The 57,391-nt window shown below is 72.9% G+C and carries 47 protein-coding genes and 1 tRNA gene (2 of these 48 cut by a window edge); 18 read left to right on the top strand and 30 right to left on the bottom strand.

Annotated elements, in window-relative coordinates:
- On the bottom strand, positions 1–28 hold the 5' portion of the coding sequence (locus tag ACZ514_RS22940; protein ID WP_468167855.1) for a peptidoglycan recognition protein family protein. It extends 1,391 nt beyond the left edge of the window; 28 of the gene's 1,419 nt are visible here — the first part of the coding sequence; it begins with the start codon at positions 26–28; its stop codon lies off the left edge, out of view.
- A 140-nt stretch (positions 29–168) separates the two neighbouring features.
- On the opposite strand from ACZ514_RS22940, the gene ACZ514_RS22935 reads away from it, so the two are divergent.
- The 5 genes from ACZ514_RS22935 to ACZ514_RS22915 all read left to right on the top strand — a co-directional run bounded on the left by ACZ514_RS22935 (position 169) and on the right by ACZ514_RS22915 (position 7,956).
- A complete protein-coding gene (locus ACZ514_RS22935; RefSeq protein ID WP_469125524.1) occupies positions 169–918 on the top strand; it encodes a TIGR03089 family protein in 750 nt (249 codons plus the stop codon).
- Positions 919–1,083: 165 nt separating this feature from the next.
- A complete protein-coding gene (locus ACZ514_RS22930; RefSeq protein WP_468699427.1) occupies positions 1,084–2,361 on the top strand; it encodes an LCP family glycopolymer transferase in 1,278 nt (425 codons plus the stop codon).
- A gap of 222 nt (positions 2,362–2,583) precedes the next feature.
- On the top strand, positions 2,584–4,323 hold the full coding sequence (locus ACZ514_RS22925) for an LCP family protein (protein ID WP_469125523.1): 1,740 nt from the start codon (positions 2,584–2,586) through the stop codon (positions 4,321–4,323).
- Between the two features lie 356 nt (positions 4,324–4,679).
- Positions 4,680–6,191 (top strand): LCP family protein, encoded by a 1,512-nt coding sequence (locus ACZ514_RS22920; protein ID WP_468699426.1) that lies wholly within the window; start codon positions 4,680–4,682, stop codon positions 6,189–6,191.
- A gap of 268 nt (positions 6,192–6,459) precedes the next feature.
- Positions 6,460–7,956, top strand: a complete 1,497-nt coding sequence (locus ACZ514_RS22915; RefSeq protein WP_469125522.1) for an LCP family protein — start codon at positions 6,460–6,462, stop codon at positions 7,954–7,956.
- Between the two features lie 13 nt (positions 7,957–7,969).
- On the opposite strand, the gene ACZ514_RS22910 is transcribed toward ACZ514_RS22915, so the two are convergent.
- The 3 genes from ACZ514_RS22910 to ACZ514_RS22900 all read right to left on the bottom strand — a co-directional run bounded on the left by ACZ514_RS22910 (position 7,970) and on the right by ACZ514_RS22900 (position 11,474).
- Positions 7,970–9,493, bottom strand: a complete 1,524-nt coding sequence (locus ACZ514_RS22910; protein WP_468167843.1) for a glycosyltransferase family 39 protein — start codon at positions 9,491–9,493, stop codon at positions 7,970–7,972.
- 139 nt (positions 9,494–9,632) lie between these two features.
- Complete coding sequence (locus tag ACZ514_RS22905) at positions 9,633–10,805, bottom strand: acyltransferase family protein (RefSeq protein WP_468167841.1); 1,173 nt, start codon at positions 10,803–10,805, stop codon at positions 9,633–9,635.
- 132 nt (positions 10,806–10,937) lie between these two features.
- A complete protein-coding gene (locus ACZ514_RS22900; protein ID WP_468167839.1) occupies positions 10,938–11,474 on the bottom strand; it encodes an acyl-CoA thioesterase in 537 nt (178 codons plus the stop codon).
- A gap of 106 nt (positions 11,475–11,580) precedes the next feature.
- Between ACZ514_RS22900 and ACZ514_RS22895 the strand changes: the two genes are divergently transcribed.
- Positions 11,581–12,930 carry an LCP family protein gene (locus ACZ514_RS22895; RefSeq protein WP_468167837.1) on the top strand — a complete coding sequence of 450 codons (1,350 nt, stop codon included), beginning with the start codon at positions 11,581–11,583 and terminating at the stop codon, positions 12,928–12,930.
- A gap of 75 nt (positions 12,931–13,005) precedes the next feature.
- On the opposite strand, the gene ACZ514_RS22890 is transcribed toward ACZ514_RS22895, so the two are convergent.
- From ACZ514_RS22890 to ACZ514_RS22880, 3 genes are all read right to left on the bottom strand, one after another.
- Positions 13,006–13,722 (bottom strand): polyprenol monophosphomannose synthase, encoded by a 717-nt coding sequence (locus ACZ514_RS22890; protein ID WP_468167933.1) that lies wholly within the window; start codon positions 13,720–13,722, stop codon positions 13,006–13,008.
- A 113-nt stretch (positions 13,723–13,835) separates the two neighbouring features.
- Positions 13,836–14,918: a mannose-1-phosphate guanylyltransferase gene (gene manB / locus ACZ514_RS22885; protein ID WP_468167835.1), complete on the bottom strand. Its 1,083-nt coding sequence runs from the start codon at positions 14,916–14,918 to the stop codon at positions 13,836–13,838.
- A 405-nt stretch (positions 14,919–15,323) separates the two neighbouring features.
- On the bottom strand, positions 15,324–16,481 hold the full coding sequence (locus ACZ514_RS22880; RefSeq protein ID WP_385764354.1) for an acyl-CoA dehydrogenase family protein: 1,158 nt from the start codon (positions 16,479–16,481) through the stop codon (positions 15,324–15,326).
- Positions 16,482–16,720: 239 nt separating this feature from the next.
- Between ACZ514_RS22880 and ACZ514_RS22875 the strand changes: the two genes are divergently transcribed.
- Together ACZ514_RS22875 and ACZ514_RS22870 are read left to right on the top strand one after the other, a co-directional pair.
- Positions 16,721–18,064, top strand: coding sequence for a UDP-glucose dehydrogenase family protein (locus ACZ514_RS22875; protein ID WP_468167833.1), 1,344 nt, complete (start codon positions 16,721–16,723; stop codon positions 18,062–18,064).
- 102 nt (positions 18,065–18,166) lie between these two features.
- Positions 18,167–19,468: a glycosyltransferase 87 family protein gene (locus ACZ514_RS22870; RefSeq protein WP_468167831.1), complete on the top strand. Its 1,302-nt coding sequence runs from the start codon at positions 18,167–18,169 to the stop codon at positions 19,466–19,468.
- On the opposite strand, the gene ACZ514_RS22865 is transcribed toward ACZ514_RS22870, so the two are convergent.
- From ACZ514_RS22865 to ACZ514_RS22850, 4 genes are all read right to left on the bottom strand, one after another.
- Entirely contained in the window at positions 19,465–20,529 is a 1,065-nt protein-coding gene (locus ACZ514_RS22865; protein WP_469125521.1) for a membrane dipeptidase, read from the bottom strand. The two genes, ACZ514_RS22870 and ACZ514_RS22865, sit on opposite strands and share 4 nt — an antisense overlap.
- 241 nt (positions 20,530–20,770) lie before the next feature.
- Positions 20,771–21,949, bottom strand: a complete 1,179-nt coding sequence (locus ACZ514_RS22860) for a dipeptidase (RefSeq protein ID WP_469125520.1) — start codon at positions 21,947–21,949, stop codon at positions 20,771–20,773.
- The gene (gene purE / locus ACZ514_RS22855) at positions 21,946–22,473 is read right to left on the bottom strand and encodes a 5-(carboxyamino)imidazole ribonucleotide mutase (protein WP_468167825.1); all 528 of its coding nucleotides are present in this window, start codon (positions 22,471–22,473) and stop codon (positions 21,946–21,948) included. Before purE ends, ACZ514_RS22860 begins: the two co-directional genes overlap by 4 nt.
- Positions 22,470–23,588, bottom strand: coding sequence for a 5-(carboxyamino)imidazole ribonucleotide synthase (locus ACZ514_RS22850; RefSeq protein ID WP_468167931.1), 1,119 nt, complete (start codon positions 23,586–23,588; stop codon positions 22,470–22,472). The genes purE and ACZ514_RS22850 overlap by 4 nt, the downstream gene beginning before the upstream one ends.
- A 227-nt stretch (positions 23,589–23,815) precedes the next feature.
- On the opposite strand from ACZ514_RS22850, the gene ACZ514_RS22845 reads away from it, so the two are divergent.
- Complete coding sequence (locus ACZ514_RS22845) at positions 23,816–24,352, top strand: GtrA family protein (RefSeq protein WP_468167823.1); 537 nt, start codon at positions 23,816–23,818, stop codon at positions 24,350–24,352.
- Between the two features lie 3 nt (positions 24,353–24,355).
- On the opposite strand, the gene ACZ514_RS22840 is transcribed toward ACZ514_RS22845, so the two are convergent.
- On the bottom strand, positions 24,356–25,621 hold the full coding sequence (locus ACZ514_RS22840) for an ATP-binding protein (protein ID WP_468167821.1): 1,266 nt from the start codon (positions 25,619–25,621) through the stop codon (positions 24,356–24,358).
- 37 nt (positions 25,622–25,658) lie between these two features.
- The gene (locus ACZ514_RS22835; RefSeq protein ID WP_388939157.1) at positions 25,659–26,336 is read right to left on the bottom strand and encodes a response regulator transcription factor; all 678 of its coding nucleotides are present in this window, start codon (positions 26,334–26,336) and stop codon (positions 25,659–25,661) included.
- Positions 26,337–26,803: 467 nt separating this feature from the next.
- Between ACZ514_RS22835 and ACZ514_RS22830 the strand changes: the two genes are divergently transcribed.
- Positions 26,804–28,324, top strand: a complete 1,521-nt coding sequence (locus ACZ514_RS22830; protein ID WP_468167819.1) for a peptide MFS transporter — start codon at positions 26,804–26,806, stop codon at positions 28,322–28,324.
- A gap of 74 nt (positions 28,325–28,398) precedes the next feature.
- Here the strand turns inward: ACZ514_RS22830 and ACZ514_RS22825 are convergent, their stop codons facing one another.
- The 8 genes from ACZ514_RS22825 to hutU all read right to left on the bottom strand — a co-directional run bounded on the left by ACZ514_RS22825 (position 28,399) and on the right by hutU (position 38,285).
- Positions 28,399–29,784 carry a hypothetical protein gene (locus ACZ514_RS22825; protein WP_469125519.1) on the bottom strand — a complete coding sequence of 462 codons (1,386 nt, stop codon included), beginning with the start codon at positions 29,782–29,784 and terminating at the stop codon, positions 28,399–28,401.
- A complete protein-coding gene (locus tag ACZ514_RS22820; protein WP_468699420.1) occupies positions 29,781–30,878 on the bottom strand; it encodes a neocarzinostatin apoprotein domain-containing protein in 1,098 nt (365 codons plus the stop codon). Before ACZ514_RS22820 ends, ACZ514_RS22825 begins: the two co-directional genes overlap by 4 nt.
- Complete coding sequence (locus ACZ514_RS22815) at positions 30,875–31,948, bottom strand: COG1470 family protein (protein WP_469125518.1); 1,074 nt, start codon at positions 31,946–31,948, stop codon at positions 30,875–30,877. Before ACZ514_RS22815 ends, ACZ514_RS22820 begins: the two co-directional genes overlap by 4 nt.
- A 15-nt stretch (positions 31,949–31,963) precedes the next feature.
- Entirely contained in the window at positions 31,964–32,650 is a 687-nt protein-coding gene (locus ACZ514_RS22810) for an LPXTG cell wall anchor domain-containing protein (RefSeq protein WP_469125517.1), read from the bottom strand.
- Positions 32,651–32,823: 173 nt separating this feature from the next.
- Positions 32,824–34,002, bottom strand: coding sequence for an imidazolonepropionase (hutI, locus tag ACZ514_RS22805; protein WP_468167809.1), 1,179 nt, complete (start codon positions 34,000–34,002; stop codon positions 32,824–32,826).
- Positions 34,003–34,036: 34 nt separating this feature from the next.
- Positions 34,037–35,377 (bottom strand): formimidoylglutamate deiminase, encoded by a 1,341-nt coding sequence (locus ACZ514_RS22800; protein ID WP_468167807.1) that lies wholly within the window; start codon positions 35,375–35,377, stop codon positions 34,037–34,039.
- Positions 35,368–36,558: an allantoate amidohydrolase gene (locus ACZ514_RS22795; RefSeq protein WP_469125535.1), complete on the bottom strand. Its 1,191-nt coding sequence runs from the start codon at positions 36,556–36,558 to the stop codon at positions 35,368–35,370. Before ACZ514_RS22795 ends, ACZ514_RS22800 begins: the two co-directional genes overlap by 10 nt.
- Before the next feature lie 62 nt (positions 36,559–36,620).
- Positions 36,621–38,285: a urocanate hydratase gene (gene hutU / locus ACZ514_RS22790; RefSeq protein WP_468167805.1), complete on the bottom strand. Its 1,665-nt coding sequence runs from the start codon at positions 38,283–38,285 to the stop codon at positions 36,621–36,623.
- A gap of 105 nt (positions 38,286–38,390) precedes the next feature.
- Between hutU and ACZ514_RS22785 the strand changes: the two genes are divergently transcribed.
- Positions 38,391–39,737: a type III PLP-dependent enzyme domain-containing protein gene (locus ACZ514_RS22785; RefSeq protein ID WP_469125516.1), complete on the top strand. Its 1,347-nt coding sequence runs from the start codon at positions 38,391–38,393 to the stop codon at positions 39,735–39,737.
- 320 nt (positions 39,738–40,057) lie between these two features.
- Here ACZ514_RS22785 and ACZ514_RS22780 read toward each other — a convergent pair whose 3' ends face one another.
- Positions 40,058–40,900: a MurR/RpiR family transcriptional regulator gene (locus ACZ514_RS22780; RefSeq protein ID WP_469125515.1), complete on the bottom strand. Its 843-nt coding sequence runs from the start codon at positions 40,898–40,900 to the stop codon at positions 40,058–40,060.
- Positions 40,901–41,047: 147 nt separating this feature from the next.
- Here ACZ514_RS22780 and ACZ514_RS22775 point away from each other — a divergent pair, with 147 nt between their 5' ends.
- Positions 41,048–41,410, top strand: a complete 363-nt coding sequence (locus tag ACZ514_RS22775; protein ID WP_468167799.1) for a hypothetical protein — start codon at positions 41,048–41,050, stop codon at positions 41,408–41,410.
- A gap of 427 nt (positions 41,411–41,837) precedes the next feature.
- Here the strand turns inward: ACZ514_RS22775 and ACZ514_RS22770 are convergent, their stop codons facing one another.
- Positions 41,838–43,220, bottom strand: a complete 1,383-nt coding sequence (locus ACZ514_RS22770) for a cystathionine beta-synthase (RefSeq protein ID WP_468167927.1) — start codon at positions 43,218–43,220, stop codon at positions 41,838–41,840.
- Positions 43,221–43,345: 125 nt separating this feature from the next.
- Between ACZ514_RS22770 and ACZ514_RS22765 the strand changes: the two genes are divergently transcribed.
- From ACZ514_RS22765 to ACZ514_RS22755, 3 genes are all read left to right on the top strand, one after another.
- Positions 43,346–44,350, top strand: coding sequence for an SGNH/GDSL hydrolase family protein (locus ACZ514_RS22765; protein WP_468167797.1), 1,005 nt, complete (start codon positions 43,346–43,348; stop codon positions 44,348–44,350).
- A gap of 198 nt (positions 44,351–44,548) precedes the next feature.
- Positions 44,549–45,769: an acetyl-CoA C-acetyltransferase gene (locus tag ACZ514_RS22760; RefSeq protein WP_469125514.1), complete on the top strand. Its 1,221-nt coding sequence runs from the start codon at positions 44,549–44,551 to the stop codon at positions 45,767–45,769.
- A 304-nt stretch (positions 45,770–46,073) separates the two neighbouring features.
- Entirely contained in the window at positions 46,074–46,877 is an 804-nt protein-coding gene (locus tag ACZ514_RS22755; RefSeq protein WP_468167925.1) for a hypothetical protein, read from the top strand.
- Here ACZ514_RS22755 and ACZ514_RS22750 read toward each other — a convergent pair.
- A complete protein-coding gene (locus tag ACZ514_RS22750; RefSeq protein WP_468167793.1) occupies positions 46,861–47,217 on the bottom strand; it encodes a hypothetical protein in 357 nt (118 codons plus the stop codon). The genes ACZ514_RS22755 and ACZ514_RS22750 overlap by 17 nt on opposite strands.
- A 102-nt stretch (positions 47,218–47,319) precedes the next feature.
- On the opposite strand from ACZ514_RS22750, the gene ACZ514_RS22745 reads away from it, so the two are divergent.
- Positions 47,320–47,550 carry a DUF4287 domain-containing protein gene (locus tag ACZ514_RS22745; protein WP_388939178.1) on the top strand — a complete coding sequence of 77 codons (231 nt, stop codon included), beginning with the start codon at positions 47,320–47,322 and terminating at the stop codon, positions 47,548–47,550.
- Positions 47,551–47,662: 112 nt separating this feature from the next.
- On the opposite strand, the gene ACZ514_RS22740 is transcribed toward ACZ514_RS22745, so the two are convergent.
- Positions 47,663–48,517: a Bax inhibitor-1/YccA family protein gene (locus tag ACZ514_RS22740; protein ID WP_468167791.1), complete on the bottom strand. Its 855-nt coding sequence runs from the start codon at positions 48,515–48,517 to the stop codon at positions 47,663–47,665.
- Between the two features lie 136 nt (positions 48,518–48,653).
- Positions 48,654–48,736 (bottom strand) — tRNA-Leu (locus ACZ514_RS22735).
- 421 nt (positions 48,737–49,157) lie between these two features.
- Here ACZ514_RS22735 and ACZ514_RS22730 point away from each other — a divergent pair.
- Complete coding sequence (locus tag ACZ514_RS22730) at positions 49,158–49,928, top strand: ABC transporter ATP-binding protein (protein ID WP_468167923.1); 771 nt, start codon at positions 49,158–49,160, stop codon at positions 49,926–49,928.
- 77 nt (positions 49,929–50,005) lie between these two features.
- Complete coding sequence (locus ACZ514_RS22725; RefSeq protein WP_468699415.1) at positions 50,006–52,555, top strand: ABC transporter permease; 2,550 nt, start codon at positions 50,006–50,008, stop codon at positions 52,553–52,555.
- 102 nt (positions 52,556–52,657) lie between these two features.
- On the opposite strand, the gene ACZ514_RS22720 is transcribed toward ACZ514_RS22725, so the two are convergent.
- The 4 genes from ACZ514_RS22720 to ACZ514_RS22705 all read right to left on the bottom strand — a co-directional run.
- Positions 52,658–54,025, bottom strand: coding sequence for a class I SAM-dependent methyltransferase (locus tag ACZ514_RS22720; RefSeq protein WP_469125513.1), 1,368 nt, complete (start codon positions 54,023–54,025; stop codon positions 52,658–52,660).
- A gap of 249 nt (positions 54,026–54,274) precedes the next feature.
- Positions 54,275–55,660, bottom strand: coding sequence for an NAD(P)/FAD-dependent oxidoreductase (locus ACZ514_RS22715; protein ID WP_467888964.1), 1,386 nt, complete (start codon positions 55,658–55,660; stop codon positions 54,275–54,277).
- A gap of 590 nt (positions 55,661–56,250) precedes the next feature.
- Positions 56,251–57,246: a Ppx/GppA phosphatase family protein gene (locus tag ACZ514_RS22710; protein WP_468167785.1), complete on the bottom strand. Its 996-nt coding sequence runs from the start codon at positions 57,244–57,246 to the stop codon at positions 56,251–56,253.
- Positions 57,243–57,391 carry the end of a DUF501 domain-containing protein gene (locus ACZ514_RS22705; RefSeq protein ID WP_468167783.1) on the bottom strand. Its footprint extends 394 nt past the window's final position, so the window shows 149 of its 543 coding nt (coding positions 395–543); the start codon falls outside the window, past its right edge; its stop codon occupies positions 57,243–57,245. The genes ACZ514_RS22710 and ACZ514_RS22705 overlap by 4 nt, the downstream gene beginning before the upstream one ends.

The raw sequence follows: 57,391 nt of genomic DNA, 5'->3' as shown, positions 1-57,391 counted from the left end.
CGATGGAGGAAGCAAGGAATCCGCGCATGGAAGCGATGCTGAGCACAGCCACCACGGAGCGCCATCGGAGAACTGACGATCCGTCCGACGATCCGTACGGCCGCCCTACGCCGTACGGGCGAGCCGCGGCCCTCCGTCCGGGCGACGGGCCCGCGTACGCTGGGCCGGGTGAACGCCACTGACCGCACCCCTGCCGACCTGCTGCGATCCGCGCTCGCCGCCGATCCGGGCCGCCCCCTCGTCACCTTCTACGACGACGCCACGGGCGAGCGCGTCGAATTGTCCGTCGCCACCTTCGCCAATTGGGTGGCCAAGACCGCCAACCTGCTCCAGGGCGACCTGGGCGCCGGGCCGGGCGACCGGCTCGCGCTGCTGCTCCCCGCGCACTGGCAGAGCGCCGTGTGGCTGCTCGCCTGCGCCTCCGTCGGGGTGGTGGCCGAGGTGGGCGGCGATCCCGCCGGCGCCGACCTGGTGGTGAGCGGCCCCGGCACCCTGGACGAGGCCCGTGCCTGCTCCGGGGAGCGGGTCGCGCTCGCGCTGCGGCCGCTCGGCGGGCGGTTCCCGCAGCCGCCGGCCGGGTTCGCGGACTACGCCGTGGAGGTGCCCGGGCAGGGGGACCGGTTCGCGCCCTTCGTCCCCGTCGACGCCGACGGCCCCGGCCTGGTGATCGGCGGCGAGGAGCTCTCGTACGCGGACGTGGTCGCGCGGGCGCGGGCGGACGCGGCCGCGCGGGGCGCCGGTGAGGGCGCCCGGGTGCTGTCGGGCCTCGGCTACGACACCTGGGAGGGGCTGTCGGCAGGTCTGTACGGGCCGCTGGCCACGGGCGGCTCCGTGGTGCTGTGCCGCAACCTCGACGCGCTGTCGCGGGACGCGCTGGAGCAGCGCGTCGAGAGCGAGCGGGTCACCCTCCGGGTCTGACCTCCCCCATCCCGCTCCGAGCGGGGGTCCCGCCGCGAATTGTCACCCGCATGGCCCTTGTCCCGCCCCTGCCCCCGAGCCCGCGGCGCCACCCGGGGGCAGGATCGGCTGGAGGCCGTACTCACCCGTACGGCTGGTCGCCCGGGGTGAGGGGACGGAACGCGAGTGACGGACAGCGCGGGCATACGGGACGGCGCGGGACCGGCCGGAGGCAGTGGGAGGCCTCCGGCCGGCCGCCGGCGCCGGCTCCTGCGCTGGATCGGGCTGGGGCTCGTGCTGCTGGTCATGGCGGGGACGGCGGCCGGCTGGTGGGTGTACGCCAAGCTCGACGGGAACATCACCGAGGACAGCTCCGCCGAGGCCGAGCTGCGCCGCTACGAGCGCGAGCGCCCGGCGCGGTTCGGGACCGGCGTCCGGAACATCCTGCTGATCGGCTCGGACTCGCGCTCGGGCCGGGTGAACTCGCGCTACGGCCGGGACAAGGGCACCCAGCGCTCGGACACCGCGATCCTGCTGCACCTGCCGGCGGACCGCCGCAGCGCCACGGCCGTCTCGATCCCGCGGGACCTGATGACGCGGATCCCGAGCTGCCTGAAGGGGGACGGCTCCCGCACCGGCGAGCGGTTCGCGCAGTTCAACTGGGCGTTCCAGTGGGGCGGTGCCGCCTGCACGATCCGTACGGTCGAACGGCTGACCGGGATCCGGATCGACCACCACATGGTGGTGGACTTCGGCGGCTTCAAGAAGATGGTCGACGCGGTCGGCGGCGTGGAGGTGTGCCTGGAGCGGCCGGTGGTGGACGAGGAGGCGCACCTCAGGCTGCCGGCGGGCCGGCAGTTGCTCCGTGGCGAGCAGGCGCTCGGTTTCGTCCGGGCCCGGTACGGGCTGGGGAACGGCAGCGACACCGAACGGATGGAGCGCCAGCAGCAGTTCCTCGGTTCGCTCGTGGACAAGGTGCAGAGCAACGGGGTGCTGCTGAACCCGGCGAGGCTGTATCCGGTGCTGGACGCGGCCACCTCCTCGGTGACCACCGACCCGGGGCTGGCGTCGCTGCGCGGGCTGTACGAACTCGTACGGGGCGTACGGGACATACCGACCGAGCAGGTCAAGTTCCTGACGGTGCCGCGTCGCCCGTACGCGGCCGACCCCAACCGGGACGAGCTGGTGGAGCCCGACGCGGCCCGGCTGTTCCGGCAGCTGCGGATGGACCGGCCACTGACGGTCACCTCTCCGCAGCCCCCTCCGCGGAAGGATCCGGAGCCCCATCCGGAGCCGCGCACGGGGCCCTTGGAGGCTTCCCCGAAGGGCACCGGACCTGCCACGGCGCCGGGGCGGACGGCGACCCCGGAGGGGCCCGGGCCGAGCGAAAGCGGAAGGTCCGTCCCGCCCGCTCCGGTGCCGACGTTCACGGGAACCACGGCGGCGGAGGCGCGTTGCCGGTAAAGCAATCCAAAAGCCGGGGGTCCGGCCGAGCCGGATGGGCGCTTTGGGCCGTTATGGGGGGAGTGGATTTTGTCACGCGCATGGTTTGCGGCTGACCAGGCCGGATAAGGTGAGCGATCCGGTGCACCGGCCGTGAAGAGGCCGTGCACCAGCAGCCGGATCGTTGACCGCGTGCCTGGGGGGAGGCGCGTCGCGAAGCACCGACGGAGGATTCGAGCAACCGTGGATGCGCAAAGCCGTGGGCGGGCGGACGAGATCGACCCCGCAGACCAGTGGGTCCTCAATCCCCGCACTGGCAACTACGAACTGCGACTGGGCCATTCCGCTGCGCAGCAGCCCACCGTCGCCGCTCCCCGCAGATCGCGCAGGACCACCACCGCCCCCTCCGCGCCGGCCGTCCCCTCCCCCGCCGTACCCAAGCCCCGCCGCGGTGAGGGCCCGCCGGGCGGACGGCGCGGCGGACGCCGCCCCCGCCGGGGCGGGGGCCCGCCCCGGCGCCGCAAGGTCCTGGTGGCGACGGGCGGGACGCTGGCGCTGCTGCTGATCGCAGGCGGGCTGGGCTCGTACCTCTACTACGAACACCTGAACGGCAACCTGAACGTCATCGACACCGGCGGCGCGGGCGGCGGTTTCAAGAAGGACCAGCCGATCGACATCCTGGTCATCGGCACCGACAAGCGCAGCGGCAAGGGCAACGAGGGCTACGGGGACGCGGAGAGCGTCGGCCACGCCGACACCACGATCCTCTTCCACGTCTCCAAGGACCGCACCAACGCCACGGCGCTGTCCATCCCGCGCGACCTGATCACCGACATCCCGGCCTGCCCGACGAAGCAGCCGAACGGCTCGGTGAAGGAGATCGCCGGCACCAAGGGCACCCGCTTCAACAACAGCCTGGGCCAGGAGGGACGCGACCCGGGCTGCACGATGCGCACGGTCAAGCAGCTGACCGGCATCGAGGTCGACAACTTCATGATGGTCGACTTCAACGCCGTGAAGAACCTCAGCACGGCCGTGGGCGGGGTACCGGTCTGCGTGGAGAAGGACGTCACCGACCGCGATTCCAAACTGGACCTGAAGGCGGGCGAGCACCGCCTCCAGGGCGAGCAGGCACTGGCGTTCGTACGGACGCGGCACGCCTTCGGCAACGAGAGCGACCTGGACCGGATCAAGACCCAGCAGCAGTTCCTGGGTTCGATGATGCGGGAGATGAAGTCCAAGGAGACGCTGACCAGTCCGAAGAAGTTCTTCTCGCTGGCGGAGGCGGCCACCAAGTCGCTGACGGTCGACCAGGGACTGGGCTCCATCGGCAAGCTCACCGACCTCGCCGGCGAGCTGAAGGACATGAACCTCAAGAACATCACCTTCACCACGCTCCCGGTCCTCGACAACCCGAACGAGCCGCCGAACCGCAAGGCGACGGTCGTCCTCAACGCGGCGCAGGCCGAACCGCTGCTCCGGATGATCCGCGGGGACGTCTCCCTCACCGAGGTCGAGAAGAAGGAGACGGCGGCGAAGGAAGCGGCCGACGCCGACGCCAGGAACCGGCAGGACGCGCTGCTCCAGGGCAACCGCGCGCCGGCCGGGGACGTACGCGTGGACGTGTACAACGGCGGCGGCCCGCCGGGATCGGCCTCCACTACCCTGACCTGGCTGCAGAACAGCAAGGGTGTCCACAAGGCCAGCAACCACGGCAACGCCTCCGCCCGGCTGGGCGCCACCCAGCTCGAGTTCGCCCCCAACCAGGCCGATCAGGCCCGGGCCCTGGCGGACATGATGGGGCTGTCCGGTGCCGCCCTGAAGGTGGGCTCCGTGGACGCGGGTCCGCGGACGCCGATGAAGCTGACGCTGGGCGCCGACTTCAAGGAGCCCGGGGCGCCGCTCGGCGCGCAGGAGACCCCGCAGCAGGCACCCGAGGGCGTCCAGCGGGTCGAGGCGGACAAGGCGGTCTGCGCGAAGTGAGCGGCCCGCGCCCCGGGGGCGGGCGGCTGTTACGGCACGGCACCACCAGCACCAGCACCAGCACCAGCACCAGCACGAGGCATCTCGTTGACCGGCCGGCGTATGACGGGCGGTAGCCGGCAGGACCGGCACCACACCGACCAGCAGTGATCTTGAGGGGGGTACGCGTGAAGCACAGCAGCGTGCGGGGGGAGGGGGCGCCCGACCGGGCCGCGGACGGCATATCCGACGGCGACGGGAGAGCGGCCGCTTCGGTTCCGCCGCCCCGGAAGGGCTCGGGCACGGCCCAGCCTCCGGAGGGTGGGCTTCCGGTCCGGCGGCGGCGCCGCCGGGTGCTGTTCTGGGTGGCGTCCGTCATGGCGTTCCTGATCCTGGGAACGTCAGCGGCCGGGTACCTCTACTACCGTCATCTCGACGGCAACATCCGCAGCGGTCAGCGCCTGAGCGGAGAGAGCGGCGTGGAGAAGACCCACGCCAACGCCAAGGGCCAGCGCCCGCTGAACATCCTGCTGATCGGCTCGGACAGCCGCAACAAGCCGGAGAACGTCGAACTGGGCGGCAGCCGCGACACCGTGGGGAACCCCCCGCTCGCGGACGTGCAGATGCTGTTGCACGTGTCGGCCGACCGGGAGAACGCCTCCGTGGTGAGCATCCCGCGCGACACCCGGGTCGACATACCCGAGTGCACGGACCCGAAGAGCGGCGAGAAGTTCAAGAAGACCAGGGCGATGATCAACGAGTCGCTCGGCCGCGGCGGCCCCGGCTGCACGCTGGCCACGTGGGAGAAGCTGACGAACGTCTACATCGACCACTGGATGATGATCGACTTCTCCGGTGTGGTGCAGATGGCCGACGCGGTCGGCGGCGTCCCGGTCTGCGTCAAGGACAACGTCTGGGACCGGCCGATAGCCACCTCCGGCGGCGGTTCCGGCCTCAAGCTCCAGAAGGGCACGACCCGGATCAAGGGCGAGCAGGCCCTCCAGTGGCTGCGCACCCGGCACGCGTTCAGCAGCGACCTGGGCCGGGCGCAGGCCCAGCACATGTACATGAACTCGATGATGCGCGAGCTCAAGGGCCAGAACGCCTTCACCGACGTCGGCCGGATCACGGCCCTGGCCGAGGCGGGCACCAAGGCCCTGGAGGTCTCCGAGGAGATCGGCTCGGTCAAGAAGCTCTACAACCTGGCCATGCAGCTCAAGGACGTGCCGACCAACCGCATCACGATGACGACGATGCCGACCTTCCAGGACCCCGCCGACCAGGACCGGCTCATCGTGAACCCGACGGACGCCGACAAGCTGTGGACGATGCTCCGCAAGGACGTGCCCTTCGACAAGAACGGCGCTCCGACCGCCCCGCAGAGCCCCTCCGCCTCGCCCTCCGCGTCCGCACCCGCACCGGGTGCCTCGCAGCCCGCGCAGCCGGGCCAGGAGCCGTCCACGGCTCCGGCGACCGCCCCCGACAGGATCCAGGTCAACGTCGTCAACGGCACCGCCGTCGAGAAGATGCCGCTGGCGCCGCGGCGGGCGAACGTGGTGGCGGAGGCCCTCGTCTCCAAGGGCTTCACCGGGGCCCGGGCGGACAGCGCGCTGACCCCGGAGAAGACCACCGTGGTCCGCTACCCGACCCCCGACCTGGCCGACGAGGCGCAGACCGTGGCGGCGGCCATGGGCGTCCCGGGCACCGCCGTGCAGCAGTCGGCCGACGTCTCCCGGATCACCCTCGTGGTGGGCGCAGACTGGCGCGACGGCACCGTCTACCCGCAGCAGGCGCCGCCGGAGCCCGGTTCCGTGCCGGACACGGCCGACGCCCTCAACGGTTCGGACACCGGGGCCTGCATGGAGGTCTACAAGCCGTACCGCTGGTGAGCGGGCCCGGCCGGACGTGAAGGGGTGACCCGGTCCCGTACGGACCGGGTCACCCCTTCGCGCGCGTCGGACCCGCGAGCGGTCCCGGCGGGTAGCGTGTCGCGTTACCGCGTACGGGGGAAACGGCTGCGCGGCGGACGAGCGGTACGGACAGCGGCTGATCGTATGGGCCTACTGTTCTGACGAATCCGCCCGATGTGCCGGCCGGTCCGCACCGTGATCGAACCGCCGGCTCCGTCCCCGTGCTGTCCCCGCGGAGGTGTCCACCGTGCCCCAGCCGCACCGTCCCACCCCAGCCGCCAGGCCCTCCCGGCCGCGGCGTGCGCGGAGCGGCGGCCCTCGGGGCCGGCACCGGGACGGCCGTCCCCGGTGGGGGGTGCGGATCGCGGCCGGGCTGTCGCTGCTGGTCCTGGGGTCGGGGGCCGTGGGGCACGCCGTGATGACGGGCCTGGACACCGGGATCGAACGGGTCGACCCCTTCAAGGACATGAAGAACCGCCCGCAGGCCGGGCACGGACTGAACTTCCTGCTCGTCGGCACCGACGGCCGCGACGGGATCGGCCCCGAGGACAAGCGCGCGTACCGGCTCGGCGGCGCGCCCTGCCACTGCACGGACACCATCATGCTGGTGCACCTGTCCGCCGACCGGGAACGGGCCAGCGTGGTCAGCCTGCCCCGGGACAGCTACGCCGAGCTGCCCGCGCACCGCGACCCCGTCACCGGAAGGCCGCACCGGCCGCACCCCGTCAAACTCAACGCGGCCTACGCGGAGGGCGGGCCGAACCTGACCGTGCGCACCGTGGAGAACATGACCCGGGTCAAGATCGACCACTATCTGGAGGTCGACTTCACCAGCTTCATGAAGACCGTCGACGCGATGGGCGGAGTGGAGATCTGCACCGCCAAGGCCCTGCGCGACCGGAACACCGGTCTGGAACTGCCGCCCGGCAGTCACCGGCTCACCGGCGGCCAGGCCCTGCAGTACGTGCGCTCCCGCCATGTCGACGGAGCCTCCGACCTGGGCCGCATGCAGCGCCAGCAGCGCTTCGTCGCGGCCCTGATCAAACAGGCGACCGGGGGCGGGGTGCTGCTGAACCCGGTGAAGTTCAAGGAGCTCAGCTCCACCCTGCTGGGTTCGGTCCGCGCCGACCGGGGCTTCGGTTCGGAGCAGCTGCTGGCCCTGGGGCAGGCCATGCGGGACTTCACGCCCGCCTCGTCCGAGTTCGCCTCGGTACCGGTCGGGAACCCCTCGTACCCGGTCAAGGGCATCGGCTCGACGGTCAAGTGGGACGGGCCGAAGGCCGCCCGGCTCTTCGAGTCGCTGCGCCAGGACCGGCCGCTCGCCCCGGCCCGGCCCGGCCGGGTCGGCGGACAGCAGCGGCCCGCCGCCGTGCCGGTGGACGTGCCCCCGCAGCAGGTCCGGGTCCAGGTGGAGAACGGGACGCGGATCGACGGGCTCGGCGGCCGGGTGGACGAGGCCCTGCGCGCCACCGGCTTCGACACCACCCGCGCACCGGGCAACGCCGCCAGCCGCGACGTCCGGCGCACGGTGATCGCGTACGACCCGCGCTGGGACCGCTCCGCCCGCACCGTGGCGGCGGCACTGCCGGGCAGCGTGCTGCGCGCCGTCGCCGGGCAGGGCCGCACGGTGCTGGTGACGGCCGGCTCGGACTACCGCAAGGTGGTGCCGGTGCGCGGCGAGGACCCCTACCAGGGCGGGGAGGCGCGGGCGGTCACCGGAGACCAGGTGGTGTGCGGCCCCTGAGGTCCCGCCGCGGTCAGCGGACGCGTTCCAGCAGGGAGACGCTCAGGCCGCGCACCGTCTTGCTCTCGGCCACCCGGTAGTGGCGCTCCAGGGCCTCGGCCTGGTCGTCGGGGAGCTTGTGGTACGGGTTCTTCGTGCCGCTCCAGGTCACCACCCACACCCGCTGGGTGGAGCCGAGGCACCGCACGGGCTGGGCGCACTCCCGCGGGAAGAGGTCGTCGCTCGCCAGCGCCGAGCGCTCCGCGAAGACGTCCTTCAGCTGGACGCGCTGCGGCAGGAAGTACTCCACCTGGAAGTCGATCATGAACACGCGGTCCGCGCCGCGCACCGGCACGAACCCGTCCCCCGGCCGGTAGCCCTGGGCGATGACCCGCGCCGCGGCCTCGCCGTCCAGGCCGACCCTGGCCCACTCGGTCCGCATCTGGCGCTGGTCAGGAAGGCCGAGCAGGATCAGCGCGGCCAGGGCGAGCGAGCCGGCCCGCGACGGCCGCAGCGCGGCCAGCCCGGCGGCCGCCAGCACCACCCAGGCGGGCAGGGTGAAGAGCAGGTAGCGGTCCATGAAGTACGAGGTGCTGCCCTGCGAGACCACCCAGGCGGCCCCGATCGGGGCCGCCCCGGTCAGCAGGAGCTCCACCGCGGGACGCCGGCCCCGGCTCCAGGCGAGCGGGAGCAGCGCCACCGCGGCGATGGCGAGGCCGATCATCGGGGAACCGAAGAGGTTGCTCCAGAGGTCGGCGACGCTCCGCAGGTGCGGGGTCTTGATCCAGCTGATCTGGCGGCCCACCTGGCGCTGCCCCAGCAGCACCAGCGGGACCACCGGGACCAGGGCGACCGCCGCCGTCACCGCGAACGCGATCACGGTGCGCCCCCGGCGGTCCTGCCACCAGCGCAGCAGCACGATCAGGGCGTGCGGCAGCAGGAAGAGCAGCGACACCACGTGGAACAGCCCGGCCGCCGACACCGCGACGGCGTACGGCGCCCAGCGCCGCGGGGCCGGCCGCTCCAGCGCCCGCAGCAGCAGCCAGGTCGCGGCGCTGACCGCCAGCACGACGAAGGCGTACGACCGCGCCTCCTGGCCGTACCGGGAGACCGCCGGCACGAACGCGAACAGCAGACCGGCGAACACGGCCGTCCGGCGGTCGAAGAGCGTACGGGCCGTCAGCACGGCGAAGGCGGCGGCACCGGCCATGGCCAGCGCCGACGGCAGCCTGAGCATCTCGACCGAATCCCCGAAGACGGAGGTCCAGCCGTGCAGCAGCAGGTAGTAGAAGCCCGAGACGGCGTCCACGTGGCCCAGCATGTCGACCAGCTCGCCGGTGCCGCGCGTGGCGGCGTTCCAGCTGGCCAGCTCGTCCCTCCAGGGCTGCGCGCGCCCGCTCCCGAAGACACCGACGGCAAGGGTCAGCAGGGCGGCCCACAGCCAGTCGTAGCGGGCCGGGAGGGCGGCGCGCGGGACCTCACGGCCGCTCGTGCCCCCGTCCGGCACGGACCGGCCGGAGCCTGCCGCGGCCTCGGTCGCCGTACTGCTGCTGGTCATGCTCGTACCTTCCGGATCCATCGGATCGGCTGAGGGGGGTGGCGTCGGCGAAGGAACGTTCCGGGCCGCGCTCGACGTCACAGGGTACGTCGCGGCCCGGGACCCCACCCAATTCCCCTCCGGGCCCCGGCGGGCGCCGTCAGCGGGACCGGACCGCCGGGTCCGTCCTCGGCAGCGAGAACGTGCCGCTCTCCAGCATCCGCTTGAGCCATGCCGATCCGGGGCGTTCGACGAAACGGTGGACCAGCCAGGAGAGCAGCAGGATCGCCGTCAGGCACAGCGCCAGCAGGGGGAACGGCGCCAGCCCGTGGTCGCGGCCCCACCGGATCAGCGCCCAGCCGATTTCCTGGTGGAGCAGGTACAGGGGGTAGGTGAGGGCTCCGGCGACCGTGAGCCACTTCCACTGGATCCGGTTGAAGACACCGGTCGCGGCGGCCAGCATCACCAGGAAGAACACGGCCGTGACGGTGGCGGCGACCGGCCACGACAGGGCGTGACCCACCTCGTGCCGGTAGGCCCCCACGGTGACGTGCAGCCGGTTCTGCGCGATGAGCCACGAGAAGGCGACGACCGCGATCAGCAGCGGGTTCGCGCCGAACCGGTAGATCAGGTACATGGCCACGCCCGCGATGAAGTACGGGGCGTCGTTCGGCAGGAACAGCAGGTCCATCAGGCCGAGCTGGGTGTACGGGGCGATCACGGCCAGGATCGTCCAGATCCCGCAGAACGCCAGGACCCGGCGGTAGGTGAGGCCCATGACGGCGACGACCGCGAAGAGCAGGTAGAAGCGGAGCTCGACCCACAGGGTCCAGTAGACGCCGTCCGCGTCGGGCACCCACAGGGGCTTCTGCAGCATCGTGAGGTTGGCCAGCAGGTCGCTGAAGCCCAGGGGCTTGCGGGAGGCCCGCACCGTGGCGGCGAAGTTCACCACGAGGGCGGTGGCGATGACGGCGAACCAGTAGCCGGGGTAGAGCCGCACGACGCGGGAGATGAAGTACTCCCGCGGGGAACGCCCCCAGCACGACATGCAGATGACGAAACCGCTGATCAGGAAGAAGAGCTGGACTCCCATCCAGCCGTAGGCGGTGATGCCGCTGACGGTGGGCATCAGCGCCTCGGGTTTGCGTCCCCACACCTCCGGGTGGAGGTTGACGCCGGTCCAGTGGAAGGCCACCACGGCCAGCGCGGCCATGAGGCGCAACGCGTCCAGGACGTACAGGCGCGGGCGGCGCGCACGGCTCTCGCCCTTCTGTTCCTTCTGCTGCGGTATGGCACCGAGCAGTGCGGGGACTTGTGTGGCAGGCGTCGTCATGAGGGGAACAGCTCCACGAAGTGTCCGGCGGGGAATCCGACGTCCCCCCGGCCGTCGCCCGACACTCTAGGGGGTGTCCGGGCCCGGGCGCCGCCCCTGATGGCCGTTCAGTGGCCGCCGCCCGGCCGGACGTCAGTCGTCGAGCCCCTCGGCCGCCCTGCGTGCGCGCAGTTCGGTGATGGCCTGGCGGCGGGCGAGCCGGTGGGTGCGGCGGATCTGGGCCTCCTGGTAGCGGCGCTCGTCCTGCTCGGTCTCCGGGATCACGGGAGGGACCTGGCGGGGCTTGCCGTCGGAGTCCACCGCCGTGAAGACGAGGTAGGCGCTGCCGACCTGGGTGGCGGGGGTGGACTCGTTCCACCGCTCCGCGAGGACCCGTACGCCGATCTCCATCGAGGAGCGGCCCGTCCAGTTGACCTGCGCCCGGACGTGCACCAGGTCGCCGACGCGGACGGGGGCCAGGAAGGCCATCTCGTCCATGGACGCGGTGACGGCGGGCCCGCCGGAGTGGCGTCCGGCCACGGCGCCCGCCGCGTCGTCCACCAGCTTCATGATCACCCCGCCGTGGACGGTGCCCAGGAGGTTGGTGTCGTTGGCGGTCATGATGTGGCTGAGGGTGGTCCGGGACGCCGAGATCGGCTTGCCCTCGGGTGCCTCCGGTATCTGTGTCATACAGCCACCTTAAGTGCGTCCCGGAGGCATCAGCTGTGCAACAGCCCCGGTACGAAGACCGGCCCGGGGTGTCGTGCGGCACTCCCGGCCAGGCATCCTTGTCGGCATGAGTGACTGGGACGGGTGGAACGGCGAGCGCGACGCGCGAGGCCGCCGCGATGACGGGTACGGGCGCGGCAGCGGGCAGCCGCAGCCGGAGGGGGCGCAGCGGATGCGCCACGTCCAGCGGCAGCCCCAGCAGCGGCAGCCGCAGCGGCCGGCCCAGCCGCCGCAGCGCCCGGCACGGCCCCCCGTCCCGCCGCAGGCCCCGCCGCCGGGCGGCCGCCCGGGGCGCGCGGTGCCGCCGCGGCAGGCCCAGGGCCCCGACGCCGCGTACGACAGCGGGTACAACACCGGGCAGGTCTACGGCCGCCCCGCCGGTCCCGGCGGCCCGGGACAGCGTCCGCCGGGCGGCCCCGGCCGTCCGCAGGGGCCCGCCCCGGACTGGCGCAGGCGGATCAAGATCGGCTCGATCGCGGTGGTCTCCGTCCTGCTCGTGACCGGGATCGGCACCTACTTCTGGGCGGACTCCCAGGTCCGCCGCGAGGTCGACCTGTCGAAGGTCATCGAGCGCCCGAAGGAGGGCGACTGCACCACGTATCTGATCGTGGGCTCCGACAGCCGCGAGGGGATGTCCGACGAGGAGAAGAAGAAGCTCCACACGGGCTCCGCCGACGGCAAGCGGACCGACTCGATGATGATCCTGGCGAAGTGCTCCAGCGGGAACACGATGATCTCCCTGCCCCGTGACTCGGACGTGGAGATCCCCTCGTTCGTCGGCTCCCAGTCGGGCAAGAAGTTCCCCTCGCAGGGCCGCCGGGTCAAGCTGAACGCCGCGTACGCGGAGGACGGGCCCGAGCTGCTGGTGCGGACGGTGGAGTTCAACACCGGCCTGCGCATCGACCACTACGCCGAGATCGGCTTCGCCGGTTTCGCGAACATCGTGGACGCGCTCGGCGGGGTGGAGCTCGACATCGAACAGGGCTTCAAGGACGAGAAGTCGGGTGCCGACTTCAAGGCGGGCCGCCAGACCCTGAACGGCGAGCAGTCCCTGGCCTTCGTGCGCACCCGGTACGCCTTCGCCGAGTCGGACCTCCAGCGGACGAAGAACCAGCAGAAGTTCCTCTCCGCGCTCGCGAGCCAGGCCGCTACCCCGGGCACGGTCCTCAACCCCTTCTCCCTCTACCCCGTCCTGGGCGCCGGCCTGGACACGCTGATCGTGGACAAGGACATGGGACTGTGGGACATGGGGCAGATGTTCTTCGCGATGAAGGGCATCAGCGGCGGTGACGGCGTGTCGATGAACATGCCGATCTCCGGCCAGCGGGGCGGCAACCTCGTCTGGGACAAGGCGAAGGTGCAGCAGCTGGTCAAGGAGATCCAGAACGACCAGAAGGTGACCGTCAGGGGCCAGTGAGCCGGCCGCTGAGGGCCCGCGGACGAAAAGGAGGAGGGGCGCCCCGTCGGGGGCGCCCCTCCTCCTCGCGTGCCGCTACTTGCCGGCGCGGGCGCGGAGCTTCCACGGCATGGCGATGGACTCCAGCTGGACGGCCAGGTTCATCTTGGACTCGCCGACGGTGCGGTCCTCGAAGTGGATCGGGACCTCCATCACCCGGAAGCCGCGGCGCAGGGCCTTGTACTTCATCTCCACCTGGAAGCTGTAGCCGGCGCTGCCGATCGACGCCAGGTCGATCGCCTTCAGCGCGGCGGCGCTCCACAGGTTGAAGCCGCCGGTGATGTCGCGGACCCGGGTGCCGAGGATGGTGCTCGCGTACGCGTTGGCCCAGCGGGAGAGCAGCTTGCGGTGCGCGCCCCAGGCGTCGGAGAGGGTGCCGCCCGGCACGTAGCGGGAGCCGACGACGAGACCGGCGCCGGTGGAGCGGGCGACGCCCAGCATCTCGGCGATCTTGCCGGCGGGGTGGGAGCCGTCCGCGTCCATCTGGAGCACGTACTCGGCGCCGTCCTCGACGGCCTTGGCCATACCGGCCGCGTAGGCACGGCCGAGGCCGTCCTTGGCGGTGCGGTGCAGGACCGACATGCGGGGCTTGCCGTCCTCGGTGACGAAGCCCTCGGCGAGCTCGTCGGCGATCTTGCCGGTGCCGTCGGGCGAGGAGTCGTCGACGACCAGCAGCCGCAGGCCCGGCTGCTCGAGACCCATGAGCAGCTCCACCATGCCCGGCAGGTTGCCCGCCTCGTTGTAGGTGGGCATGACCACGGTGAGCGGCGTGTCCGCCCAGGCGTCGGGGAGCTTCGTGGTTGCGACGTCCGTCGCGGGGGGAGTCTGCTGCTCGCCTATCACAGGTTGTGCCTCACTGAAGTTGGTCACCGGTCGGAGGAGAAGCGGACGGCGGCGTCGGGCAGTTCAGCCTCGCACCACACCCGCACCCCTGCGCGAAGTTCGTTGTCAGCCCCCACGACGGCACCGTCGCCGATGACCGCGCCCGTCACGACCGTGCGCGTACCCACCGAAGCGCCCGCGCCGATGAGGCTGGCGCTCACCACCGTGTCCGCGCCGAGGATCGCGCCGTCCAGCACGATGGAGCCCTGGACGACAGCACCCGATTCGATCCGGGCGCCGGCACCCACAACGGTACCGCCCGACAGTTTGGCGCCTTCCGCCACCTCGGCGCCGGGGAGCACGAGGGCCTCGCCGCGCGGCCCGGGGACGGCCGGGGAGGCCACGACGCCGCGCACGAGGTCGGCGGAGGCCTGGACGAAGGACTCGGGCTTGCCGAGGTCCAGCCAGTAGGTGTCCTCGGTGACGCCGTGGAGCCTGGCACCGGAGGCGAGCAGACCGGGGAAGGTCTCGCGCTCGACGGACACCGGACGGCCGGCCGGGATGGAGTCGATCACGCTGCGGCGGAAGACGTAGCAGCCGGCGTTGATCTGGTCGGTGATGATCTCCTCGGGCGTCTCCGGCTTCTCGGTGAAGGCCAGCACCCGCCCGTCGGCGTCGGTGGGGACCAGGCCGAAGGCGCGCGGGTCCTCGACGCGCACGAGGTGCAGGGAGACGTCGGCGTCGGCCGCCCGGTGGGACTCGACCAGGCCGGCGATGTCGAGACCGGTGAGGATGTCGCCGTTGAACACGAGGACCGGGGAGTCCGGACCGCCCGTCAGACGCTCGGCGGCGTTGCGGATGGCGCCGCCCGTACCCAGCGGCTCGTCCTCGACGACGTACTCGAGGGTGATGCCGAAGGCGGAACCGTCGCCGAAGTACGGCTCGAAGACCTCGGCGAGGTAGCAGGTGGCCATCACGATGTGCGTGACACCGGCGGCTGCGGCCCTGGCTATCTGGTGGGCGAGGAACGGGACGCCCGCTGCCGGAACCATCGGCTTGGGGGTGTTCACCGTCACGGGGCGCAGTCGCGTCCCCTGCCCGCCGACCAGCAGGATCGCTTCCGTCATTTTGTTCTCTCCCCAACCGGTTCGGGCGTACGAAGCTTCAAAGTTAGCCCATCCCGGGCGGTGCGAAGCCCGGAGGCGGGCCGTGCGGGCCGCCTCCGGCAACGTTCCGGTTACGGCGGGTTCCTCACTCTGCGCATGCGGGGCGTCCCGCCGTCCCCTCTGTAGGAGCGGCGTACGCCGCCGGGGCGGCGGAGCCGCTGCTCACCGCCGGAACCCCGTCCGGGACGTCCGTGGGGCCGCCGCGCGGCCGGCCGGCGTCCCGGCGCGCGGCGCGGAAGGCCCTGCCGTGGGCGCGGGCACCGGCGGGAGCGGCCCGCTGGATCGGAATCGTTACAAAGGAAGGGGCATGCGGAAAGGCCCCCGGCGGACGCGGGGGCCTTTCACACGCCTGCGGGCCGGGCGGTGTTACGGCAGGTTCCTGGCCATCACGATGCGCTGGACCTGGTTCGTGCCTTCATAAATCTGCGTGATCTTCGCGTCGCGCATCATGCGCTCGACCGGGTAGTCGCGGGTGTAGCCGTAGCCGCCGAGGAGCTGGACGGCGTCCGTGGTGACCTCCATCGCGACGTCGGAGGCGAAGCACTTGGCCGCGGCGCCGAAGAAGGTCAGGTCGCCGTCGACGCGTTCCGACTTGGCGGCGGCCGCGTAGGTCAGCTGGCGGGCGGCCTCGATCTTCATGGCCATGTCCGCGAGCATGAACTGGACGCCCTGGAAGTCGCCGATCGGCTTGCCGAACTGCTTGCGCTCCTGGACGTAGCCCTTGGCGTAGTCCAGGGCGCCCTGGGCGATGCCGAGGGCCTGGGCGGCGATGGTGATGCGGGTGTGGTCGAGGGTCTTCATCGCGGTGGCGAAGCCGGTGCCCTCGGCGCCGATCATGCGGTCGGCCGGGATGCGGACGTTGTCGAGGTAGACCTCGCGCGTCGGGGAGCCCTTGATGCCGAGCTTCTTCTCCGGGGCGCCGAAGGAGACGCCCTCGTCGGACTTTTCGACCACGAAGGCCGAGATGCCCTTGGAGCGCTTCTCCGGGTCGGTGACGGCCATGACCGTGTAGTAGTCGGAGACACCGGCGTTGGTGATCCAGCGCTTGACCCCGTTGAGGACCCAGAAGTCGCCGTCGCGCACCGCGCGGGTCTTCATGCCGGCCGCGTCGGAGCCCGCGTCGGGCTCGGAGAGGCAGTACGAGAACATCGCGTCGCCCTTGGCGAGCGGGCCGAGGTACTTGGCCTTGAGCTCCTCGGAACCGGAGAGGATCACCGGGAGCGAGCCGAGCTTGTTCACGGCCGGGATGAGGGAGGAGGAGGCGCAGACGCGGGCCACTTCCTCGATCACGATGACGGTGGCCAGGGCGTCGGCGCCGGCGCCGCCGTAGGTCTCGGGCACGTGCACGGCGTGCAGGTCGTTGGCGACCAGGGCGTCGAGGGCCTCCTGCGGGAATCGGGCCTCCTCGTCGACCGCGGCCGCGAACGGGAGGATCTTCGCCTCGCAGAGCGCGCGGACCGACTCGCGGAGCATGTCGTGCTCCTCGGCCGGGCGGTACAGGTCGAAGTCGGCAGAACCCGCCAAGATCTCTCACTCCCCAGGGTGACGCGCCGTGGGACACCGGCAGCGGTGTGTCGCTGGGGTGCCCTTGGCGCGGGATGCTAACTACCGTTAAGTAACCCAAATTCTAGTTCCCGGCGCCCGCGCAGCGATATGCGGCACGTACGTGAGCTGCGTGACAGCCGGTTCCTCGGGGGAACGTCCCCGCGGACCGGCCCGACTATGCTCGGGGCCGCAAACGGCCCCGCACCTCTGGAGCATCCATGGCCCCCCTGAAGATCACCGTGATCGGCACCGGCTACCTCGGCGCCACCCACGCCGCGGCCATGGCGGAGCTCGGCTTCGAGGTGCTGGGACTGGACGTGGTCCCGGAGAAGATCGAGATGCTGGCCGCCGGCCGCGTCCCCATGTACGAGCCGGGGCTGGAGGAGCTGCTCGCGCGGCACGTGGCGGGGCTGCCGGGATCCACCGGGCGGCTGCGGTTCACGCAGTCGTGGGAGGAGGTGGGGGAGTTCGGCGACGTCCACTTCGTCTGCGTGAACACCCCGCAGAAGCACGGTGAGTACGCCTGCGACATGTCGTACGTGGACTCGGCGCTGGAGTCGCTGGCTCCGCACCTGACCCGCTCCGCGCTGGTGGTCGGCAAGTCGACGGTGCCGGTGGGCTCCGCGGACCGGCTCGCCGCGAAGCTGGCGGCGCTGGCCCCGGCGGGTGCGGACGTGGAGCTGGCGTGGAACCCCGAGTTCCTGCGCGAGGGCTTCGCCGTGCAGGACACCCTGCACCCGGACCGGATCGTCATCGGCGTCCGGGGCGAGCGCGGCGAGAAGCTGCTGCGCGAGGTGTACGAGACCCCGATGTCCGAGGGCACCCCGCTGGTGGTCACCGACTTCCCGACCGCGGAGCTGGTGAAGACCGCCGCCAACTCGTTCCTGGCGACCAAGATCTCCTTCATCAACGCCATGGCGGAGGTCTGCGAGGCCGCCGGCGGTGACGTGGTGAAGCTGGCGGAGGCCATCGGCCACGACGAGCGGATCGGTTCGAAGTTCCTGCGCGCCGGCATCGGTTTCGGCGGCGGCTGCCTGCCCAAGGACATCCGCGCCTTCATGGCCCGCGCCGGCGAGCTGGGCGCCGACCAGGCGCTGACCTTCCTGAGGGAGGTCGACTCCATCAACATGCGCCGCCGCGGCCACATGGTCGAGCTGGCGCGGGAGGCCGTCGGCGGCTCCTTCCTCGGCAAGCGGGTCGCCGTCCTCGGCGCCACCTTCAAGCCCGACTCCGACGACGTCCGCGACTCCCCGGCGCTCAACGTCGCCGGGCAGATCCACCTCCAGGGCGGCCAGGTCACCGTGTACGACCCCAAGGGCATGACCAACGCCCGCCGCGTCTTCCCCACCCTCGGCTACGCCGACTCCGCGCTCGAGGCGGCCCGCGGCGCCGAGGTCGTCCTGCACCTCACCGAGTGGCGGGAGTTCCGCGAGCTGGATCCCGCCGCGCTCGGCTCGGTGGTGACCGACCGCCTCGTCCTCGACGGGCGCAACGCGCTCGACCCGGTGCGCTGGCGCGCGGCCGGCTGGACGTACCGGGCGATGGGGCGCCCTCAGGCCTGAGGCGTACCGGGCGGCGGGCGGTCCGGCGGGGCGTGCGGGGTCGCCCGGTGCCGAGGGCCTCGGCCGGGGAGGCGTGCGGGCGGCTGGGTAGACTTCGCGCCGATGTCCACGACCAGCAGCCCCCCGGCCGGCCTCACCGCGTCCGCGACGGCGACGCCCGCCGCGCACCACCGGCGGGGATCCTTCGAAGCGGCCCTGCGCGGACGCGGCGCCCTGCTCGGCATCGCCGGCTTCTGGCTGGCCAGCCGGGCGGCGATGCTGTGGATGCTCGTCAACGACTTCTTCAGCTCGAACGTCGTACGGGTGGAGGTCACCGCGACCTACCACAACTGGTACGACGTCCTCGTCACGTGGACGCTGCCGCAGGACGACATCATGTGGCAGTACCCGCCGGCGGCCGCGGCGGTCTTCCTCTCCCCCGACCTGCTGCCGTTCCTCACCTACTTCCAGGCCTTCGTCGCCCTGACGGTGCTGTGCGACGGGGTGGTCCTGCTGGGTCTCGTCCGGGCCGCGCGCCGCAGCGACGGCAGCATGGCCGGGGCCCTGCTGTGGCTGGTGACCCTCCCGATGATGATGGCGACCCCGTTCGCCCGCTACGACATCCAGGTCACCCTGCTCGCGGTCTTCGCGCTGCTCGCCCTGGGGCGCCGCCCCGTGCTCGGCGGGGTCATCGCCGGCATCGGCGCGATGGTCAAGGTGTGGCCGCTGCTGACCCTGCTCGGCACCCCCCGCGGCAGGTCGACGCGGGAGGCGGTCGTCGCCGCGGCGCTGTCCTGCGCGGCGCTGCTCGCCGTCTTCGCGGCGCTGTTCCGCGACACGTTCGGCTTCCTCGGCAACCAGGGCGACCGCGGGGTGCAGATCGAGTCCCTCGGCGGATCGGTGCTGATGGCGGCCCGCCTCCTGGGCCTGTGGCCCGGGGAGATCGACTACCAGTACGGCGCCTTCGAGTACGTCGGCCCGTACGTGCCGGGCATCGCGCGGGCCTCGCTCGCCCTGACGGTGGCCGGGTTCCTGCTGCTCCTGCTGTGGCGGGTGAGGGCCAACCGCTGGTCGAGCGCGACGCCCTTCGACGCCGCGCTGTTCGCGATCCTGGTCTTCACCGTCACCAGCCGTGTCATCAGCCCGCAGTACATGATCTGGCTGCTCGGTCTGGCCGCCGTCTGCCTGACCTCCACGCACACCACCCAGCGTCCGGTCGCCTGGCTGCTGGTCGCCGCCAACCCGCTGACCACGCTGGTCTTCCCGGTCCTGTACGGCACGGACGTCCTCGCCACCACCACGCTCGGCACGGTGCTGCTGTGCGCGCGCAACGGCCTGCTGCTCTGCGCCACCGTGTGGTCCGGGGTCCGGCTGTGGAGGGCGACCGTCCTGCCGGAAGGGGCCCTGGCCGCCCGTTCCGCCTAGGGGACCGTCCTGCGGTGCTGTGCGGCGCGGGCCGTGAACTCCGCGTCGCGCAGGACGCGTTGGGCGTTGCCCCAGGTGAGCAGGGCGATGTCGGCTTCCGGCCAGCCCCGCTCCAGCAGTTCCGCGATCAGGTGCGGGTAGCCCGAGGGGTCGGTGAGGCCGGCGGGGCGGGGGCCGCCCCGCTCGGCGCCGAAGGACGCGCCGAGTCCGACGCCCTCGGGGCCCGCGATCGCCCGTACGTGCTCCAGGTGGTCGGCGACCGCGTGCAGGGAGTCCCCGGTCCGGGCGGCGTCGAAGGTGACCATCGCCAGGCCGTTCGCGGCCCGCAGGGCGAGCAGTACCTCGTCGGTGACGTTCCCGGGGTGCGGGTTGAGGGCGGCCGCGCCGGTGTTCGAGATGATGACCGGTGCCTTGGACGCCGCGGCGAGCTGGCAGGCCGCGGCCGGGGTGCAGCCCGTCAGGTCGAGCAGCATCGCCAGCCGGTTGACCTCTTTGACCACCTCGTGGCCGAAGGCCGTCAGGCCCTCCTCGGCCCAGGGGGCGCCCGCGGGCGCGAGGATGCGGACGCCCAGCGCGTGGAAGGCCCGCAGCGCGCCGAGGGAATCGGTGAGGGTGCTGCCGGGGACGGGTCCCAGGAACGAGGCGATCCGGCCCCGGTTGCGGGCGTCGGCCATGTCGTCGGCGGTGAGCGCGAGGCACAGGCTGTCGGCGTAGCGGCGCATCACGGACCGGGCCACGTCGATCTGTTCGAGGGTGTCGGAGACGACCTGGTCGGCGGCGGCGTCCTCGCGGGCGGGCCCCGGGGGCACGAGCAGCGTCCAGAACTGGGCGCCGACCCCTCCGGCGCGCAGCCGGGGGATGTCGGTGTCGACTCCGGTGTCCGGGGTGTCGATGTCGTGGTACGGGCTCTGGCGCAGGGTCCACACGAGGGTGTTGCACCCGTCGGCGACGGGGTGGTCCGCGAGCAGCGCGGCCGCCCGGTCCAGGGCGTCGCCGGCGGGGGCGGGGACGTCTTCGGCTCCGACGCCCACGGAGTGGGGTTCATCCTGCAGGTCGGCCATGGCGTTGGCTCCGGTCTCGGCGGCAGCAGGGAGAGAAGATGGTGCCACGGTGACACGTGGGGCGCCGGGGCCGCCCGGCGGATGTGGCGTTCGGGTGGTGACCCGGTCCGGGGCGGGCTCGGGGGCGATCACGGCCCGGACCGGGGGCCCCGGACCGGGGCCCGGGCCGGCGCCCGGGCCGGGGCGGCCCCGGGGGCCGGGTCCGGTGTTCGGCCCGGCCCCGGTCGCGGCCGCCGGGGCGTCAGAGGCAGGCGTTGGACGGGCCCCGGGCCGCCGAGAGCTCCCGGGCGGCCGATTCCGCGTCGCGCAGGACCCGTACCGCGTTGGTCCAGGTCAGCTTCGCCAGGTCGGTCCGGGACCAGCCGCGCCCGAGCAGTTCGGCGATCAGGTTCGGGTAGCCCGACACGTCGTCCAGCCCGGCCGGGGTGAAGGCGGTGCCGTCGTAGTCCCCGCCGATGCCGATGTGGTCGACGCCCGCCACCTCGCGCATGTGGTCCAGGTGGTCGGCGACGGTGGCGGCGGTGGCCACCGGGCGCGGGCGTCCCGCTTCGAACGCGCGGTGCAGGGCCATCGCCTCGGGGGTGGTGTCGAGGTGGTGGAAGCCGTGCGCGCGCAGGTTCTCGTCCGCGGCAAGCGTCCACTCGACGGCCTCGGGGAGGATGAACTTCGGCACGAAGGTGGCCATGGCCACCCCTCCGTTGGCGGGCAGCCGTTCCAGCACGTCGTCGGGGACGTTGCGCGGGTGGTCGCAGACCGCGCGCGCCGAGGAGTGCGAGAAGATCACCGGCGCCCGGGAGGTGTCGAGGGCGTCGCGCATCGTCGTGGCGGCGACGTGCGAGAGGTCCACGAGCATGCCGATGCGGTTCATCTCGCGTACGACCTCGCGGCCGAAGTCGGTGAGGCCGCCGTGGCGGGGTTCGTCGGTCGCCGAGTCCGCCCAGTCGATGGTGTCGTTGTGGGTGAGCGTCATGTACCGCACGCCCAGCCGGTGCAGGGCGCGCAGGGTGGCGAGCGAGTTGTTGATGGAGTGGCCGCCCTCGGCGCCCATCAGCGAGGCGATCCGGCCGTCGGCGCGGGCCGCCTCCATGTCGTCCGCGGTCAGCGCGCGCACCAGTGATCCGGGGTACCGGGCGATGAGCTGGTCGACGGCGTCGATCTGCTCCAGGGTGGCGCTGACCGCCTCGTCGCCGCTGTAGTCGGAGCGGACGTAGACGGACCAGAACTGCGCGCCGACCCCGCCGGCGCGCAGCCGGGGGAGGTCGGTGTGCAGGTGGCCGGACTGGTCGCCGGCGATGTCCCGCTGGTCGAGGTCGTAGCGGACCTGCTGGCGCAGCGCCCAGGGCAGGTCGTTGTGCCCGTCGACGACCGGGTACTCGGCGAGCAGCTCCCGGGCCCGCGCGAGCAGGTCCGCCGTGCTCACTTGCCGAACCCGAAGGAGTCCGCGCCCGCGACCTTGGTGCGCAGCCGCTTGCCCTTCTCGGTGGCCTGGTCGTTCAGCTCCTGCTGGAAGTCCCGCATCCGGCCCAGCAGCTCCGGGTCGTGCGCGGCCAGCATCCGTACGGCGAGCAGGCCCGCGTTGCGCGCGCCGGCGACGGAGACGGTGGCGACGGGGACCCCGGCGGGCATCTGGACGATCGACAGGAGGGAGTCCATGCCGTCGAGGTACTTCAGCGGGACCGGCACGCCGATGACGGGCAGCGGGGTGACGGAGGCGAGCATCCCGGGCAGGTGGGCGGCTCCGCCCGCGCCCGCGATGATCGCCTTCAGGCCGCGGTCGGCGGCCTGCTCGCCGTACGCGACCATCTCGCGCGGCATGCGGTGGGCGGAGACGACGTCGACCTCGTAGGGGACCTCGAACTCGGCCAGCGCCTGGGCGGCGGCCTCCATGACCGGCCAGTCGGAGTCCGAGCCCATGACGATGCCTACGACGGGGGAGGTGCTCATTCGGTGATCGTTCCTCTGAGGTAGCCGGCTGCGTGACGTGCGCGCTCCAGCACATCGTCCAGGTCGTCGCCGTAGGTGTTGACGTGGCCGACCTTGCGGCCCGGTTTCACGTCCTTGCCGTACATGTGGATCTTCACCTGCGGGTCGTGGGCCATGCAGTGCAGGTAGGCCGCGTACATGTCGGGGTAGTCCCCGCCGAGCACGTTCGCCATGACCGTCCAGCGGGCGCGGGGGCGCGGGTCGCCCAGGGGGAGGTCCAGGACCGCGCGGACGTGGTTGGCGAACTGGGAGGTGACCGCGCCGTCCATGGTCCAGTGGCCGCTGTTGTGCGGGCGCATGGCCAGTTCGTTGACGAGGATGCGGCCGTCGGTGGTCTCGAACAGTTCCACGGCGAGGTGGCCGGTCACGTCGAGTTCCCGCGCGATGCGCAGCGCCAGGGCCTGCGCCTCGCCGGCGAGGGCTTCGGAGAGGCCCGGGGCGGGGGCGATCACCGTGTCGCAGACGCCGTCCACCTGGATGGACTCGACGACGGGGTAGGCCACCGCCTGGCCGTGCGGGGAGCGGACGATGTTGGCCGCGAGCTCGCGGACGTAGTCCACCTTCTCCTCGGCGAGGACCGGGACGCCCGCCTTGAAGGGGGCCTCCGCGTCCTCGGGGGTGCGGACGAACCACACGCCCTTGCCGTCGTACCCGCCGCGCACCGTCTTGAGGATGACGGGGAACCCGCCGACCTCCCGCGCGAAGGCCGCCGCGTCCGCCGGATCGCTGACGATCCGGTGGCGGGGGCTGGGCGCGCCGATCTCGTCGAGCCTGGCGCGCATCACCCCCTTGTCCTGGGCGTGGACCAACGCGTCGGGCCCCGGCCGGACGGGAATGCCGTCCGCCTCCAGGGCCCGCAGGTGCTCGGTGGGTACGTGCTCGTGGTCGAAGGTGACCACGTCGCAGCCGCGCGCGAAGGCGCGCAGCGTCTCCAGGTCGCGATAGTCGCCGATGACGACATCGCTCACGACCTGGGCCGCCGAGTCCTGTGGGGTGTCACTGAGGATCTTGAACCTGATGCCGAGGGGGATACCCGCCTCGTGGGTCATGCGGGCGAGCTGACCGCCGCCGACCATGCCGACTACCGGAAACGTCACGCCTCCAGGGTATCCGGCGGTATTCCGCCATTCGGACGTGACCCTGGCGCGGATGTGCCGCCGGGCCGCGGGGCCCCGTGTGCCGTGCGTCGCACGGGGTGCCGGGGCGCGGACTCCCGCCGCGGGGGACACTTAGCATGGTGGGGTTGACGAGATCGGGTGACGCGCGGCCGCGGGCGGCGACGACGGACAGGACTGGACCATCCATGAGCAGCACGCCGAAGGCCGTACCCCTGTCCGAGCGCTTCCGCGGTCTGGCCCGGGAGGTCGTCAAGTTCGGAGCGGTCGGCGGGGCGGGGGTCCTCGTCAACTTCGGCGTCTTCAACCTGCTGCGGAGCACGACCGACCTGCAGACGGTCCGCGCGAACGTCATAGCCATCGTGGTCGCGATCATCACGAACTACATCGGCTTCCGTTACTTCACCTACCGTGACCGCGACCTGGGCAGCCGGCGCCGCGAGATGATCCTCTTCGTCCTGTTCAGCCTGATCGGCATGGTCATCGAGAGCGGTGTGCTCTACGTGGCCACGTACGGCTTCGGCTTCGACGGCTCGCTGGCGAACAACGCCTTCAAGTTCCTCGGCATGGGGGTGGCCACCGTCTTCCGCTTCTGGTCCTACCGGACCTGGGTCTTCAAGGCCCTGCCCACGCCGGCCGCGCACTCGCTGGTCGTCGAGCAGCGCGACGGGCACGAGGTGCCGGTCGTCCCCCGCGCTCCCGAGCCCGCGGCCAACCAGGGCTGACGGCTACCTGACCGTCCGCTCCGGCTCGGCGCGTTCCGGGGCGGTGCGGCTGAGGAAGAGCGCGAACACCGGCGGCCGGCCCTGGAGGAGTTCCAGGCGGCCGCCGTCGGCTTCGGCGAGGTCGCGGGCGACGGCCAGGCCGATGCCGGTGGAGTTGCGGCCGCTGATGGCCCGCTCGAAGATCCGGTTGCCGAGGTCGGGCGGGACCCCGGGGCCCTCGTCCGTGACCTCGATGACGGCCTGGTTGCCGGTCACGCGGGTGCGCAGGGCGACGGTGCCGCCGCCGTGCATGAGCGCGTTCTCCACCAGGGTCGCCAGCACCTGCGAGACCGCCCCCGGGGTGCCGACGGCCCGCATGCCGGTCTTGCCGGAGCGCACGACGGCCCGTCCGGCGCTGCGGTAGGCCGGCCGCCACTCCTCCAGCTGCTGCTTGACGATCTCGTCCAGGTCGAAGGGGACCGCCGAGCCGGTCCGGGGGTCCCGGGAGTTCGTCAGGAGCCGCTGGACCACGTCCGTGAGCCGCTCCACCTGGGTGAGGGCGATGGTCGCCTCCTCCCGTACGGTCTCCAGGTCGTCGGTGACGGTGATCTCCTCGAGCCGCATCGACAGGGCGGTGAGGGGGGTGCGCAGCTGGTGCGAGGCGTCGGCGGCCAGGCGCCGCTCGGCGGTCAGCATGCGGGCGATCCGCTCCGCGCTGGAGTCCAGTACGTCGGCGACCCGGTCCAGCTCGGGAACGCCGTAGCGCTTGTGCCGGGGCCGCGGGTCGCCGGAACCCAGCCGTTCGGCGGTCTCGGCGAGGTCGGTGAGCGGGGAGGCCAGCCGGTTGGCCTGGCGCACGGCGAGCAGTACGGCCGCCACGACGGCCAGCAGCGCCACGGCGCCGACCACGGCCAGCGTGCGCCCTACCTCCCTGGTGACCGTGTCCCGGGTCTCCTCGACCACCACGAGCACGCCCTGCTCCCCGCGCGCGGTGCCCCGGATGACGCTTCCGTCGATCCGGTCGCCGACCTCGACGGCGGGCCGGCCGGGGATGGTGATGCGGGCGTACGTGCCGAGGTCGAGCTGTTCGGCGAGCGCGCCGGCGTCGACCGGCTCGTGCTCCAGGACGTCCGCCTCGACGATGCCGAGCAGCCGCAGCGCCTCGGAGCCGATGCGGTCCTGGGCGCTGCTGGTGATGGTCCGGGTCTCCACGATGACGAGGGAGACCCCGAACACGGCGATCACGACGAGCACCACGGCGAGCGTGGAGTTGATGAGGCGGCGGCGCATGCCCTAGAGCATGCCCGATGCCCCGGGGGGCGGGGGGTCAGCTCCTCTCGAAGCGGAAGCCGACGCCCCGGACGGTGGCGATGTAGCGGGGGTTGGCGGCGTCGTCGCCGAGCTTCTTGCGGAGCCAGGAGATGTGCATGTCGAGGGTCTTGGTGGAGGACCACCAGGTGGTGTCCCAGACCTCGCGCATCAGCTGGTCGCGGGTGACGACGCGGCCGGCGTCGCGGACCAGGACGCGCAGCAGGTCGAACTCCTTGGCGGTGAGCTGGAGCTCCTCCTCCCCTATCCACGCGCGGTGCGATTCGACGTCGATGCGCACGCCGTGGGTGGCGGGGGCCTGGCTGGCCTCGGTGGCGCCGCGCCGCAGCAGGGCCCGGACGCGGGCCAGCAGCTCGGCGAGGCGGAAGGGCTTGGTGACGTAGTCGTCGGCGCCCGCGTCGAGGCCGACGACCGTGTCGACCTCGTCGGCCCGGGCGGTGAGCACCAGGATCGGGAAGCCGTGGCCTTCGGCGCGCAGCCGCCGGGCCACTTCCAGGCCGTCCATCCCGGGCAGGCCCAGGTCCAGGACGACGAGGTCGACGCCGCCCTGGAGTCCGGCGTCCAGGGCGGTGGGGCCGTCCTCCCGGACCTCGACCTCGTACCCCTCCCGGCGCAGGGCGCGGGCGAGGGGTTCCGAGATGGATGCGTCGTCCTCGGCGAGCAGTACACGCGTCATGTGGGTGATGGTAGTCCGCGGCGGCTGGAAGCAGGCCCTTGCCCGCACACCCCTCTCGAACAGGGGTTATTGACTACTATCCGCCTTCGAACATGATGGATCGGTTCCCTGAAAGCCTGTGATCCATCTCTCAAGTCCTTCCATATGCGGCGGTGTCCTGTCGTATGGTGGCGAGACGCCTGATGCACTACCCAGGGGATCTTTGTGCCGAAATCCGCGCCGAAGACCTCAAATTCTGCTCTGGTCGGTTGATCCGGCCCAGATGACAGTGAATGACCTATGGGCCGGGCCCGGCGCGCGAGGAGGCGCGCAGGGCGTGGATCCCGGTTACGGCTGCTCCTTCGCCCCCATCACGGGGGACGAGACCCCTGGGCGTGGGGGAGGCGGCCGCCGCCGGTGCCGGCCACCCCCCACCGGGCGCTGAACAGCTCACGAAGCCGAGCGTCCCGAGCAAGCAAGGATCGACCATGGCTTCCAGCCTGACGAAGGACTCGCCGAGCGCAGCTCACGAGAAAACCGTCCTCGGCCACCCCGTTGGCCTGGCCACGCTGTTCATGACCGAGATGTGGGAGCGGTTCTCCTACTACGGCATGCGTGCGCTTCTCGTCCTGTACCTGGTCTCCGGCGGTGTCGACGCCGCGACCGACAGCCAGGGCGGCGGCCTCGGCTTCACCGCGGCGACGGCCACGGCGATCTACTCCGTGTACGTGGCGATGGTCTACCTCATGGCCATGCCCGGCGGCTGGTTCGGCGACCGCGTCTGGGGTGCCCGCAAGACGGTCGCCATCGCCGGTGGCGTGATCATGGCCGGCCACCTGTCGCTCGCGCTGCCCGGTCAGATCGCGTTCTTCGTCGGTCTGCTGCTGGTCGCGGTCGGCTCCGGTCTGCTGAAGGCCAACATCTCCACGATGGTCGGCCACCTCTACAAGAACGTGGACGACCCGCGCCGTGACAGCGGTTTCACGATCTTCTACATCGGCATCAACGTCGGTGCCCTGCTCGCCCCGGTCGGCATCGGCATGGTCGGCGAGCTCGTGAACTGGCACCTCGGCTTCGCCCTCGCCGCCGTCGGCATGGGCATCGGCCTCGTGATCTACCTGCTCGCCGGCCGCACCCTGAGCCCGCAGAGCAGCCTGGTCCCGAACCCGCTGTCCGCCGCCGAGCGCAAGGCCGTGATCGTCAAGGCCCTCGCCGCCCTGGCCGTCGTCGCCGTCTTCTACGGCGCCGTGGTCGCGGCGGACATGTTCACCATCAAGTGGGCGCTGTACCCGATCACGATCGCCGGTCTGATCATTCCGGTCGCCGTCCTCGTCCGCATCAAGCGGGACAAGGACCTGTCCGCCGTCGAGCAGACCCGGATGAGCGCCTACATCTGGTTCTTCGTGGCCGCCGCCGTCTTCTGGATGATCTACGACCAGGGCGGTTCGACCCTCTCGCTCTTCGGTGACAAGAACTCCGAGCGCAGCCTGCTCGGCTGGGAGGTCCCGACCACCATCTTCCAGTCGCTGAACCCGCTCTTCGTGGTGGCCCTGGCCCCGGTCTTCGCCGCCGCCTGGGTGGCCCTGGCCCGCCGCAACCGCGAGCCCAGCACCATCGTGAAGTTCTCGGCGGCCCTGATCATCGTCGGCGCCTCGTTCTTCGTCTTCGCCGTGCCGCTGAGCCAGACCGCGGGCAACGACACCAAGGTCACCATGTGGTGGCTGGTGCTGATCTTCCTGATGCACACGCTCGCCGAGCTGTGCCTGTCCCCGGTCGGCCTGTCGGTCACCACGAAGATGGCTCCGCAGAAGTACGGCTCCCAGATGATGGGCGTCTGGTTCCTGGCCGTCACCGCCGGTGACTGCATCACCGGTCTGCTCGGTCTGGCCGAGGTGCAGCTGAACGGCGTGGGGATCATCCTCTTCCAGGCCGCCGCCGCCGTGCTCGCCGGTGTGGCGATCTACATGTACCGCCAGAAGGTCAACGCGCTGATGGGCGACATGAACTGACGCGCCCCGCGCGAGCGGTGAACGGCCCGGCACACCGGAAGGTGTGCCGGGCCGTTCCGTTGTCCGCGTACGGGTCAACGGGTGCCGCGCAGGCGGCGCCACGGGGTGAAGGTGAAGACCGCGCCGCCGAGGAGGATCACGGTGCCGGCGACCAGGGCCAGTGCCTCGAGGCCGCCCTCGTCGTCGGCGCCGGTCTCGGCGAGGCCGCCCGAGGCGGCCGAGGAGCCGCCGGTGGTGGAGCCGCCGGTGGTGGAGCCGCCGGTGGTGGAGCCGGAGCCGCCCGGCTGGGCGGTGGTGTCCAGCTCCAGGGAGACCCCGCTGCCGGCCGCCTTGCACGGCACGTTGATCGGGGTGGAGCCCGGGGCCATCGTGACGTCGATCGTCAGCTGGTCGGGGCTCAGCGTCACCTTGCCCGTCTTGCCGGGCTTGTAGGTGCCGGTCATGTCGCTGAGGCTGACGGGGGCCTTGTCGGGGATCGGCTCGGCGTTCGCCGGGCCGGTGACCTTGACCGTGCCGCTGTCGGCGCCGCCCAGCTTGATGTCCATCGAGGGCTTGAGGGCCCCGGCGGGCAGGGCCATGGGCGCGGCCATGGCTCCCTTGGCGGTCTTGACCGTGAGGTCGTAGGCGCCGCCCGCGTTCTTCCTGGCGTTGACGGTGACCGGGGTCTTGATGCCGCCGGGGACGACCGCGCCGCAGTCGTAGGCCACCTCGACGGGCTTGCCGGGGAAGTCGGTCTGGCCGCCGCCCCCGCCGGTGGTGCCGCCCGTGGTGGTGCCGCCGGACGTGGTGGTGGTGCCGCCCGTGGTGGAGCCGCCGGACGTGCCGCCGGACGTGGTGGTGCCGCCGGACGTGCCGCCGGACGTGGTGGTGCCGCCGGAGGTGGTGGAGCCGCCGGTCGTCGTGCCGCCGCTGCCTCCGCCGCCCGACACGTCGATGGTCGCCCCGCCCTTCACCTCGCCGACCGGGGAGCACTTGGTGACGAAGGTGCCGAAGGAGAAGGTGACCGCGACCTCGTACCTGCCCGGGGTGACGGTGATCTTCCCGGCCTTGGTCAGCTTCAGCTTGCCCTTCATGGTGGACATCACCATGGGGGCCTTCTTCGGTATCTCCGGGTTCTTCTTCTCCCCGACGACCTTGACCTCCCCTCCCCCGCCGCCGACGGTGAGCCAGCCGGTGGGCTGCACCGAATCCTTGGGGATCACCATCAGGTCGGTGTTGTTCGAGGCGGGCTTCACCGTCTCCCACGACACGTCGACCTCGTCGCCGACCTTGGCCGTGGCCGGGGCGGTGATCCTGGCGGTGGTCTCGCCCTCCACCGGATCACCGCCGCCGGCCGGCGGCACGCACGTGACCTTGAACGTGGCCTCGGCGGCCTGGGCGGGGGAAGCCGCCACGGCGATACCCGCGCCGCCGAGCAGCAGCGCGGCCACGGCCGCGCTCGCCCTCCGTTGGGTCTTCACGATGGTCCCTTCGTCGTCGGAGTGTGATCGGACGGTGCGGACGTCTGCGGGGGCCGCGGGTCCCGCGGCCCCGGGGTGAACCACGGCAGGACCTCCGTCGGGGCGTCGGACGCCCCTGCGGCGGGGGCCTCCGGCGGGCGCGCGGTCGACGCCGGGCCCGGGGAGGCCGCGTCGGGCGCCTTGCGGGCGCCCCGGTGGCGGCCGGGGACCCCGGGGCGGGGACGGACCCGGTCGACGACGGCCATGCCGAGGCGGAAGAGCGCCGTCGGGACCACCACCAGGAGCAGGCCCCAGAACAGCAGCACCCCGTACGGGCGGTCCACGCCCCAGGGCTGCGCGGCCAGGACGGCGTCCCCGTACTTGAGGGAGACGGTGTAGTCGCCGTGGGCGCCCGCCGGCAGCGCCACGTCCAGCGCGACCTCCGCCTTGCCGCCCGGCGGGATCGTCCCCTTCCAGCGGGCCTCCTCCCACACCGGGGCGAAGACGCCGTGCGCGGTGCCGAGCTGGAAGACGGGGTCCTTGACCGGGGCCGCGCCGAGGTTGCCGACGGTGGCGGTGAACCTGCGGCCGGGCGGGGCGCCGAACCAGGTCAGCACCCCGTCCCCGCCCTCGAGCCGGACCCCCGTCAGCACCGCCAGCCGGGCGGTGCCGGACTCGGCGGGCAGGTCCGCCACCGGATGGCCGGTGATCCTGATCGGCACCGCCACCGTGGCCCGGTCCCCGTTGACGGAGGTCACGTGGACCACGCAGGGGCACGGCTTGGGCGGTTCCGCGACCGGCAGCCGGGCGGTGAAACGGCCCTCCTCGCCGACGGAGACGGCCGCCCCTTCGGCGTTCGCGCAGCTGTTGGTGCCGCCGATCATGTTCTGGCCGCAGACCAGCAGCATGACGAGGGTCTTCGCCCGCCAGCCGGTGCCGGTGACCGTGATCTCGGTGCCCTTGGCCGCCTCCTGGAGGGAGAGGGCCGCGGTGGGCTTCGCGTCGTCGGCGGCGGCGGGGACGGCGGCCGGGAGCAGCGGGAGCAGCGCCAGGGCGAGCGCCGCCAGGGCCGCGCCGAGGAGGGGCGCGGGCTTCGCGCCGGCCGTGCGGTTCACCTGGGGGCTCCCGTCAGCTCGTGCCCGTGCTCCTGCTCCTGCCCGTGCTCCTGCTCCTGCTCGCGTTCCGCGTCGGAGGCCCGCGGGCGCCCGGGCGGCCCGTACGGCTCCGCGCGCCGAGACCGCCGGGTGCGCCGGGCCCGTACGAGGAGCAGCGCGGCCGTTACGGTCCCCCCGGCGGTGAGCAGGGCCGCGGCGGCCAGGGCGGTCCTGCCGCCGGGGGCCAGCCATGCCGGGGCGGTGGCGGTGGCCGGGGCCGCTCCGGGGGCGGTGACGGTGAGGGTGAGGGCGACCCGGTCGAGGGCGGGCGCCGCGGGCCAGGGCTCGCTCAGCCGGGCCCGCCGGCCGGGCAGCAGCTCGAGCGGCAGGGTGCGGGCGGGCCGGGCGGGGATCTCGTGGAGGGTGCCCTCGGCACTCAGGGCGAGTGCGGGGACGAGGGCGACGTTGCCCCGGTTGACCAGGGTGTAGTCGATGACGGCGGCCGCGCCGTGGCCGCGTACGGAGACGTCCTCGACGGTGAGCGCGGCCACCGCCGGGCCGCCGACCCGCAGGTGGACCGGTGTCCCGGTCTCGCGGCCGGCCTCCGAGGCGACGACGGCGGCCGGGTGGTCGCCGGGCGGGGCGGCGGGAGGCACGGTGACCGTGAAGGGGACCACCGCGCGGGTGCGGGGCGGGAGCGTCACCGTGGTGGCCCTGCCGAAGCTGATCCAGGAGCCCGCGCCGGAGCCGCTGCCCGCCGGGCGGGCGCCGGACCCCGGCGCGGCGGGGCGGACGGCGAGGGTTCCGTCGGGGGTGTGGTGGGCGTCGGCCCCGCGCAGGGTGACGGTGTGCTCGCGGTCGTCGGGGTTGTCGAGGGCGAGGCGGTCCTCGAGGACGGTCCCCGCGGGGCCGGTGAGGTAGAAGTACGGGCGCGCGGGGCCGGGGCGGGCGGTGGCCGGCCCGGCGGTCCAGCCGGGTCCCTCGGCGGCCTCGGCCGGGGCGCCGTACAGGGTGGCGGCGGCCGCGTACGGGACGGCGGCGGCGAGGAGGGCGAGGAGTGCGGCGGCGGGCCGCTCGGGGGCGTGGAGCACGGGTGGGCGCTCCGTTCAGGGCCGGGCCCGCCGGGGCTGCCGGGCCCGCCGGGTCAGCCAGAGCACCCCGGCGGCGCCGGAGAGCAGCACGGTGGCACCGAGGGTGCCGAGGGCGAGGGCGGAGTCGGCGGGGCCGGTCTGCGGCAGGGTGGGCTCGCCGGCCGCTGCGCCGGGCTGGGAGGCGCCGCCTCCGGCCGCCGTGACGTCCAGCTCCAGGGACGGTCGGGGGCTGTTGCCCGGGGTGCAGGTGGTGGTGGTGCCCATGGCCTTGATGGTGAGGACGCCCGCGGTGAAGGTGACCTTGCCGCTCTTCTTCGGGGTGTAGGTGCCGGAGAGGTCGGTGATCTTGATGGGGGTGTTGGCGGGGGCGGCCTCGGGGTTGGGCGGTCCGGAGACGGGCACGGAGGCCTTCTCCGCGCCGTCGGCCATGATCACGGCGCTGGGGTTCATCGCGCCCTTGCCGAGCTCGATGGGGCTGGAGGAGACGCCCTTCTGGAAGGACATCGTCAGCTTGTAGCCGTCGCCCTCCTTGACGGCCTTGATGTCGATGGGCGAGACCGCCGACTTGTCGCCGATCGGGGTCTTGCAGTCGTACTGGACGTCGACCACGTCGGCGTGGGCCGCGGGGGCGGCGAGCAGGACGGCGGATCCGGCGAGCGCGGACGCCAGCGCCAGTGCGGTGGAACGTTTCCGGTCGGACACCTTCGTCTTCCCCTCGGCCACGACTTACTGACGGCACATCAGATCGGTGGCACAAGGTACGCCCGGGACCTCGCGGAGGGAAGACAAAGGGCGGCCGGCGCTTCGGGCGGTGCGCGGGCGGGCGGGCGCCGCAGCGGGCCAGGCGGTGCCCGCCCGCTGCCGGACACCGCCGGTCAGGCGGCGCGCACCCCCCGCTGCCAGACGGCGGAGACGAGCGGGACGCCCGGCCGGTAGGCGAGGTGGACGTGGCTCGGGGCGTCGAGCAGGGCCAGGTCCGCGCGGGCACCGGGCGCCAGACGGCCGATGTCGCCCCGGCGCAGGGCGCGGGCTCCGCCGGCGGTGGCGGACCACAGCGCCTCGTCGGGGGTCATGCCCATGTCCCGGACGGCGAGCGCGATGCAGAACGGCATGGAACTCGTGTACGAGGAACCGGGGTTGCAGTCGGTCGACAGGGCCACGGTGGCGCCCGCGTCGAGCAGCCGGCGGGCGTCGGGCCACTGGGCGCGGGTGGAGAACTCGGCGCCGGGCAGCAGGGTCGCGACGGTGACGCCGGCCGCCTGGGCGAGGGCGTCCACGTCGGCGTCGGTGAGGTGGGTGCAGTGGTCGGCGGAGGCGGCTTCGAGTTCGACGGCGAGCTGTACGCCGGGGCCGTGGGAGAGCTGGTTGGCGTGGACGCGCGGGATCAGACCGGCGGCGGCGCCGGCGGTGAGGACGGCGCGGGCCTGCTCGCCGTCGAAGGCGCCCTTCTCGCAGAAGACGTCCACCCAGCGGGCGTGCGGGGCGCAGGCCTCCAGCATCTCGCCGGTGACGAGGTCGACGTAGCCCGCCGGGTCGTCGGCGTAGTCGGGGGAGACGATGTGCGCGCCGAGGTAGGTGACCTCCTCGGTGTGCGCGGAGGCGATGCGCAGGGCGCGGGCCTCGTCGGTGACGGTGAGGCCGTAGCCGGACTTGGTCTCGAAGGTGGTGGTGCCCTGGCGGCGGGCTTCGTGGAGGTGGCGCAGCAGGTTGGCCTCCAGCTCCGCGTCGGTGGCGGCGCGGGTGGCGGCGACGGTGGTGCGGATGCCTCCGGCGGAGTAGGCGCGGCCGGACATCCGGGCGTTGAACTCGGCGGTGCGGTCGCCCGCGAAGACGAGGTGGCTGTGGGAGTCGACGAAGCCGGGGATGACGGCGCGGCCCTTCGCGTCGAAGGACGCGTCGGCGGCGGGGGCGGCGCCGGCGGGGCCGGTCCAGGCGATGGTGTCGCCGTCCATGACGAGCGCGGCGTCCTCGATGAGGCCGAGGGGGCCGCCGTCGCCCTGGGCGGGGTCGTTGGTGACGAGGCTGCCGATGTTGGTGATGACGGTGGTGCTCATGGGTTCCTCTCGGGAGGTTCCGGTCCCGGCGGCGTCAGCCGCGGACGGCCGCGATCGATGCGGCGAGGGCGGCGGCGACGTCCCCGACCAGCGTGTGGGCGCCGTCGCGGACCACGTGCCGGCCCCCGACCACCGTGTGGCGGACGTCGGCGGCCGAGGCGGCGAAGACGGCCGTCTCCGCGCCGAGGCGCGGCAGCGGGCCGGCGGTGCGTACGGAGTCCAGCGCGACGGTGGTGAAGTCCGCCAGGGCGCCCGTCTCCAGGCGGCCGGCGTCCGGCAGGCCCAGCGCGGCGTGCCCGTCGGCGGTGGCGGCCGTCAGCAGGGCGTTCGCGGTCCAGTGCCCCCGCGTCCGGCTGCGCAGCCGCTCGTTGAGCTCCATCGCCCGCGCCTCCTCCAGCAGGTCGATCACGGCGTGGCTGTCGCTGCCGAGCGACAGCGGGCTGCCCGCCCGCTGGAGCCGGCCGGCCGGGCCGATGCCGTCGGCGAGGTCGCGTTCGGTGGTGGGGCACATGCAGGTGCCGGTGGAGGTCCCGCCGAGCAGGGCGATGTCCGCGTCCGTCAGGTGCGTGTTGTGGACGCCGGTGGTGCGCGGGCCGAGCACCCCGTGGTCGGCGAGCAGCTCCGTGGGCGTGCACCCGTGGGCGGCCCGGCAGGCGTCGTTCTCGGCGGTCTGCTCGGACAGGTGGACGTGCAGGGGCGCCCGCCGCTCCCGCGCCCAGTCGGCGACCGTGCCGAGCCGGCCGGCGGGTACGGCGCGCACGGAGTGGATCGCCGCGCCGATCAGCGCGTGCTCCCGGGGCTTGAGCGCGGACACCCGTTCGGCCCAGGCGTCGGCGGTGCCGTCGGAGAACCGCAGCTGGTGCGCGTTCGGCGCCTCCCCGAAGCCGGAGGACAGGTACGCGGTGTCGAGGAGCGTGATGCGGATGCCCGCCGCGGCCGCCGCCTCGATCAGGGCCTCGCCCATGGCGTTCGGGTCGGCGTAGGGGGTGCCGCCGGGCGCGTGGTGGACGTAGTGGAACTCGCCGACGTTGGTGATGCCGGCCAGGGCCATCTCGGCGTACACGGCGCGGGCGAGGTCGAAGTAGCTGTCCGGGGTGAGGTTCTGGGCGACCTCGTACATGACGTCGCGCCAGGTCCAGAAGGTGCCCGAGCCGACCTGCACCACCGAGCGCAGGGCCCGGTGGAAGGCGTGGCTGTGGGCGTTGGCCAGGCCCGGCAGGGTCAGGCCGCGCAGCACCTCCGCGCCGGGGGGCGGGGTGGCGGTCCCGGTGCGCAGGGCGGTGATCCGCCCGTCGGCCGACACGTCGAGGGCCACGCCCGGTTCGACGGCGTCGCCGAGCCAGGCGTGTTCCAGCCAGTACGTCTTCAGCGGCATGCCAGGCCTTCCAGTACGTCGGCGAGGGCGAGGACACCGGCCACGCAGTCGTCCTCGGCCGCGAACTCCCTCGGGGAGTGGGAGACGCCGGTGGGGTTGCGTACGAACAGCATCGCGGTCGGGGCCGATCCGGAGAGGATGCCGGCGTCGTGTCCCGCGCCCGTGCCGAGGACCGGGACGGACCCGCCCAGGATCCGGTTGAGCTCGTCGCGCAGGGCGTGCCCGAACTCGACGACCGGGGTGAAGGACTCCCGTACGACGGTCAGGTCGATGCCGTCGCGGTCGGCGTGTTCGCGGGCCGCCTTCTCGACGGCCGTGACGACCGTGTCGAGGGTGGCCTGGTCGGCGGCGCGGGAGTCGAGCCAGCCCCGGACGAGGGAGGGGATGGCGTTGACGCCGTTCGGCTCGACGGAGATCTTGCCGAAGGTGGCGACGGCGCCGGCGAGGGCCGCCTCCTGGCGGGCGGCGAGCACGGTCCGCGCGTACGCGAGCATCGGGTCGCGGCGGTCCACGAGGCGGGTGGTGCCCGCGTGGTTGGCCTCGCCGTGGAAGTCGAACCGCCAGCGGCCGTGCGGCCAGATCGCGGAGGCGATGCCGACGCGGTCGCCGGACAGGTCGAGGGCGCGGCCCTGTTCGACGTGCAGCTCGACGAAGGCGCCGATGCGGGCGAGGCGTTCGGGGTCGGGGCCGATGGTCTGCGGGTCGTACCCGGCGGCCTCCATGGCCCGCGGCAGGCTGACGCCGTCGGCGTCGCGCATTTCGTACGCCTTCTCCCTGGTCAGCTGTCCGGCGGCGAGCCGGGAGCCGACGCAGGCCAGCCCGAAGCGGGCGCCCTCCTCGTCACCGAAGTTGGTGATGGCCAGCGGCCGGGTGGGGGCGGCGCCGCGGGCGCGGAGCTCGTCCAGGGCGGCGAAGGAGGACACCACTCCGAGGGGGCCGTCGAAGGCCCCGCCGTCGGGGACGGAGTCCAGGTGGGAGCCGGTGACCACGGCGTCCCCGGCGAGGGGGTCGCCGAGCCAGGCCCACTGGTTGCCGTTGCGGTCCACCTCGTACGTCAGCCCGCGGTCCTCGGCCTGCGCCCGGAACCAGGCCCGGCAGTCGGCGTCGGCGCCGGTCCAGGCGTAGCGGCGGTAGCCGCCGCTGCCGCTGTCGCGGCCGATCGGGGCGAGGTCGGCCCACATGGTGTGGAAGGAGGACGCCGTCCCCGGCCGGGCGGCGGCCGGGGACGGGTCGTGGGACGAGGTCACGCGGGGTCACCCTCGCGCATCGGGACGCGGACGCCGCGCTCGTCGGCGACCGTCTCGGCGATGTCGTAGCCGGCGTCGACGTGGCGGATGACGCCCATGCCGGGGTCGTTGGTGAGGACGCGGCGGATCTTCTCGCCGGCCAGCGGGGTGCCGTCGGCGACGGTGACCTGGCCGGCGTGGATGGAGCGGCCCATGCCGACGCCGCCGCCGTGGTGGATGGACACCCAGGAGGCGCCGGAGGCCACGTTCACCATGGCGTTGAGCAGCGGCCAGTCGGCGATCGCGTCGGAGCCGTCGAGCATGGCCTCGGTCTCGCGGTAGGGGGACGCCACGGAGCCGCAGTCGAGGTGGTCGCGGCCGATGGCCAGCGGGGCGGCCAGCTCGCCGCTCGCGACCATGTCGTTGAAGCGCTCGCCGGCCCGGTCGCGCTCGCCGTAGCCGAGCCAGCAGATGCGGGCGGGCAGGCCCTGGAAGTGCACGCGCTCGCCGGCCATCTTGATCCAGCGGTGCAGGGACTCGTTCTCCGGGAAGAGCTCGAGCATCGCCTTGTCGGTCTTGGCGATGTCCGACGCCTCGCCGGACAGGGCGGCCCAGCGGAAGGGGCCCTTGCCCTCGCAGAACAGGGGGCGGATGTAGGCGGGGACGAAGCCGGGGAAGGCGAAGGCGCGGTCGTAGCCGGCCAGCTGGGCCTCGCCGCGGATCGAGTTGCCGTAGTCGAAGACCTCGGCGCCGGCGTCCATGAAGCCGACCATGGCCTCGACGTGCCGGGCCATGGACTCGCGGGCGCGGGTGGTGAAGCCCGCCGGGTCCTTGGCGGCGTAGTCGGCCATGTCGTCGAAGTCGACGCCGACGGGCAGGTAGGAGAGCGGGTCGTGGGCGCTCGTCTGGTCGGTGACGATGTCGATCGGCGCGCCCTCGGCCAGCATCCGCGGGAGCAGCTCGGCGGCGTTGCCGAGGAGGCCGATGGAGAGCGGCCTGCGGGCGTCGCGGGCCTCGGTGGCCAGCTGGAGGGCGTGGGCCAGGCTGTCGGCCTTCACGTCGAGGTAGCGGTGCTCGATGCGGCGCTCGATGGCGCGCGGGTCGACGTCGACGCAGATGGCGACGCCGTCGTTCATCGTCACGGCCAGCGGCTGGGCACCGCCCATGCCGCCGAGGCCGGCGGTGAGGGTGATGGTGCCGGCCAGGGTGCCGCCGAACTTCTTCGCCGCGACGGCCGCGAAGGTCTCGTACGTGCCCTGGAGGATGCCCTGGGTGCCGATGTAGATCCAGGAGCCGGCCGTCATCTGGCCGTACATGGTCAGGCCGAGGTGCTCCAGCCGGCGGAACTCCTCCCAGTTGGCCCAGTCGCCGACCAGGTTGGAGTTGGCGAGCAGGACGCGCGGCGCCCACTCGTGGGTCTGCATCACGCCGACCGGGCGGCCGGACTGGACGAGCATGGTCTCGTCCTGCTTGAGGGTGCGCAGGGTGCGGACCATCGCGTCGAAGGAGCGCCAGTCGCGGGCGGCCTTGCCGGTGCCGCCGTAGACGACGAGCTTGTCGGGGTGCTCCGCGACCTCGGGGTCGAGGTTGTTCTGCAGCATCCGGAGGGCGGCCTCCTGCTGCCATCCCAGGGTGCTGAGCTCGGTGCCTCGCGCGGCCCGTACGGGGCGGGGTCCTGACATGGCTGGTGCCTCCTCCGGTGTTGGTCAATCCATTCACATCCTCGCGGCATGAATAGTTCCAGTCAACAGCTGCGGGCGGGTCGGCCTGATGATGGGATGGCGGACATGGCCGCCGAGACTCACACGCAGGGCACCGCCGAACGCCGCGACCGGGCCGTACGGGCCGCCGTGGAGCAGGGACTGCTGGAGCGCGAGCCGGTGGTCTGCCTGCTGGACGTGGCCGGTATCCGCGCCTCCGCCGCCGCCCTGGCCGGCGCGTTCGGGGCCGCCCTGCCGCCCGGCACGCCCGTCCTGCACACCTTCGCGGTGAAGGCCGCCCCGCTGGTCCCCGTCCTGCGCCTGCTCGCGGAGGCCGGGATCGGCTGCGAGGCGGCCGGCCCCGGCGAGCTCGCCCTGGCCCGGGCCGCCGGAGTCCCGGCGGAGCGGACGGTCCTGGACTCCCCCGCGAAGACGGTGGAGGAACTGCGCGCGGCGCTGGCCCTGGGGGTCGCCGTCAACGCCGACAACCGGCAGGAGCTGGAGCGCCTTGACGCCCTCGTGGCGGCGGCCCCCACCCGCTCGCCCGTCGGGCTGCGGATCAACCCGCAGACCGGCGCCGGGGCCATCGACGCCCTGTCCACGGCCACCGCCACCTCGAAGTTCGGCTTCCCGCTGCGCGATCCGGGGGCCCGCGAGCGGCTCGTACGGGCCTTCGTGGAACGGCCGTGGCTGAGCCGGCTGCACACCCACTCGGGCTCGCAGGGCGTGCCGCTGGCGCTGATCGCACAGGGGGTGCGGGAGCTGCACGCGCTGGCCGGGGAGATCAACGCGGCGGCCGGGGAACGGCGGGTCGACACCCTCGACATCGGCGGCGGACTGCCGGTGAACTTCGCCTCGGACGAGCACACCCCGGGCTGGGAGGCGTACACGGCGGCCCTGCGGGAGGGCGTGCCGGGGCTCTTCGACGGCTCGTACGGGCTGGTCACCGAGTTCGGGCGGTCGCTGCTGGCCAAGCACGGGCTGGTGCTGGCCCGGGTCGAGTACACGAAGGAGGCGGGCGGCCGCCGCATCGCCCTGACCCACGCGGGCGTCCAGCTGGCCACCCGAACGGTGTACGCGCCGGCGGCCTGGCCGCTGCGGATCCTGGCGTACGACGCCACGGGCGCCCCCAGGGACGGCACCCCGGTGGCGCAGGACGTCGCGGGCCCGGCCTGCTTCGCGGGGGACCTGCTGGCCACCGCCCGGGAGCTGCCGGAACTCTCCCCGGGCGACGTGATCGCCGTCCCGGACACCGGCGCGTACTTCTTCACCGCCCACTACGGCTACAACAGCCTCCCCCGCCCGGCGGTCCACGGCTTCACGACCGGCAGCACCCCGCAGGACCCCGTCCGCTTCACCCTGGCCCGCCCGGCACAGACCCTGCCGGAGATCGTCGCGGAGGCGGGCGGCGCCTACCGGGACGCCCTGCTGTAGGGCCGGCCGGAGCGGGCGCGGGGCCGGGCACTGCCGGGCCGGGCGCAGGCGGGGGCAGGCAGCGCAGGCGGGGGCAGGCAGCGCAGGCGGGGGCAGGGCGCAGAGCCGGCCCGGCGGAGCCGGGCGCATGCGGCGGAATCAGGACCAGGCGACGCCACCGGCGCCGGGCGGGGCCGGGCACCGCAGCCATGGCCGGCCGCAGGGCCAGGCGCCGGGACGGGCCCGGAAGGGCCGGAGCGGGAGGCGGGCCGGGCGCCCGGAGGGCCCCGGCCGTTGCCGGCGGGCCGGCGGCGGGGCCCGGCGCGGCGGCCGGCCGGGGGTTACTCCACGAAGAGGCCGCGTGCCGCGGCTCGCGCGTCGAAGGCCTCCAGGCGGGCCTGCGCGTCCGGCAGGGCGTCCGCCATCGCCTCCAGCAGCACCCGGCCCAGCAGCATCGGGGCGCACGCCGTGTCGAAGGCCAGGCCGGTGCCGACCGGCGCCGGGATCAACAGGTCCGAGTGCCGGGCGACGGGCGCGAAGGCCGAGTCGGCGACCGTCACCGCCGTCAGCCCCGCCGCCCGCGCGTGCTCCAGGGCCTCCACCACCTCGCGGGGGTGGCGCGGCAGCGCGAAGCACAGCAGCGCCGAGGCCCCGGCGGCGGCCGCCGCGTCGATGCGGTCGGCGAGCATGGAGCCGCCCTCGTCGAGGAGGCGCACGTCCGGATGCACCTTGGCGGCGAAGTACGCGAACCCGCGCGCCTGCGAGGACGCCGCGCGCAGCCCCAGCACCGGCAGCGGCGCCGAGGCCGCGAGCAGCCGGCCCGCCTCCTCGACCGGCGACGGGTCCGCCAGCATCGCCGAGAGCCGCTGGAGGTTCTCGATCTCGCCCTGCACGGCCTGCTGGTACTCGTTGTACGCGTCCGCGCGCGCCGGCTCCGGACGCCCGGCCGGAGCCACCTCGCGCAGGTGCCGGCGCAGCGCCGGGTACCCGTCGAAACCGAGGGCCACGGCGAACCGGGTCACCGAGGGCTGGCTCACCCCGGCCAGTTCGGCGAGTTCCACGCTCGACAGGAAGGGCACCTCCGCCGCGCCGCGCACCATGCAGTGCGCGATGCGCCGCTGGGTCGGCGTCAGCCGGTGTCCCTCGAACAGCCGTTGCAGCCGTGCGGCCGGGCTGTCGTTCATCGCCGCCCCCTCCGTCCCGTCCCCGGGGAGATATTCAGTCACCCTGCACTCTGCATGCATCTATGCAGCGGAGCAAGCCGTGACCGCGATCCGGATACGGGGGCTATCCCCAGTGCGGGGCCCGGCGGGGGTTCCTAGCGTGGCCTCATGACAGAGCTCAAGAAGGAACTCGCCGCCACGCTGGAGGCCCGGCGGGAGCTCGGGCCCGAGTACGAGGCCGCGCTCGTGGAATCCTTCGTGGACAAGGTCGACACCCAGGTCCGCCGCCGGCTCGCCGAGGAGCGGCTGCGCCGGGAGCGCGGCGGACCCGGCTCCGGCGGCACCCCGGCGAGCGCCTTCGGGGAGCGCTTCGGCTTCGCGATCGTCACGCTGGTGCTGGCCGTTCCGCTGTCGGCCATCGCCATCACCCAGGGCACCGGCGGGCTGGTGGTCGCCTGGGCGGGCATCCTCGGCGTGAACCTCGCGCACGCGGGGCGCGCGCGCCGGCCCGCCCGCGACCCACTGGCCTGACCTGACAGCGTTCCGGCCCGACGGCGCTCCGGCCCCACGGCAGCCGCGCCCGCCCGTCGCGCAAACGGTACGGGGGCGACACGCGACGGCAGCACCGGCTTAACACGGCTGCGCCACAGTGGTGTCGTCGGCGGGGAAGCCCGGGAAGCCGGAACGAACCGGCCCCCCGACACCTCGCACGGCGCCTGCGCATCCCCGGAGCGGCTCCCGGAGCACGCCGGCGCCACGGACGCGGACGGCCCTGACCCGGCCCGTGTCCCGGGCGGGGACCGCCGTCGTCCCGCCCCCCGGTCCGCCGGGGGTGCGGCGGTCCCCGCCTACTTCCCCTACGTCACGCCCAGGCCCGCGCCCGCCCCGGCCCCCGGCCCCCGCACACGCGGCGAGGCGGCGGCCCCGTGGCCCGCCGCCTCCCCCCGCGCTGCGGCTGCTAGGCCGTCTTGGCCAGGAACGCCAGCAGGTCCTGCCGGCTCACCACGCCGGTGGGCTTGCCCTCGACCAGCACGATCGCCGCGTCGGCCTCGCCGAGCACCGCCATCAGCTCGGACACCGGCTCGCCGGAGCCGACCTGCGGCAGCGGCGCGCTCATGTGCTTCTCCAGCGGGTCGCCGAGCGAGGCCCGCTGCGCGAACAGCGCCGCCAGGAGCTCCTTCTCCACGACCGAGCCGATGACCTCGGCGGCCATCACGTCGGGGTGGCCGGCGCCCGGCTTGACGATCGGCATCTGCGAGACGCCGTACTCGCGCAGCACCTCGATGGCCTGGCCGACGGTCTCCTCCGGGTGCATGTGGACGAGCGACGGGATGCCGCCGTCCTTGTCGGCGAGGACGTCGCCGATGCGCGCGGCGGGGCCCGCCTCCTCCAGGAAGCCGTGCCCGGCCATCCACTCGTCCGAGAAGATCTTGCTGAGGTAGCCGCGGCCGCTGTCCGGCAGCAGGACGACGACCACGTCGTCCGGGCCCAGGCCCTCGGCGGCGCGCAGCGCGGCGACGACCGCCATGCCGCAGGAACCGCCGACCAGGAGGCCCTCCTCCTTCGCCAGGCGGCGGGTCATCTGGAAGGAGTCCTTGTCGGACACCGCGATGATCTCGTCGGTGACCTCCGGGTCGTAGGCGGTCGGCCAGAAGTCCTCGCCGACACCCTCGACGAGGTACGGGCGGCCGCTGCCGCCGGAGTAGACGGAGCCCTCCGGGTCGGCGCCGATGACCTTGACCTTCCCGCCGCTGACCTCCTTGAGGTAGTTGCCGGTGCCCGAGATGGTGCCGCCGGTGCCGACGCCCGCCACGAAGTGCGTGATCTTCCCGTCCGTCTGCTCCCACAGCTCCGGACCGGTGGTCTCGTAGTGCGAACGGGGGTTGTTCGGGTTGCTGTACTGGTCCGGCTTCCAGGCCCCCGGGGTCTCGCGCACGAGGCGGTCGGAGACGTTGTAGTACGAGTCCGGGTGCTCCGGGTCGACGGCGGTGGGGCAGACCACGACCTCGGCGCCGTAGGCGCGCAGCACGTTGATCTTGTCGAGGGAGACCTTGTCAGGGCAGACGAAGATGCACTTGTAGCCCTTCTGCTGGGCGACGATGGCGAGTCCGACACCGGTATTGCCGCTGGTGGGCTCCACGATGGTGCCACCGGGCTTGAGGGCACCGCTCTGCTCGGCGGCCTCGATCATCCGTACGGCGATCCGGTCCTTCACGGAACCGCCGGGGTTGAAGTACTCGACCTTGGCAAGCACGGTGGCCTGCAGGCCTTCGGTCACGCGGTTGAGCTTCACCAGCGGGGTGTTGCCGACGAGGCTGATCATCGAGTCGTGGAATTGCACCATGTTCTCCAAGAAGGGGACTCCACGGGTTCTCCGGGAGGTCCGGCCAGAGTAAGCGGAAAGGGATTGGCCGACCGGCAGTACGGGGCAGGAAGGTCAACACGACGGAGGAGGTGGCTCGGAGGATGTCCAGGGCGAGGACGGCCCGCCGGATCGCGGCGGGGGCGGCGTACGGCGGGGGCGGACTCGGGCTGGTCGGGGTCGCCGCGGTCGGGCTGGTCCTGGCGGAGGTGCAGTTCGCGAAGCGGACGGTGGGCAACGGGCTCGGCGATCCGCCGCGCGCCGACGGCCTGTACGGGAGCGAGTTCAGCGGGCCGGAGCTGAGCCCGGGGCCGCTGCGGATGGGCATGCTGGGCGACTCCACCGCGGCCGGGCTGGGCGTGCACCGGGCCCGCCAGACCCCGGCGGCGCTGCTCGCGTCCGGGCTGGCGGCGGTGGCCGAACGCCCGGTGGAGCTGCGCAACGTGGCCCTGTCCGGGGCCATGTCGGACGACCTGGACCGCCAGGTGAGCCTCCTGCTGGACGGGAACGGCCCCGCCCCGGACGTCTGCGTGATCATCATCGGCGCGAACGACGTGACCAAGCGGATGCCGCTCACCCAGTCGGTGCGGCTGCTGACGGCCGCCGTACGCAGACTGCGGCTCGCGGGCTCCGAGGTGGTGGTCGGGACCTGCCCCGACCTCGGCACGATCGAGCCGGTGTACCAGCCGCTGCGGTGGATGGCCCGCCGGGTCTCGCGGCAGCTGGCGGCGGCCCAGACGATCGGCGTGGTGGCGCTGGGGGCGCGGACGATCTCGATGGGGGACCTGCTGGGCCCGGAGTTCGCGGCGAACCCGCGCGAGATGTTCGGCCCCGACTCCTACCACCCTTCGGCGGAGGGGTACGCCACCGCGGCGATGGCCGTGCTGCCGACGCTGTGCGCGGCGCTGGGGCTGTGGCCGGGCTCCGACCGGCTGGACGTCTCCCGGGACGAGGACATGCTGCCGGTGGCGAAGGCGGCGTCCGCGGCGGCGGGCGAGGCCGGTACGGAGGTCACCCCGGCCCGCGGACCGTGGGCCCTGCTCAAGCACCGCCGTCGCCGGCGCCTCCCCGAGACCCAGAACCCGGAGCCCGCCGCCGACCACGCGTGACCGCCGCTCCGCGGGCGCGCCTCCGCCGGGCCTCCGGCGGGCCGCGACGGGCCGCCCGGGCCGTTCACGCGGTCCCGACGCGGGCGGCGGCACCATGGGGAGAGCGACCGGCATCACATCCCGACCCCGGTGACCTCGACGGTACGGGGCGGTAACTTCGCATGCGGTCCCGCAACGACGCACCCCCTTGGAGTCCCGATGCCCGAAGCCGTCATCGTTTCCACCGCCCGCTCCCCGATCGGGCGCGCCGGCAAGGGCTCGCTCAAGGACGTCCGCCCGGACGACCTGACCGCCACGATCATCCAGGCGGCCCTCGCCAAGGTCCCCGAGCTGGACCCGCGCCAGATCGACGACCTGATGCTCGGGTGCGGCCTCCCCGGCGGCGAGCAGGGCCACAACCTCGCCCGCATCGTGGCCGTACAGATGGGCATGGACTACCTGCCCGGCACCACGATCACCCGTTACTGCTCCTCCTCCCTCCAGACCTCCCGCATGGCGCTGCACGCCATCAAGGCGGGTGAGGGCGACGTCTTCATCTCCGCCGGCGTCGAGACCGTGTCCCGGTTCGCCAAGGGCTCCTCCGACGGCCTGCCGGACACCCACAACCCGCTCTTCGCCGACGCCGAGGCCCGTACCGCCGCCGTCGCGCAGAGCGAGGGCAGCGACTGGCACGACCCGCGCGAGGACGGCCTGATCCCCGACGCCTACATCTCCATGGGGCAGACCGCCGAGAACCTGGCCCGGCTCAAGGGCGTGACCCGCCGGGACATGGACGAGTTCGGCGTGCGCTCGCAGAACCTCGCCGAGGAAGCCATCAAGAACGGCTTCTGGGCGCGCGAGATCACCCCCGTCACCACCCCGGACGGCACGGTGGTCAGCAAGGACGACGGCCCGCGCGCCGGCGTCACCCTGGAGGGCGTGGAGGGCCTCAAGCCCGTCTTCCGCCCCGACGGCCTGGTCACGGCCGGCAACTGCTGCCCGCTCAACGACGGCGCCGCCGCGCTCGTCATCATGAGCGACACCAAGGCGCGGGAGCTGGGCCTGACCCCGCTGGCGCGGATCGTCTCCACCGGTGTCACGGCCCTGTCCCCCGAGATCATGGGCCTGGGCCCGGTCGAGGCGTCCCGGCAGGCCCTGAAGCGGGCCGGGCTGACCGTAGGCGACATCGACCTGTTCGAGATCAACGAGGCCTTCGCGGCCCAGGTCATCCCGTCCTACCGCGACCTGGAGATCCCGCTCGAGAAGCTGAACGTCAACGGCGGGGCCATCGCCATCGGTCACCCGTTCGGGATGACCGGTGCCCGGATCACCGGCACGCTGATCAACAGCCTCCAGTTCCACGACAAGCAGTTCGGCCTCGAGACGATGTGCGTCGGCGGCGGCCAGGGCATGGCCATGGTGATCGAGCGCCTGTCGTAGTCGGCCGGGGCCCCGGCTCGACCGGGACCCCCAGGCCCCGCAAGGAATCCTCGAGGTCCGCGCGCTCTACTGACGGCGGATCCAATCCCGTCGCGGCCGACCTGTGACCGAATCTCCCCCAGGATGTGACCTTTGTCCTGGGGGAGCGGCATTTGCCCAGGTCAGACGCGGTCCCCCGGGGCCCGCAAGGACGAAAGACCTGTCCAATTCATGACGTAATGCACTGCACGCCATTCACAGCACGGGACAAGCTGATGTAGGAAGTCGGGGGATCGAATCAACCAGGAGTTAGTCAGTGAGCGCCATGTCTCTTGCCCTGCTGCTGACCACGGCCGCTGCCACGGCCGTGGGCGCTGCTGCGCTGCACGCCGTCCACGGACTGCGCAAGCAGGTCACCGCCCTGCGCGGTGAGCTTGCGGTGTCGGCCCACCCGCGCGCCGCGGCCGTTCCGCACGCCCGCAGCGCGGTGCAGTCCCCCGCCGCCGAGATACGAGCCGCCGTGGCCGAGGCCCTGGCCGAGGAGCGCGAGCGCGAGCTGGCCGAGGCGCGGGCCTTCTGGGCCGCGCAGGAGGCCCGCGACGCCGCGGACGCGCCGTCCCTGCTGGGCGGCCTCTCCGGCCTCGGGGAGGACAGCCCCGTCTTCCTGCCCCGGCAGGCGGACCTGGTCGGCCTGGAGCCGGTCCTGGGCGACGACCTCGCCGACGAGTACCCCGAGGATTCGGCCGAGCTGGCCGCGGCCCGCCGCCGCCACCCCTCGCACCCGGACTTCGTCCCGGTGCAGCCGCACCCCGGCGCCGACCACGAGCGCACCGTCAGCCGCCTGGAGGAGCTCGCGGAGGCCCGTACGGCCCTCGCGGACGTCCGGCCGGGCCCCCTGGGCACCCTCGACGTGTACGTCTTCACCGACGGCACCACGCTGTGCATGACCCCGGGCCACCGGGAGACCGCGGAGCGTCTCGCCGAGGCCCTGCGCTCGGGCACCGCCCCGGTGCTGCTCGGCGGTTCGGGCATCTCGGGCGCCTACGCGCTGACCTTCTCCTGCGGTGACGCCGAGGACCCCGACAGCAACGTCTACATCCTGGCGGACCGGGTCATCGCATCGCTCTGATCTCCGCCCGCTCCACCAGCGCCACGGCCTCGTCCAGCATCTCGGACGGGGCCTTCGCGCCGTCCGGGCCTCCGCCGGCCTCCGCCGCGCGCAGCGCCTCGGCGAGGTCGAGCCCGGCCACGGCCACCTGGTCCCCGACGACGAAGAGGCCCGCGTCCGGCACCACACGCGCCGGAGCCGCCCCCTCCGGCGCCTCCAGCCGCTGGGCCCGCGACGCGAGTTCCCGGGCCAGCTCCAGGGCCTCGGCGGCGGCGCCCTTCAGCAGGCGGCTCTGCGGCGCGGCACGCAGCCGGTCGGCGAAGCGTTCCACGGCGGCGTCCAGGGGTGAGGTATCGAGCACCCGGCCGACCTTACGCGCCGTCGCGGCACCATTGCCAACGGGCGGACTCTGCGGCACGGTGACGTGAAGAGAACAGCACGGCGACACCCTCCGGAGGCGCCCATGTCCGTAGAGTTCTCCGAGCGGACCCACCGCAACATGATCGACAGAATCCCCCAGACCACCGGTCGTGAGATCTCCGACTGGCTCCGCACCGTCGACGAGGGCCCCTCCCTCGTCCGGTTCGAGGAGAAGGTCAGCTGGCTGCTCGGCGCGCACGACCTGTCGTACGGCCAGGCCAAGGCGATCATCCACGAGCACGGCCTGCGCAGAGCGGCCCGAAGGTTCGGCTGAGCCGCCCGGCGGCCCCGTCCCCCTCACGGGCCCGGGACGCGGGAAGGCCCCGCGAGCGGTGCGCTCGCGGGGCCTTCCCGGTGTCCTGCCGGCTCGGTCCCGGCCGGTACGGCTAGTCGTCGCCCGAGAGGATCTGGAACAGGCGCAGCAGCTCCAGGTAGATCCACACCAGGGTCAGCGTCAGGCCGAAGGCCGCCAGCCAGGCCTCCTCGCGCGGAGCGCCGTACGTGACGCCGTCCTCGACCTGCTTGAAGTCCAGGGCCAGGAAGCAGGCGCCCAGGATGACGCCGACGACGCCGAAGACGATGCCGAGCGGACCGCTGCGGAAGCCGAGGCCGTCACCGCCGCCGAACAGCATGAACAGCGAGTTCGCCAGCATCAGCAGGACGAAGCCGAGGGCCGCGGCCATCACGAAGCCGGTGAAACGGCGGGTGACGCGGATCCAGCGCATCTTGTACGCGACGAGCACCGCGGCGAAGACGCACATCGTGCCGAGCACGGCCTGGACGACCACGCCGGGGCTGATGTAGGTGCTGGTCACCATCGAGATGACGCCGAGGAAGACGCCCTCGAACGCCGCGTAGCCCAGGATCAGCGCCGGCGTCGGCTTGCGCTTGAAGCTCTGCACCATGGCGAGGACGAACGCGATGAGCGCCGAGCCCACGGCGACGCCGTAGGACTTGCCCACGTTCGCCGGGTCGACGGGCAGGGCGAGCCACGCGAGGGTCGCGGTGACGATCAGGGTGCCGAGCGTCATGGCCGTACGGGTCACGACGTCGTCGATGGTCATCGCGTTGCCGCGGACCGGGGTCGCCGGCATGCCGGTGGCCGGGTCGGTGGCGTAAGGATTCGTCGCGTACGGGTTGGGCGCGGTCCCGGCCTGCGCGTGCTGCGCCTCGAAGCCCGCGTAGCCGCCGTTGTCGCGGCTGAACCCCCGTCGCGAGAAGACCGGGTTACTGCTCCTCATCTCACTCCTCCATGGCCTCCGTGTGTGGCCTTGCTTCAAGAGTAATGCGCTCGCAAAGAAAGCACCCTACTGCTGGAGGAGGATCTTAGGAGAAGGTACGGCGAAGCACCGGGGATAAACGGTGGAGCCGCGGAAGTGCCCGGAGCCGGACTTGAACCGGCACGGCCCGAGGGCCAGCGAGGTTTAAGCTCGCCGTGTCTGCCTTTCCACCATCCGGGCAAGGCGCGGCGGGGCCCCGTGGAAAATGCCTTGTACGCAGTGATGAGCCTATCCGGAAGACCATGCCCGGCCGAGGGCCCTCTATCCGATGTTGTCTGATTTTATTGGCGATTGAGGGGGCGTCAGGCCCGATAAGTCGCGGTCGGCCCCCTTCCGGTCGACGCTGCGCACCGCCCCGGGATTGACCTGATTCCGCTGCCCTGCGCCACCCCGCCCGCCACCCCGGGCCACCCCCTGCCCGGCCCCCCGCGAGCAGCCCTCCCGTCATACCAGAGGAGGAGACGCCGCCGCTCGCGGTCAGACTCCAGTGGGCCGTCGAACGGGCACCTCGGCTGATCCCCGGCGGGGGTCCCCCCGGCGAGGATGGAAGGGTCCCGGCAGCTCGCAGAACCGTTCGACAGGAGTCCCCCACGTGACCGCCATGAACTACGCCCGGCACACCGCACAGGCACAGGCCGTGGCCGCCCGCGCCACGCAGCTCTCCAAGGTGTACGGCCAGGGCGAGACCCAGGTGGTCGCACTGGACAACGTCTCCGTCGACTTCGGCCAGGGCCGGTTCACCGCGATCATGGGCCCCTCGGGCTCCGGCAAGTCGACGCTGATGCACTGCGTGGCCGGCCTGGACACCTTCTCCTCCGGCTCCGTCCGCATCGGCGACACCGAGCTGGGGTCCCTCAAGGACAAGCAGCTCACCCAGCTGCGCCGGGACAAGATCGGCTTCATCTTCCAGGCGTTCAACCTGCTGCCGACCCTGACCGCCCTGGAGAACATCACCCTCCCCATGGACATCGCCGGCCGCAAGCCGGACAAGCAGTGGCTGGACACCGTGGTGGAGATGGTCGGCCTCTCCGGGCGCCTCTCCCACCGGCCCACCCAGCTCTCCGGCGGCCAGCAGCAGCGCGTCGCCGTGGCCCGCGCCCTGGCCGCCCGCCCCGAGATCATCTTCGGCGACGAGCCGACCGGGAACCTGGACTCCCGCTCCGGCGCGGAGGTGCTCGGCTTCCTGCGCAACTCGGTGCGCGAGCTCGGCCAGACCGTCGTGATGGTCACCCACGACGCCGTCGCCGCCTCCTACGCGGACCGCGTCATCTTCCTCGCGGACGGCCGCATCGTCGACGAGATGCACGCGCCCACCGCCGACGGCGTGCTCGACCGGATGAAGGCCTTCGACGCCAAGGGCCGCACCAGCTGACCCGGAGCCGGACCGCCCCGCCCCGCGGAGCTCCCGCGCCCTCCTCACAGACCTCCAGCCCCAGGACCGAGATCCCCATGTTCCGTACCGCCCTGCGCAACGTCCTCGCGCACAAGGCGAGGCTGCTGATGACGGTCCTCGCCGTCACCCTCGGCGTCGCCTTCGTCTCCGGCACCCTCGTCTTCACCGACACCCTCGGCAAGTCGCTGGCCGGCCAGTCCGCCAAGAGCTACAGCGGCGTCGCCGTCTCCGTCACCTCCTACGGCCAGGCCCGCGGCCAGGACGGCCGGAAGGAGGGGGACCCCGGCATCAGCCAGCAGACGCTGGAGAAGGTCAGGGCCGTCAAGGGCGTCGGCTCGGTCGCCGGCCGCGTCTCGGGCTTCGCCGGCGTCGGCGACGAGAACGGCAAGCTGATCGGCACCGGCTGGGCCAACAAGGGCTCCAACCACGCGCCCGTCAAGGACGGCCGCGACCCCCGCTACACCTTCACCCAGGGCACCGGCCCGGTCCGGGACGACCAGGTCGCCCTCGACAGGGAGACCGCCGCCAAGGGCGGGTACGAGACCGGCGACAAGGTCCGCGTCGCCACCAACGGCCCGGTCCGCGAGTTCACCCTCTCCGGCGTCTTCACCACCGAGGACGGCGCCGTCAACGCCGGCGGCAGCCTCGTCCTCTTCGACACCAAGGTCGCGCAGGAGCTCTACCTCCAGCCCGGCTTCTACGACGAGCTCTCCGTCGCCGCCGCCCCCGGCGCCTCCGCCGAACGGCTGCTCGCCGACATCAAGCCGCTCGTCGACGGCAAGACCACCAAGGCCCAGACCGGCGCCGCGCTCGCCGCCGAGCAGGCCAGGGACATCGAGAAGGGGATGAGCAGCATGAGCACCATGCTGCTCGCCTTCGCCGGCATCTCCCTGTTCGTCGGCGTCTTCCTGATCTACAACACGTTCACGATGCTGGTCGCCCAGCGCACCAAGGAGCTGGCCCTGCTGCGCGCCGTCGGCGCCAACCGCGGCCAGGTCATGCGCTCGGTGCTCTCCGAGGCGCTGGTCGTCGGCGCCCTCTCGGCCGCCATCGGGCTGGCCGGCGGCATCGGCCTGGCGGTCGGCATGCGCTCCCTGATGGACTCCCTCGGCGCCAAGATCCCCGCCGGGGACCTGGTCGTCGCCCCGGGCACGGTCATCGCCGCGCTGGTCATCGGCGTCCTCGTCACCACCCTCGCCGCGCTGCTGCCCGCCTGGCGCACCGGGCGGATCGCCCCGGTCGCCGCCATGGGCAGCGCCCACCTGCCGGCCACCGCCAAGTCCCTCGTGCTCCGCAACGTCATCGGCTCCGTCACCAGCCTCCTGGGCATCGGCGTCGTCCTCCTCGGCGTCTCGATGGGCGGCGACGGGCGCGAGGTCATCGGCGGCGGCGCGGCCCTCCTGCTCATCGGCATGATCGTGCTGCTCCCGCTGCTCTCCCGGCCGGTCATCGCGGCCGTCCGCCCGGCGCTCCAGAAGGTCTTCGGCGTCCCCGGCAAGCTGGCCGCCCAGAACGCCGTGCGCAACCCGCGCCGCACCGCCGTCACCGCCGCCTCGCTGGCGATCGGCCTCACCCTCGTCACCACCATGTCCGTGCTCGGCGTCACCATGGGCAGGGCCGTGGACCGGATGAGCACCGACAAGCTCAAGGCCGACTACAAGGTCACCATGTCCGGCGGCAACGGCAGCCTGGACGAGTCGGTGGCCGAGACCCTGGCCAGGGCCCCCGGCGTCAAGGCGGTCTCCCCGCAGGCCGACGGCTACTTCAAGACCGGCGACGACTTCCGCGCGGCCTCCGGCGTCAACCCGGCCGCCATCGGCGAACTGCTCAACATCAAGGTCGTCAGCGGCTCGCTGGACAGCCTCGGCAAGGGCGAGGTCGCCGTAGCCGAGAGCACCGCGAAGAAGCAGCGGCTCACCGTCGGCTCCGCCCTGCCCGCCCAGTTCGAGGACGGCCAGAAGACCACCCTCAGGGTCGGCGCCGTCTACGAGGACATGGAGGGCCTGCTCTCCCCGTACGTCCTGGACAACAAGATCCTCGGCGGGCACACGGACGAGCAGTACATCCGCGAGGTGTACGTCAACACCACCGGCGGCCAGTCCAAGGCGAGCCAGCAGGCGGTCATCGACGCCCTCGGCAAGAACCCGGCGATGACCGTCGCCACCCGGCAGGACATGCGCAACGAGATGGGCGGCATGATCAACACGATGCTGAACGTCATGTACGGCCTGCTCGGCATGGCCCTGATCATCTCGGTGCTGGGCGTGGTCAACACCCTGGCGATGTCGGTCTTCGAGCGGACGCAGGAGATCGGCATGCTGCGCGCCATCGGCCTCGACCGGGCCCGGGTCAAGAACATGATCCGCCTGGAGTCCGTGGTCATCTCGCTCTTCGGCGCCGTCCTGGGCATCGGCATCGGCGTCTTCCTCGCCTGGGCCGTCGGCTCGACCCTCGAGAAGGCGGTGCCGGACTACGCACTGGTCCTCCCCTACGGCCGGATCGGCGTCTTCCTCCTGCTGGCCGCCGTCGTCGGCGTCCTGGCCGCCATGTGGCCGGCCCGCAGCGCCGCCCGGCTGAACATGCTGACCGCCATCAAGACCGAGTAGCCGGCGCGGCCGCCACGGCGGTGCGCGGCGTACGCGAAGGGCCCCGGCGCACCCGCCCCGGGGCCCTTCGCGTACGCGGCCGGCGCCGGGCCGCAGGTCCGGCTACCCGCCCCAGACGCGCGCCCGCAGCGGCATCCCCGAGGCGCCTCCGTCCACGGGCCGTACCGCCAGCACCTGGTTGACCCCGAGGCGGCCCCGCTCGAAGCCGAGCGCGGAGGCCGCCATGTACAGCAGCCACACCCGGGCCCGCCCGGGCGAGGTGAGCCCTACGGCCTCGTCCCAGTGCCGCTCCAGGCGCGCCACCCAGGCCCGCAGGGTCAGCGCGTAGTGCTCGCGCAGCGCCTCCACGTCGCGGACCTCGAAGCCGGCCTTCTCCAGCTCGCCGACGGTGGTGCCGATCGGGGAGAGCTCCCCGTCCGGGAAGACGTACGCGTCGATGAACTCGTCCACCCGGTACGCCTCCTCGTCGGCCTCCGGGGGACGGGCGATCTGGTGGTTCAGCAGCCGGCCGCCGGGGGCCAGCAGGGCGTGCAGGATCCCGGCGTACTCCCGGTAGCGCTCGGAGCCCACGTGCTCGGCCATGCCGATGGAGGAAATGGCGTCGTACGGACCGTCCTTGACGTCCCGGTAGTCCTGCACCCGGATCTCGACCCGGTCGGTCAGGCCCTCCTCCGCGATCCGCTTGCGGGCGTACGCGGCCTGCTCGCGCGAGAGGGTGATGCCGGTGACCCGCACCCCGTACTCGCGGGCCGCGTGCAGGGCCATGGAGCCCCAGCCGCAGCCGACGTCCAGGAGCCGCTCCCCCGGCTCCAGGCCGAGCTTGCGGCACACCAGGTCGAGCTTGTCCCGCTGGGCGTCCTCGAGGGTGCCGTCCGGGGTCCAGTAGGCGCAGGAGTAGACCATCGAGGGGCCGAGGACGCGCTCGTAGAAGTCGTTGCCCACGTCGTAGTGGTGGCTGATCGCCTCGCTGTCGCGCTTCCTGGAGTGGCGCGGCCCGCCGCGGCGGACGGCCTCCTCCGGCGGCGGCGCGGGCGGCGTCCAGGGGCGCGCCAGGGCCACGAGGTCGCGTACGGCGCTCCGTGCGGCCGGGTCGCGCAGGAGCGCGGCGGTCCCCGCGGCGGCGGAGCCCTGCCCGGGCAGGTGCGGACGCAGGGCGGCGAGCCTGGCCGGCCGCGTACGGGCGGGGGCGGGCGCGGCGGGCGCGCGCTCCCAGAGCAGGCCGGCCACCCGGTCGAGCAGTGCGAACAGGTCGCCCTCGACGGTCAGCTCCCCGGCGACCCACGCGCGCGCGAGTCCGAGCTCGCCCGGCTTCCACAGGATCCGGCGCAGGGCGCGGCGGTGGTTGATCACCAGCACGGGGCCGGCGGCGGGGCCGGCCTCACTGCCGTCCCAGGCCCGTATCCGCACGGGCACGGGGGCGCCCAGCAGGGTTTCGGCAATCGCTGCCAGCCGCGGCGCGGCGTCGCTCATCTCAGGCACCTCCAGAAGGTCGTGGAACGACTTCCCACTTCCCTTCCGGGGCAATCACCGCCGACCGCCCGTTGGAGCGGCCTTCGAGCGGGCCTCCAGCCGCCCGCGTCCGGCCCGGGGTAAGGGCCCGTCCGGTCCGGCGGCGGCCGCTCCGGCCGGGAGCCGGGCACGCCGAAGGGGCCGCCCGCACCACGGATGGCGGGCGGCCCCTTCGGGGTCGTGCTCAGTGACCTGCCGGAACGGCCCGGGTCAGGAGGCCTTGGCCTTCTCGGCCGGGGCAGCGGCGGCGGCCGGGGCCGGCGCCGGCTTGGCGGCCTCGTAGAACTCCTCGCGCGGGGTCTCCAGCGCTCCGAGGGAGACGACCTCGCGCTTGAGGAACATGCCGAGGGTCCAGTCGGCGAAGACGCGGATCTTGCGGTTCCAGGTCGGCATGGCCATGCCGTGGTAGCCACGGTGCATGTACCAGGCGAGCCGGCCCTTGAGCTTGATCTTCATCTTGCCCATGACGATCATCGCGACGCCCTTGTGGAGGCCGAGGCCCGCCACCGCACCCTTGTTGGAGTGCGCGTACTCCTTCTGCGGGAAGCCCCGCATGCCGGAGACCACGTTGTCGCCGAGGACCTTGGCCTGGCGCAGCGCGTGCTGGGCGTTCGGCGGGCACCAGGCGTTCTCGACGCCGGCCTTGCGGGCGGCGACGTCCGGGACCTGGGCGTTGTCGCCGGCGGCCCAGATGTAGTCCGTGCCCTGGACCTGGAGGGTCGGGGCGGTGTCCACGTGGCCGCGCGGGCCCAGCGGCAGGCCGTAGCGGGCCAGCGCCGGGTTCGGCTTGACGCCGGCGGTCCACACGATGGTGTTGGAGTCGACCTCGAGGCCGTTCTTCAGCACCACGTGGCCGTCCACGCAGGAGTCCATGGAGGTGTTGAGGTAGATCTCGATGCCGCGGGACTCGAGGTGTTCCTTGCCCCAGGTGCCGAGCTTCGGCCCGACCTCGGGAAGGATCTTGTCGGCCGCGTCGACCAGGATGAAGCGCATGTCCTCGCGCTTGATCGTGGAGTAGTACTTCACGGCGTCGCGGGCCATGTCCTCGACCTCGCCGATCGTCTCGGCGCCGGCGAAGCCGCCGCCGACGAAGACGAAGGTGAGGGCCTTGCGGCGGACGTTCTCGTCCGTCGTGGACTCGGCCTTGTCGAGCTGCTCGAGGACGTGGTTGCGCAGGCCGATGCCCTCCTCGACGCCCTTCATGCCGATGCCCTGTTCGGCGAGGCCGGGGATTGGGAAGGTGCGGGAGACGGCGCCGAGCGCGATCACCAGGTAGTCGAAGGGCAGCTCGTACGCCTCGCCGACCAGCGGCGTGACGACGGCGACCTTGCGGTCCTGGTCGATGGTGGTGACCCGGCCGGTGAGAACCTCAGCCTTGGGCAGCACGCGTCGCAGCGGGACGACGACGTGCCGAGGCGAGATGTTGCCTGCGGCCACTTCGGGGAGGAAGGGCTGGTAGGTCATGTACGACCGCGGGTCGACGACCGTGACGGTCGCCTCGCCGTAGCGCATCTTCTTCATGATGCGCTTGGCCGCGTACAGGCCTACGTACCCACCTCCTACTACGAGGATCCTGGGACGCTCCGTGGTGCTCATGGAACGAGTATCCAGCACCCCAAGGAGTGACGCTCGTGAGCCCCTTCACAAGGTGTCCCGGGGCCTCTGTTACACTGCGCGGCCCGCGTGACCCAGGTCATGGGGCGCAACGGGAACCAACAGGTGGCGGGAGTCGTTGTTCACCCGTCCTGAACTGGCCTCCAAGGCTTCAACCGGACTGGACCACTGGGTTTCGTCCTTACCTCTGATACGAAACCCGTTGCGGCCGCGCATCGCACAAACAGGTGCTGAAACGGCCCTGCGACCCCCAAGAAGGTCCCGAAGGGCCCTGTTGTTGACCCGGCGGAGCCTTTTTCCTTGTGAAGAACTTCACGAACCTCGTTCCCGCAGAGGCACTTTCGGCCGCTCCGGGGGCCCCTCACCGCCCCCGCACTGCCGCCGCACCGGGCCCCCTCCCCCTGCCCACCAGCCACCCATCGGGCGGAACACGATGTTCAGCGGGAGGAGCGCACCGCCCGGTGCGTCGGGGCCGGCGGCCGTCGCGGCGTGTACCGCCCCGCTGGACGCAGAACGCGGCGGCGGTGCTCCGGCGGGTCCGCCGGAGCACCGCCGTCCGGCCGGGCAGCAGGTCAGGGCCGCCGCTCGTCAGCCCCGGCCTCTTCGGCGGCCCTGAGGGCGATGCCGTCGAGGATGTCGTGCTCGGAGACCACGACCTCGGCGGCTCCGATCCGCTCCATGATCGCGAGCAGCACCAGGGCGCCCGCGCCGATCACGTCGACCCGGCCCGGGTGCATCACGGGGATGGCGGCGCGCTCCGCGTGCGTGGCGGTCAGCATGCGGCCGCTGATCTCGCGGACCTGCTCGTAGGAGATCCGGGCGTGGTGGATGGCCGACCAGTCGTACGCGGTCAGGCCCAGGGCGATCGCCGCGACCGTGGTCACCGAGCCCGCCAGGCCCACCAGGGTGCGGGCCTCGGCCAGCGGGACCGTCTCGGCGGCCAGGTCCAGGGCCGCCTCGATGTCGGCCCGCATCGCGGTGATCTGCGCCGGCGTCGGCGGGTCGGTGACCCGGCCGTCCACCACCAGGTGGCGCTCGGTCATCCGTACGCAGCCCACGTCCACCGACCGGGCGGCGCGCACGTGCTCCTCGCCGACGACGAACTCGGTCGAGCCGCCGCCGATGTCCACCACCAGGAACGGCCGCTCCAGGTGCTCGTGGGCGACGAGTTCCCCGGTCGCGCCGGTGAAGGAGAGCTCCGCCTCCTGGTCGCCGGAGATCACCTCGGGCTCGACCCCGAGGATGTCCACGACCCCCCGGACGAACTCGTCCCGGTTCTCCGCGTCGCGCGACGCGGAGGTGGCGACGAAGCGGACCCGCTCGGCGCCGAACTCCTTGATCACGGCGGCGTACTCGCGGCAGGCCGCGAAGGTGCGCTCCAGCGCCTCCGGGGCCAGCCGGCCGGTCTCGTCCACGCCCTGGCCGAGCCGGACGACGGTCATCCGGCGGTCGAGCTCGACCAGCTCCCTGACGGCCCCTTCACCGGGGGCGCCGCCGGAGACCGCGCAGTCGGCGACGAGGAGGCGGATGGAGTTCGTGCCGCAGTCGATGGCCGCGACCCGGGTCACTCGGCCCCCTCCGCGCTCTTCTCCCCGCACGGCGTGACGCACGCGCCCTTCGCCCACCACTCCGGCAGCATGGCCAGCGCCTCGTCGCCGAACGGGTTCACCCCGGGACCGGCGGCCAGCGAGTGGCCCACCAGCACGTGCAGGC

It is taken from the genome of Streptomyces sp. NPDC034086, assembly GCF_055575515.1.
This window is presented reverse-complemented; position numbering and strand designations above follow the sequence as displayed.

Coding starts and splice junctions, on each gene's coding strand:
- ACZ514_RS22830 (WP_468167819.1), top strand. CDS start 26,804: ATGGCTTCCAGCCTGACGAAGGACTCGCCGAGCGCAGCTCACGAGAAA.
- ACZ514_RS22840 (WP_468167821.1), bottom strand. CDS start 25,621: ATGCGCCGCCGCCTCATCAACTCCACGCTCGCCGTGGTGCTCGTCGTG.
- ACZ514_RS22720 (WP_469125513.1), bottom strand. CDS start 54,025: ATGAGCGACGCCGCGCCGCGGCTGGCAGCGATTGCCGAAACCCTGCTG.
- ACZ514_RS22905 (WP_468167841.1), bottom strand. CDS start 10,805: ATGACGACGCCTGCCACACAAGTCCCCGCACTGCTCGGTGCCATACCG.
- ACZ514_RS22900 (WP_468167839.1), bottom strand. CDS start 11,474: ATGACACAGATACCGGAGGCACCCGAGGGCAAGCCGATCTCGGCGTCC.
- ACZ514_RS22785 (WP_469125516.1), top strand. CDS start 38,391: ATGGCCGCCGAGACTCACACGCAGGGCACCGCCGAACGCCGCGACCGG.
- hutI (WP_468167809.1), bottom strand. CDS start 34,002: ATGAGCACCACCGTCATCACCAACATCGGCAGCCTCGTCACCAACGAC.
- ACZ514_RS22800 (WP_468167807.1), bottom strand. CDS start 35,377: ATGCCGCTGAAGACGTACTGGCTGGAACACGCCTGGCTCGGCGACGCC.
- ACZ514_RS22890 (WP_468167933.1), bottom strand. CDS start 13,722: ATGCCCACCTACAACGAGGCGGGCAACCTGCCGGGCATGGTGGAGCTG.
- ACZ514_RS22730 (WP_468167923.1), top strand. CDS start 49,158: ATGAACTACGCCCGGCACACCGCACAGGCACAGGCCGTGGCCGCCCGC.
- ACZ514_RS22795 (WP_469125535.1), bottom strand. CDS start 36,558: ATGTGGGCCGACCTCGCCCCGATCGGCCGCGACAGCGGCAGCGGCGGC.
- ACZ514_RS22745 (WP_388939178.1), top strand. CDS start 47,320: ATGTCCGTAGAGTTCTCCGAGCGGACCCACCGCAACATGATCGACAGA.
- ACZ514_RS22865 (WP_469125521.1), bottom strand. CDS start 20,529: ATGGCCGACCTGCAGGATGAACCCCACTCCGTGGGCGTCGGAGCCGAA.
- ACZ514_RS22835 (WP_388939157.1), bottom strand. CDS start 26,336: ATGACGCGTGTACTGCTCGCCGAGGACGACGCATCCATCTCGGAACCC.
- ACZ514_RS22740 (WP_468167791.1), bottom strand. CDS start 48,517: ATGAGGAGCAGTAACCCGGTCTTCTCGCGACGGGGGTTCAGCCGCGAC.
- purE (WP_468167825.1), bottom strand. CDS start 22,473: ATGAGCACCTCCCCCGTCGTAGGCATCGTCATGGGCTCGGACTCCGAC.
- ACZ514_RS22870 (WP_468167831.1), top strand. CDS start 18,167: ATGTCCACGACCAGCAGCCCCCCGGCCGGCCTCACCGCGTCCGCGACG.
- ACZ514_RS22775 (WP_468167799.1), top strand. CDS start 41,048: ATGACAGAGCTCAAGAAGGAACTCGCCGCCACGCTGGAGGCCCGGCGG.
- ACZ514_RS22850 (WP_468167931.1), bottom strand. CDS start 23,588: ATGGTCGGCGGCGGTCAGCTCGCCCGCATGACCCACGAGGCGGGTATC.
- manB (WP_468167835.1), bottom strand. CDS start 14,918: ATGACGGAAGCGATCCTGCTGGTCGGCGGGCAGGGGACGCGACTGCGC.
- ACZ514_RS22725 (WP_468699415.1), top strand. CDS start 50,006: ATGTTCCGTACCGCCCTGCGCAACGTCCTCGCGCACAAGGCGAGGCTG.
- ACZ514_RS22875 (WP_468167833.1), top strand. CDS start 16,721: ATGGCCCCCCTGAAGATCACCGTGATCGGCACCGGCTACCTCGGCGCC.
- hutU (WP_468167805.1), bottom strand. CDS start 38,285: ATGTCAGGACCCCGCCCCGTACGGGCCGCGCGAGGCACCGAGCTCAGC.
- ACZ514_RS22895 (WP_468167837.1), top strand. CDS start 11,581: ATGAGTGACTGGGACGGGTGGAACGGCGAGCGCGACGCGCGAGGCCGC.
- ACZ514_RS22760 (WP_469125514.1), top strand. CDS start 44,549: ATGCCCGAAGCCGTCATCGTTTCCACCGCCCGCTCCCCGATCGGGCGC.
- ACZ514_RS22755 (WP_468167925.1), top strand. CDS start 46,074: ATGTCTCTTGCCCTGCTGCTGACCACGGCCGCTGCCACGGCCGTGGGC.
- ACZ514_RS22765 (WP_468167797.1), top strand. CDS start 43,346: ATGTCCAGGGCGAGGACGGCCCGCCGGATCGCGGCGGGGGCGGCGTAC.
- ACZ514_RS22715 (WP_467888964.1), bottom strand. CDS start 55,660: ATGAGCACCACGGAGCGTCCCAGGATCCTCGTAGTAGGAGGTGGGTAC.
- ACZ514_RS22910 (WP_468167843.1), bottom strand. CDS start 9,493: ATGACCAGCAGCAGTACGGCGACCGAGGCCGCGGCAGGCTCCGGCCGG.
- ACZ514_RS22920 (WP_468699426.1), top strand. CDS start 4,680: ATGGCGTTCCTGATCCTGGGAACGTCAGCGGCCGGGTACCTCTACTAC.
- ACZ514_RS22845 (WP_468167823.1), top strand. CDS start 23,816: ATGAGCAGCACGCCGAAGGCCGTACCCCTGTCCGAGCGCTTCCGCGGT.
- ACZ514_RS22780 (WP_469125515.1), bottom strand. CDS start 40,900: ATGAACGACAGCCCGGCCGCACGGCTGCAACGGCTGTTCGAGGGACAC.